Annotated in this window: 44 protein-coding genes and 1 tRNA gene; 22 read left to right on the forward strand and 23 right to left on the reverse strand. The window is 72.1% G+C overall.

The genetic code is table 11. The features are described from left to right. Positions 1-2,544: 2,544 nt before the first annotated feature. The 9 genes from ptsN to QSJ97_RS20470 all read right to left on the reverse strand — a co-directional run bounded on the left by ptsN (position 2,545) and on the right by QSJ97_RS20470 (position 9,330). A complete protein-coding gene (ptsN, locus tag QSJ97_RS20430) occupies positions 2,545-3,009 on the reverse strand; it encodes a PTS IIA-like nitrogen regulatory protein PtsN (protein WP_285674059.1) in 465 nt (154 codons plus the stop codon). Between the two features lie 38 nt (positions 3,010-3,047). Further along, the gene (hpf, locus tag QSJ97_RS20435; protein WP_285674060.1) at positions 3,048-3,674 is read right to left on the reverse strand and encodes a ribosome hibernation-promoting factor, HPF/YfiA family; all 627 of its coding nucleotides are present in this window, start codon (positions 3,672-3,674) and stop codon (positions 3,048-3,050) included. A 133-nt stretch (positions 3,675-3,807) separates the two neighbouring features. Further along, positions 3,808-5,343, reverse strand: coding sequence for an RNA polymerase factor sigma-54 (gene rpoN, locus QSJ97_RS20440; protein WP_285674061.1), 1,536 nt, complete (start codon positions 5,341-5,343; stop codon positions 3,808-3,810). Positions 5,344-5,430: 87 nt separating this feature from the next. Further along, entirely contained in the window at positions 5,431-6,177 is a 747-nt protein-coding gene (gene lptB, locus QSJ97_RS20445; RefSeq protein WP_285674063.1) for an LPS export ABC transporter ATP-binding protein, read from the reverse strand. 8 nt (positions 6,178-6,185) lie between these two features. Beyond that, positions 6,186-6,752: an LptA/OstA family protein gene (locus QSJ97_RS20450; RefSeq protein WP_285674065.1), complete on the reverse strand. Its 567-nt coding sequence runs from the start codon at positions 6,750-6,752 to the stop codon at positions 6,186-6,188. Then, positions 6,749-7,465, reverse strand: coding sequence for an LPS export ABC transporter periplasmic protein LptC (lptC, locus tag QSJ97_RS20455; RefSeq protein ID WP_285674067.1), 717 nt, complete (start codon positions 7,463-7,465; stop codon positions 6,749-6,751). The genes QSJ97_RS20450 and lptC overlap by 4 nt, the downstream gene beginning before the upstream one ends. Further along, positions 7,462-8,457 carry a KpsF/GutQ family sugar-phosphate isomerase gene (locus QSJ97_RS20460; RefSeq protein WP_434220946.1) on the reverse strand — a complete coding sequence of 332 codons (996 nt, stop codon included), beginning with the start codon at positions 8,455-8,457 and terminating at the stop codon, positions 7,462-7,464. Before QSJ97_RS20460 ends, lptC begins: the two co-directional genes overlap by 4 nt. Positions 8,458-8,584: 127 nt before the next feature. Further along, positions 8,585-9,196: a ribonuclease D gene (locus tag QSJ97_RS20465; RefSeq protein WP_285674070.1), complete on the reverse strand. Its 612-nt coding sequence runs from the start codon at positions 9,194-9,196 to the stop codon at positions 8,585-8,587. A gap of 47 nt (positions 9,197-9,243) precedes the next feature. Beyond that, positions 9,244-9,330: transfer RNA gene (locus QSJ97_RS20470), tRNA-Leu, on the reverse strand. A 349-nt stretch (positions 9,331-9,679) separates the two neighbouring features. Between QSJ97_RS20470 and QSJ97_RS20475 the strand changes: the two genes are divergently transcribed. Then, complete coding sequence (locus QSJ97_RS20475) at positions 9,680-10,645, forward strand: complex I NDUFA9 subunit family protein (RefSeq protein WP_285674072.1); 966 nt, start codon at positions 9,680-9,682, stop codon at positions 10,643-10,645. Between the two features lie 36 nt (positions 10,646-10,681). On the opposite strand, the gene QSJ97_RS20480 is transcribed toward QSJ97_RS20475, so the two are convergent. Both QSJ97_RS20480 and QSJ97_RS20485 read right to left on the reverse strand, forming a co-directional pair. Then, positions 10,682-10,936 carry a GlsB/YeaQ/YmgE family stress response membrane protein gene (locus QSJ97_RS20480; protein WP_285674074.1) on the reverse strand — a complete coding sequence of 85 codons (255 nt, stop codon included), beginning with the start codon at positions 10,934-10,936 and terminating at the stop codon, positions 10,682-10,684. Between the two features lie 64 nt (positions 10,937-11,000). Beyond that, positions 11,001-11,807 (reverse strand): undecaprenyl-diphosphate phosphatase, encoded by an 807-nt coding sequence (locus QSJ97_RS20485; protein WP_285674075.1) that lies wholly within the window; start codon positions 11,805-11,807, stop codon positions 11,001-11,003. 396 nt (positions 11,808-12,203) lie between these two features. On the opposite strand from QSJ97_RS20485, the gene QSJ97_RS20490 reads away from it, so the two are divergent. The 4 genes from QSJ97_RS20490 to gltB are packed head-to-tail and all read left to right on the forward strand — an operon-like array spanning position 12,204 to position 19,030. Further along, entirely contained in the window at positions 12,204-13,640 is a 1,437-nt protein-coding gene (locus QSJ97_RS20490) for an NAD(P)-dependent oxidoreductase (RefSeq protein ID WP_285674076.1), read from the forward strand. 4 nt (positions 13,641-13,644) lie between these two features. Next, entirely contained in the window at positions 13,645-14,061 is a 417-nt protein-coding gene (locus tag QSJ97_RS20495; protein WP_285674077.1) for a GFA family protein, read from the forward strand. Further along, complete coding sequence (locus QSJ97_RS20500; protein WP_285674078.1) at positions 14,058-14,498, forward strand: GFA family protein; 441 nt, start codon at positions 14,058-14,060, stop codon at positions 14,496-14,498. The genes QSJ97_RS20495 and QSJ97_RS20500 overlap by 4 nt, the downstream gene beginning before the upstream one ends. Continuing rightward, positions 14,495-19,030 (forward strand): glutamate synthase large subunit, encoded by a 4,536-nt coding sequence (gltB, locus tag QSJ97_RS20505; RefSeq protein WP_285674079.1) that lies wholly within the window; start codon positions 14,495-14,497, stop codon positions 19,028-19,030. The genes QSJ97_RS20500 and gltB overlap by 4 nt, the downstream gene beginning before the upstream one ends. Before the next feature lie 130 nt (positions 19,031-19,160). On the opposite strand, the gene QSJ97_RS20510 is transcribed toward gltB, so the two are convergent. Next, positions 19,161-19,853 carry a hypothetical protein gene (locus QSJ97_RS20510; protein WP_285674080.1) on the reverse strand — a complete coding sequence of 231 codons (693 nt, stop codon included), beginning with the start codon at positions 19,851-19,853 and terminating at the stop codon, positions 19,161-19,163. A 130-nt stretch (positions 19,854-19,983) separates the two neighbouring features. Next, complete coding sequence (locus QSJ97_RS20515) at positions 19,984-20,634, reverse strand: alpha-ketoglutarate-dependent dioxygenase AlkB family protein (protein ID WP_285674081.1); 651 nt, start codon at positions 20,632-20,634, stop codon at positions 19,984-19,986. Between the two features lie 49 nt (positions 20,635-20,683). Here QSJ97_RS20515 and QSJ97_RS20520 point away from each other — a divergent pair, with 49 nt between their 5' ends. From QSJ97_RS20520 to dnaJ, 4 genes are all read left to right on the forward strand, one after another. Then, a complete protein-coding gene (locus QSJ97_RS20520) occupies positions 20,684-21,313 on the forward strand; it encodes a hypothetical protein (protein WP_285674082.1) in 630 nt (209 codons plus the stop codon). Positions 21,314-21,523: 210 nt separating this feature from the next. Further along, positions 21,524-23,464, forward strand: a complete 1,941-nt coding sequence (dnaK, locus tag QSJ97_RS20525; protein ID WP_285674083.1) for a molecular chaperone DnaK — start codon at positions 21,524-21,526, stop codon at positions 23,462-23,464. A gap of 16 nt (positions 23,465-23,480) precedes the next feature. After that, positions 23,481-24,371 (forward strand): FkbM family methyltransferase, encoded by an 891-nt coding sequence (locus QSJ97_RS20530; protein ID WP_285674085.1) that lies wholly within the window; start codon positions 23,481-23,483, stop codon positions 24,369-24,371. Further along, positions 24,358-25,506: a molecular chaperone DnaJ gene (gene dnaJ, locus QSJ97_RS20535; protein WP_285674086.1), complete on the forward strand. Its 1,149-nt coding sequence runs from the start codon at positions 24,358-24,360 to the stop codon at positions 25,504-25,506. The genes QSJ97_RS20530 and dnaJ overlap by 14 nt, the downstream gene beginning before the upstream one ends. A gap of 72 nt (positions 25,507-25,578) precedes the next feature. On the opposite strand, the gene QSJ97_RS20540 is transcribed toward dnaJ, so the two are convergent. Next, the gene (locus tag QSJ97_RS20540; RefSeq protein ID WP_285674087.1) at positions 25,579-25,992 is read right to left on the reverse strand and encodes an Hsp20/alpha crystallin family protein; all 414 of its coding nucleotides are present in this window, start codon (positions 25,990-25,992) and stop codon (positions 25,579-25,581) included. 142 nt (positions 25,993-26,134) lie between these two features. Between QSJ97_RS20540 and dapB the strand changes: the two genes are divergently transcribed. The 9 genes from dapB (at position 26,135) to QSJ97_RS20585 (ending at position 31,557) form a co-directional block, all read left to right on the forward strand. Then, positions 26,135-26,947 (forward strand): 4-hydroxy-tetrahydrodipicolinate reductase, encoded by an 813-nt coding sequence (gene dapB / locus QSJ97_RS20545; protein WP_285674088.1) that lies wholly within the window; start codon positions 26,135-26,137, stop codon positions 26,945-26,947. 84 nt (positions 26,948-27,031) lie between these two features. Next, positions 27,032-27,523 (forward strand): DUF1489 family protein, encoded by a 492-nt coding sequence (locus tag QSJ97_RS20550; RefSeq protein WP_285674089.1) that lies wholly within the window; start codon positions 27,032-27,034, stop codon positions 27,521-27,523. A 104-nt stretch (positions 27,524-27,627) separates the two neighbouring features. Next, positions 27,628-28,215 carry a hypothetical protein gene (locus QSJ97_RS20555; protein WP_285674090.1) on the forward strand — a complete coding sequence of 196 codons (588 nt, stop codon included), beginning with the start codon at positions 27,628-27,630 and terminating at the stop codon, positions 28,213-28,215. Positions 28,216-28,646: 431 nt separating this feature from the next. Next, on the forward strand, positions 28,647-29,063 hold the full coding sequence (locus tag QSJ97_RS20560; protein WP_285674091.1) for a hypothetical protein: 417 nt from the start codon (positions 28,647-28,649) through the stop codon (positions 29,061-29,063). Beyond that, positions 29,060-29,458, forward strand: coding sequence for a DUF5681 domain-containing protein (locus tag QSJ97_RS20565; protein WP_285674092.1), 399 nt, complete (start codon positions 29,060-29,062; stop codon positions 29,456-29,458). Before QSJ97_RS20560 ends, QSJ97_RS20565 begins: the two co-directional genes overlap by 4 nt. Next, positions 29,448-29,777, forward strand: coding sequence for a hypothetical protein (locus QSJ97_RS20570; protein WP_285674093.1), 330 nt, complete (start codon positions 29,448-29,450; stop codon positions 29,775-29,777). Before QSJ97_RS20565 ends, QSJ97_RS20570 begins: the two co-directional genes overlap by 11 nt. An 87-nt stretch (positions 29,778-29,864) precedes the next feature. After that, positions 29,865-30,293 carry a hypothetical protein gene (locus QSJ97_RS20575; protein ID WP_285674094.1) on the forward strand — a complete coding sequence of 143 codons (429 nt, stop codon included), beginning with the start codon at positions 29,865-29,867 and terminating at the stop codon, positions 30,291-30,293. Then, positions 30,290-30,820: a cupredoxin domain-containing protein gene (locus QSJ97_RS20580; RefSeq protein WP_285674095.1), complete on the forward strand. Its 531-nt coding sequence runs from the start codon at positions 30,290-30,292 to the stop codon at positions 30,818-30,820. The genes QSJ97_RS20575 and QSJ97_RS20580 overlap by 4 nt, the downstream gene beginning before the upstream one ends. Then, positions 30,817-31,557, forward strand: coding sequence for an RNA polymerase sigma factor (locus tag QSJ97_RS20585; RefSeq protein ID WP_285674097.1), 741 nt, complete (start codon positions 30,817-30,819; stop codon positions 31,555-31,557). The genes QSJ97_RS20580 and QSJ97_RS20585 overlap by 4 nt, the downstream gene beginning before the upstream one ends. A 1,341-nt stretch (positions 31,558-32,898) precedes the next feature. Here the strand turns inward: QSJ97_RS20585 and QSJ97_RS20590 are convergent. The 4 genes from QSJ97_RS20590 to QSJ97_RS20605 all read right to left on the reverse strand — a co-directional run bounded on the left by QSJ97_RS20590 (position 32,899) and on the right by QSJ97_RS20605 (position 35,988). After that, complete coding sequence (locus tag QSJ97_RS20590) at positions 32,899-33,504, reverse strand: TIGR04282 family arsenosugar biosynthesis glycosyltransferase (RefSeq protein WP_285674099.1); 606 nt, start codon at positions 33,502-33,504, stop codon at positions 32,899-32,901. An 18-nt stretch (positions 33,505-33,522) separates the two neighbouring features. Continuing rightward, on the reverse strand, positions 33,523-33,948 hold the full coding sequence (locus QSJ97_RS20595; RefSeq protein ID WP_285674100.1) for a hypothetical protein: 426 nt from the start codon (positions 33,946-33,948) through the stop codon (positions 33,523-33,525). Positions 33,949-34,075: 127 nt separating this feature from the next. Then, positions 34,076-34,765 carry a TIGR04283 family arsenosugar biosynthesis glycosyltransferase gene (locus QSJ97_RS20600; RefSeq protein WP_285674101.1) on the reverse strand — a complete coding sequence of 230 codons (690 nt, stop codon included), beginning with the start codon at positions 34,763-34,765 and terminating at the stop codon, positions 34,076-34,078. After that, a complete protein-coding gene (locus tag QSJ97_RS20605; protein ID WP_285674102.1) occupies positions 34,762-35,988 on the reverse strand; it encodes a multidrug effflux MFS transporter in 1,227 nt (408 codons plus the stop codon). The genes QSJ97_RS20600 and QSJ97_RS20605 overlap by 4 nt, the downstream gene beginning before the upstream one ends. A 99-nt stretch (positions 35,989-36,087) precedes the next feature. Here QSJ97_RS20605 and ygfZ point away from each other — a divergent pair, with 99 nt between their 5' ends. Continuing rightward, entirely contained in the window at positions 36,088-37,002 is a 915-nt protein-coding gene (ygfZ, locus tag QSJ97_RS20610; RefSeq protein WP_285674103.1) for a CAF17-like 4Fe-4S cluster assembly/insertion protein YgfZ, read from the forward strand. Here the strand turns inward: ygfZ and QSJ97_RS20615 are convergent. Beyond that, positions 36,986-37,891, reverse strand: a complete 906-nt coding sequence (locus tag QSJ97_RS20615; RefSeq protein ID WP_285674104.1) for an SDR family oxidoreductase — start codon at positions 37,889-37,891, stop codon at positions 36,986-36,988. The two genes, ygfZ and QSJ97_RS20615, sit on opposite strands and share 17 nt — an antisense overlap. A 56-nt stretch (positions 37,892-37,947) precedes the next feature. Here QSJ97_RS20615 and QSJ97_RS20620 point away from each other — a divergent pair, with 56 nt between their 5' ends. Next, entirely contained in the window at positions 37,948-38,415 is a 468-nt protein-coding gene (locus tag QSJ97_RS20620; protein WP_285674105.1) for a GFA family protein, read from the forward strand. On the opposite strand, the gene queG is transcribed toward QSJ97_RS20620, so the two are convergent. The 4 genes from queG to pyk all read right to left on the reverse strand — a co-directional run bounded on the left by queG (position 38,403) and on the right by pyk (position 42,184). Further along, entirely contained in the window at positions 38,403-39,539 is a 1,137-nt protein-coding gene (gene queG / locus QSJ97_RS20625; protein ID WP_285674106.1) for a tRNA epoxyqueuosine(34) reductase QueG, read from the reverse strand. The two genes, QSJ97_RS20620 and queG, sit on opposite strands and share 13 nt — an antisense overlap. Before the next feature lie 22 nt (positions 39,540-39,561). Continuing rightward, positions 39,562-39,720, reverse strand: coding sequence for a hypothetical protein (locus tag QSJ97_RS20630; protein WP_285674108.1), 159 nt, complete (start codon positions 39,718-39,720; stop codon positions 39,562-39,564). Between the two features lie 122 nt (positions 39,721-39,842). Continuing rightward, entirely contained in the window at positions 39,843-40,514 is a 672-nt protein-coding gene (fzlA, locus tag QSJ97_RS20635) for an FtsZ-binding protein FzlA (RefSeq protein ID WP_285674110.1), read from the reverse strand. A 221-nt stretch (positions 40,515-40,735) separates the two neighbouring features. Beyond that, a complete protein-coding gene (pyk, locus tag QSJ97_RS20640) occupies positions 40,736-42,184 on the reverse strand; it encodes a pyruvate kinase (RefSeq protein ID WP_285674111.1) in 1,449 nt (482 codons plus the stop codon). A gap of 237 nt (positions 42,185-42,421) precedes the next feature. Between pyk and QSJ97_RS20645 the strand changes: the two genes are divergently transcribed. Both QSJ97_RS20645 and QSJ97_RS20650 read left to right on the forward strand, forming a co-directional pair. Continuing rightward, positions 42,422-43,171 (forward strand): N-formylglutamate amidohydrolase, encoded by a 750-nt coding sequence (locus QSJ97_RS20645; protein ID WP_285674112.1) that lies wholly within the window; start codon positions 42,422-42,424, stop codon positions 43,169-43,171. A gap of 58 nt (positions 43,172-43,229) precedes the next feature. Then, complete coding sequence (locus QSJ97_RS20650) at positions 43,230-43,538, forward strand: DUF1244 domain-containing protein (RefSeq protein ID WP_285674113.1); 309 nt, start codon at positions 43,230-43,232, stop codon at positions 43,536-43,538. The last annotated feature ends 32 nt before the right edge of the window (positions 43,539-43,570 follow it).

Raw genomic sequence — 43,570 nt, forward strand, 5'->3', positions numbered from 1 at the left:
GGCCCCGCCGCGGGCCACCGACACCGGCCCCGCCGCGGGCCACTGGCACCGGCCCTGCCGCGCGGTCCCGCCGCGAGGTGCTGACATGGCGCCCGGACACGCGGCGCCCCAACGAGGCGCTGCCGCCGGGCGCTCATGCAGGGCGCCCACACGGGACCCTGCCGCGGGCAACGGCCATGAGACCCTGCCGCCGGCCGCGCTCATGCGGGGCGCCCATATGGGGCCACTACCGCAGGCCGACGGGGTGCGCCGCCGCGGGGCGCCGGCGCGGGAAAGGCCATGAGGCCCCGCCGCGGCGCGCTCACATGGGTCACTGCCGCAGGCCGATGCCGTGATGCGCCGACGCGGGGAACAGCCACGAGGCCATGCCGCGGTGCGCTGAAACGGGGAACAGCCATCAGACCCCGCCGCGAGGCGCTCACATAGGGCACTGCCGCAGGCCGATGCCGCGGGGCACCGCCGCGGGCAACGGCCATGAGACCCTGCCGCCGGGCGCCCACATGGGCCACTGCCACAGGCCGATGACGAGGGTGCGCAGCCGCAGGGCGCCGGCGTGGGAAACAACCATGAGGCCCCGCCGCGAGGCGCCCACATGGGACCCTTCCCGCAGGCCGGTGACGGGGCGCGCATCCGCGGGGCGCTGGCGTGGGGAACAGCCATGAGGCCCCGCCGCGAGGCGCCCACATTGGGCCACTGCCGCAGGCCGACGACGCAGCGCACAGCCGCGGGATGCTGATGCAGCGTAGATTTGCGGGTGACCCGGCGCACAGCCTCGGGGCATGGCCATGCGGCTGTGCCGCCGTGCGCTGGCGTGCGGCACTGGTGTGGGGTCCGTTGGCGGCGCCCGGCGCGTTGCCTGGAGTGGGTTCACGGCGGCGGCGGCGATCGGCGGTGGTCGGCCCCCCAAGCCGACTGCCGCTGACGATGCGGTTCCGCACGATTCCCCTCGCAGTGGGCCGCTCTGGCGACGCTCTGCGCAGGGCCGGAAGCTCTGTGGGGACTGGGCCTGCCGGCCCCGAATGCGTTCCCGCCCCCACCTTTCGGCCAGGCACAGGTGCTGCCGGGCACGGATCCGCATCGGGCGGAGAATGCCCGCGCCGGGCGCCGGCGGCGGAACGCGGCGCGGCGCGTGATGCGATCCGGCGGATGATCCGAAAGCGGAAGCCCCTGCGTGATCGTCCGCGTCCCCTGCCGTCCGTGACGGCCGACAGGCAGGATCGGCGCAGCGTGCGATGCGATCCGGCGCAGGACCCGAACGCAATGGCCCCTGCGTGATCGCCCCGTCCCCCGCCGTCCGTGACGGCCGGCAGGGAGGATCGGCGCGGCGGTTGGGGGAGGCGCTCCCGGCGCAGCGTCAGGCGGCGCGGGCCGGGCGTGTCGGGGGCGGACGCGATCTCCGGCTCACCTTTTGGCCCGGCACAGGTGGCGCCGGACGAGGGGGAGTTCCGGGCGGAGAATGCCCGTGCCCGCGCCGGGCGTCGGGCACCGGGCGCCGGGCGCTGGCGGCGGAAGGCGGCGCGGCGCGCGATGGGATCCGGCGGATGATCCGAAAGCGGAAGCCCCTGTGTAATCGCAGCCGTCCCCTGCCGTTCGTGACGGCCGGCAGGGAGGGGCGGCGCGGCGGTTGGGGGGAGGCGCTCCCGGCGCAGCGTCAGGCGGCGCGGGCCGGGAGCGCCGGCGCCAGATGCGATCTCCGGCCCACCTGCCTGCCTGGCACAGGTACCGCCGGGTGCGGATGCGCTGCGGGCGGAGAATGCCCGTGCCCGCGCGGGCGCCGGCGGCGGAAGGCGGCGTGGCGTGCGATGGGATCCGGCGGATGAGCCGATAGCGGAAGCCCCTGCGTGATCGCCCCGTCCCCTGCCGTCCGTGACGGCCGGCAGGGAGGATCGGCGCGGCGGTTGGGGGGAGGCGCTCCCGGCGAAGCGTCGAGCGGCGCTGGCACAGTCTTCCGAATTCGGTGCGCTGGCGCCTGAGCACGCCGACCTGGACGCGAACTCCGGGCCACCTGCCGGCTCGCAAAGTCTCCGCCGGGCGCGGAGGCGCTTCGGGCGGAGGAGGCCCGCGCCGGGCGTTGGGCACCGGCGGCGGAACGCGGTGCGGCGTGCGATGCGATCCGGGGGATGATCCGAAAGCGGAAACCCCTGCGTGATTGCGGCCGCCCCTTCCGGTCCGTGACGGCCGGCAGGGAGGGGCGGCGCGGCGGTTGGGGGGAGGCGCTGCCGGCGAAGCGTCGGGCGGCGCGGGCACAGTCTTCCGAATTCGGTGCGCTGGCGCCCGAGCACGCCGACCCGGACGCGATCTCCGGGCCACCTGCCGGCTTGCAAAGTCGCCGCCGGGCGCGGAGGCGCTGCGAAGGCGCTCCGGGCGGAGAATGCCTGCGCCCGCGCCGGGGGCTGGCGGCGGAACGCGGTGCGGCGTGTGGTGCGGGCCGGGGGATGATCCGAAAGCGGGAGCCCCTGCGTGACTACAGCCGTCTCCTGCCGTCCGTGGCGGGCGGCAGGGTGGGGCGGCGCGGCGGGTGAGGGGGAGACGCCTGGCGCGGCGTCAGGCGGCGCGGGAGGCCATGGGCTCGGTGATCAGCGCATAGAGCGCCTCGCCCTTGGCGGTCTCGCGCAGCTTCTCGCAGACCTCGCCGGAGCGCAGCAGGCGCGAGACCCGGGCCAGCGCCCGGAGATGGTCGGCGCCCGATTCCTCGGGCGCCAGAAGGACGAAGACCAGGTCGACGCCGCGGCCGTCCATGGCGTCGAAATCCACCGGCCGGTCGAGCCGCGCGAACAGCCCGACGATATGGTCGAGCCCGGCGATGCGGGCATGCGGGATCGCCACCCCGTCGCCCATGGCGGTGGAGCCGAGCTGCTCGCGCGCGGTCAGCCCGGCGATCACGTCGCGCGGCTTCAGCTTGTAGGCATCGGCCGCACGATTGGCGATTTCCTGGAACAGCTGCTTCTTGCTGCTCACCTTGAGGCTCGGGAGGATCGCGCTCTTGGCGACGAGATCGGCGAGTTCCATGATGACCGTCCTGTTCGGGACCGGCGGAGCCGGTCTCTTCAGTTGTCCGCGACGATGGCCGGGTCTACCCAACCGATATTGCCGTCGTCACGCTGGAAAACGATGTTCAGTCGTCCATTGGCGTCGTTCTTGAACATCAGGAACGGCGCATGCGCAAGCTCCATCTGCAGCACCGCCTCGCCCACGCTGAGGGTCTGGATGTCGGTCTTCATCTCGGCGACGATCACCGGCTGCAGGCCGTTCTCGGCGCCGTTCGCGCCCTCGGCCTCGGCGCCGTGATCGCCGGCCCCGGTCTCCTCCGCCTCGTCCTCGTGGCGGGCGAGCACATAGGCCTGGGCCTCGATCGCCTCGATCGGGTTCTCGCGGCGCTGGTGATGATCCTTCAGCCGGCGCTTGTGCCGGCGGAGCTGCTTCTCGATGCGTTCCGCGGACGCCTCGAAGGCGGCATAGATCTCGCCGTGGCTGCCCTGCGCCTTGGCGGTCAGGCCGGTCGGCAGATGCACCGACGAATCGCATTTGTAGCCGTGGCCGTCCCGCGAGAACACGACCGCGGCGTCAACCGGGCGGTCGAAATACTTGAAGGCGGCCTCGTTCAGCCGATCCTCGACATGGGTCCGCAGCGCGTCTCCGATATCGATGTGCTTTCCAGAGATCTTGGTGTGCATTCACCCTCCTGTGCGATGTCTCGGGCGTGGCTCGCCCGGTCGCGGACGCGGGCCTGTCTGGCGGAGGGACCCGCCATATGGCGCGCGCGGTAGCCCGTCAAGCTAGCAGATCAACTGTGGCGAGGGAAAGGCACTAGGCCCCGGCCTCCTGGCCCACGCCCTTCAGCGCAAGTTGCTGGCGCCGCGCGACCGACGAGGGAATCCCCATGGCGTTGCGGTATTTTGCCACCGTGCGCCGGGCGATCTCGATGCCCTCGCCCTGCAGGATCTCGACGATGCGATCGTCCGACAGCACGGTTCCGGCGGTTTCCGCGGCGACCAGCGCGCGCAGCCGGGTGCGGATCGACTCGGCCGAATGCGCGTCGCCCTCGCCGCCGCCGCCGACCGCGTTGGTGAAGAAGAACTTCAGCTCGACGATGCCGCGCTCGGTCGCCATGTACTTGTTCGAGGTGACGCGGCTGACGGTCGATTCGTGCATCTTGATGGCGTCCGCCACCATCTTCAGGCTGAGCGGCTTCAGCCCGGCCGGGCCCTTCTCGAAGAAGCCCTCCTGGTGGCGCACGATCTCCTGCGCCACCTTGAGGATGGTGCGGGCGCGCTGGTCGAGGCTCTTGACCAGCCAGTTGGCGTTCTCGCGGCAGGCGGTGAGGAACTCGCGGGTCTGCGCGCCGCCGCGGGCCAGCTCGGCGGCATAGCGCCGGTCGATCAGCACCCGCGGCAGGGCCTCGGCGTTGAGCTCGACGCTCCAGCCGCCCCAGCCGGTGGGGCGCACGAAGACGTCGGGAATCACCGTCTCCGGCTCGGCCTCGCCGAAGCCGCGGCCGGGGCGCGGGTCGAGCCGGCGGATGTCGGCCAGCATGTCGGCAAGGTCCTCGGCATCGACCGCGCAGAGCTTGCAGAGCTTCTCCACCTGGCCGCGGGCCAGCAGGTCGAGATGCCCGAGCAGGCGCTGCATGGCGGGGTCGAGCCGGTCGCGCTCGGCGAGCTGCAGCGCCAGGCATTCGCCGAGATCGCGGGCGCCGACACCGGCCGGCTCGCAGCGCTGCACGAGCGCCAGCGCCGCCTCCAGCGCCGCCGGCCCGGTGCCGAGCCGCTCGGCGAGCTGCGCCAGGTCGGTGCGCAGGTAGCCGGCCTCGTCGAGCTCCTCGACCAGCAGCCGGGCCAGCGCCAAGACCGGCGCCTCGGCGCGCATCAGGCCGAGCTGGGCCAGCAGGTGCTCGCGCAGCGTGTCGGGCCGGGTCAGCCGGGCCTCGAAACCGTCGGCCCCCTCGGCCTCCGCCGCCTGGCGGGTCAGCCGCTGCGCGCCCTCGCCGGGCAGCGGCGCCGGATCGCCGCCGCTGGCATCGCGGTCGAACAGGTTCTCGCTGCCGGTGTCGAAGGTCTCCTCGGCCAGCGCGTGATCGCCCTCGGCGGTGACGCGGCTGTCGGCCGGCGCCTCCGCCGCGCCATCGAGCGGCGCGCCGGTCTCGGGCGCCGGGTCGGCCGGGGCATCGGCCGGGCCGCCCTCCGGCCCCTCGGCAACCAGAAGCGGATTGCGCTCGATCTCCTCCGTCACGAAGGCGCCGAGCTCGAAGCTCGACATCTGCAGCAGCTTGATCGCCTGCTGCAGCTGGGGTGTCATCACAAGCTGCTGGCTCTGCCGCAGCTCGAGGCGCAGTCCCGCTCCCATGGCTTCCCCGTTCTCACGGGCCGACGCATGCCGCGCCGCACCCGCTCCCAGTTCCCGTCAGGGCCTCACACTGCCCGTCCGAGATTACTAAATCCGAAAGCCTTCGCCGAGATAGACGCGCCGGACATTGGCGTCCTGCACGACCTGATCGGGCGTCCCGCTCATCAGGACATTACCATCATGCAAGATGTATGCCCGGTCAATGATTTCCAGCGTTTCGCGAACATTGTGATCGGTGATCAGCAGCCCGATGTCGCGCTCCTTGAGGTGGCCGACGAGGTCGCGGATGTCGCCGACGGCGATCGGGTCGATGCCGGCGAAGGGCTCGTCCAGCAGCACGTAGGAGGGGTTGGTGGCGAGGCAGCGGGCGATCTCCACCCGGCGCCGCTCGCCGCCCGAGAGCGAGGAGGCCGGCGCCCGGCGCAGATGCGTGATCGAGAACTCGCCGAGCAGCTCGTCGACCCGGCGGGCGCGGGCGCGCCGGTCCGGCTCGTCGATCTCCAGCACCGCCTTCAGGTTGTCCTCCACGGTCAGCCCGCGGAAGATCGAGGCCTCCTGCGGCAGATAGCCGAGGCCGAGCCGGGCGCGGCGATACATCGGCAGGCTGCTCGCCTCGATGCCGTCGATATGGATCGAGCCGGTGTCGCAGGGCACCAGGCCGACGATCATGTAGAAGCAGGTGGTCTTGCCGGCGCCGTTGGGGCCGAGCAGCCCGACCGCCTCGCCGCGGGTCAGCGTCAGCGAGACGTTGCGCACCACCGGGCGGCGCTTGTAGGCCTTGCCGAGCCCGGTGACCACGAGCCCCGGCTGCACCGGGCGCAGCGAATGCAGCATCGAGCGCCTCAATTGGAGCCCTGGTCCTTGCCGGAGGCGGGCACCAGGCGCATCCGGATGCGCCCCTCGCCGCCGGCATCGCCGCCGCTCGCCGCGGTGCGCTGGCCGAGCATCTTGGCGACCCCGGTGTTGAGGTCGATGCGCAGGGTCTCGCCGGCGATCACGTTGGCGCCCTGGGTCAGGATCACGTCGCCGCGCAGGAACATCAGCCCCTGGGCGACGTCGTATTCGGCGAACTTGCCCTCGGCGGTCTCGGCGCCGTTGGAGAGGAACACGTCGCCCTCGGCCTTCATGTTGCGGATCGCCCCGGTCTCGCTGTCCTGCGAGTCGGGGTCGAACAGCACGGTGACCCGGTTGGCGTTGAGCCGCAGCGTGCCCTGGCCGGCCACCACCGAGCCGGTGAAGATCGCGATCGATTCCGCCTCGCGCACCTCGAGGCTGTCGGAGGTGACCTCGATCGGCTCGGAATTGTCGTGCTTGAAGCCGCCGAAGGGCTTTGCCTCCTGCGCCGGCGCGGGGCCTGCGGCAAGGAGGGCGAGCAGGACCGCGGCGGTAACACTGGCTCTCGAGATCACGGACTTCCCTCCTCGGTCGAACTCGCACCCGCATCGGCCGCATCGGCGGCCGGCGTGTTCGGAATGAATACCACGCGCACCCGGTCTTGAAAGACGATTCTGGCCGCCCCCCGGGCGCCGCCCCCGGTGGGCTCGGAGGTGATCTGCATGGTGCCGGCCTCGATCGAGCCGCGCGGGCCCTCGCCCTGCACCGGCCCGGGGGCCTCCGCCTCGCGGGTGCCGAGCAGCACCTTCAGCCGTTCGGTCTCGAACCGGTAGCCGTCGGAGGTCTCCAGCGTCACCCCGTTCTCGAGCCACATCCGCCCCTCGCCGCGCTCCAGCAGCCCGGTGGCCGCGCGCCCGGTCAGCAGCCGCCCGTCGGCCAGGGTCACCTCGCCGCGCGGGCGCTCCAGCGAGATCCGGTCCGGCATCGCGCTCTCGGGCTCGGCCCAGAGCGCCTGCAGGATGAAGGGCTCGCCCGATTCCGTGCGCCCCGCGATGCGCGGGTTCTCCAGCCGCAGCCCGGCCGAGAGCGCCGCGATCTCTTCCGGCGAGAGCAGCGACTGCGCCTGGTCGAGCCGGCGGCCTGCGAGGAATATGGTGCCGATCAGCGCCAGCGCCACCACCGGCAGCACGATCTTCATCCAGCGCACCCGGCGCGAGTAGCGCGACACCGCCGCGCGCTGGGCGTTCCCGGTCCGCCGGACCGGGGCCGGATCGTCGCGCAGGCTCATGCGGCCCCGCCGCCGCCGCGCCCGCCGCCGGGCGGCGCGCCGCCCTCGGTCCCGGCATCGACGCCGGCGCGCAGGCAGTCATGCACATGCACGAGGCCGACCGGGCGCGCCGGCACCGCGGCGCCGGGCGAGAGCACGAAGAGGCAGAGCGTCGGCCGCGCGCCGTTCATCAGCGCCAGCGCCTCGGAGGCCAGCGCATCGGCGCCGATCACGCGCGGGTTGCGGGTCGCCACCTCGCCGGCGCGGCGCTCCAGCAGCCCCTCCATGTTGCGGCGCAGGTCGCCATCGGTGATCACCCCGGTGAGCCGGCCCTGGGCATCGGTGACGCCGGTGATGCCGAAGCTCTTGGCGGTCATCTCCACCAGCGCCTCGCGCATCGAGGTCTCCTCGGCCACCAGCGGCAGCTCGGCGCCGCGATGCATGAGATCGGCCACCTTGAGCAGCCGCGCCCCGAGCGAGCCGCCGGGATGCAGCAGGGCGTAATGCTCGCGGGTGAACACCCGGCGCTCCATCAGCGCCACCGCCAGCGCGTCGCCGATGGCGATCGACATGGTGGTCGAGGTGGTCGGCGCCAGCCCGTTCGGGCAGGCCTCCGGCGCCTTCGGCAGCACCAGCGCCACGTCGGCGGCGCTCAGCAGGGTCGAGCCCGGCCGCCCGGCGATGCCGATCAGCGGGATCGAGAAGCGCCGGGTATGCGCGATGATGTCGGCCAGCTCGCGGGTCTCGCCGGAGTTAGACAGCACCAGCGCCACGTCGTCGCGGGTGATCATGCCGAGATCGCCGTGGCTCGCCTCGGCCGGATGCACGAACTGCGCCGGGGTGCCGGTGGAGGCCAGCGTCGCCGCGATCTTGCGCGCCACATGGCCCGACTTGCCCATGCCGGAGACGATCACCCGCCCGCGCGCGGCGAACATCAGCGCCACCGCCTCGGCAAAGCTGGCATCCAGCCCCTCGGCATAGGCGGCGAGCGCATCGGCCTCGAGTCGCAGCACCCGGCGGCCGGCGGCCAGCGCCTCGGCCGCGGCGCGCGGATCGGCGGCCGGCGACGCGGCGGCCTCGCCGCCGGAGACGGGGGCGGAATCGGGGGGGAGATTCTCTGCGGGGCACATCGCGCCGCCCTCAGTGTTCGAAGATGTCGTGCTCCGGCCAGCCGGCGAGGTCGAGCATCGCCCGGTCGGGCAGGAAACGGAAGCAGGCGGCGGCCAGCTCGGTGCGGCCCTCGCGGGCGAGGCGGCCATCGAGCACCTCGCGCAGCCGGTGCAGGTAGAGCACGTCCGAGGCGGCATAGTCGAGCTGCGCCTGGGACAGCAGCGGCGCGCCCCAGTCCGAGCTCTGCTGCTGCTTGGAGATGTCGACGCCGATCAGCTCCTGGCAGAGATTGCGCAGGCCGTGGCGGTCGGTGAAGGTGCGGGTCAGCTTCGAGGCGATCTTGGTGCAGTAGACCGGGCGGGCCACCGCGCCGAGCGCATTGGCGAGCACCGCGATGTCGAAGCGACCGAAATGGAAGAGCTTGAGGATGCCCGGATCGGCGATCAGGCGGGCGAGATTCGGTGCGTCGCGCTGGCCGTTGCCGATCTGCACGAGATGCGCCGTGCCGTCGCCGGCCGAGAGCTGGACGAGACAGAGCCGGTCGCGATGGGGGATCAGCCCCATCGTCTCGGTGTCGATCGCGACGATTGTGCCGAGATCCAGTCCGTCCGGCAGATCGCCTTCGTGGAGCGTGACCGTCATCATTATTCCTCGTGCAGCGACCTGACTTGAGGACCGCCGCAGCGGAATGGTGCCCAGGAGAAGACTCGAACTTCCACGCCCATACGGGCACTAGCACCTGAAGCTAGCGCGTCTACCAATTCCGCCACCTGGGCACGGATGCTTGGTACGCCTTGCGGCGTGGGGCGTCATCTAAGCCCCCGCCGAGGACCTGTCAACGGGGGCAGTGACCTGTTATTTCCGTCCGCGGCCGGGCGGCGCGCCAGCCGCCGCCGCCGGACCGCGCCGGCGCGCCCCTCCGGCGGTCTCGACTGGCATTTTCGGCGCGCGGATGGATACTGATTTGACCAATACGTCACTTGGTCAAATCAAGTGACCAGCAATTCTCGTGCCGGACAAGTGATTTACCTCACGGTTGCGATGATTTGCGCTTGCCCGCATCCGGCTGCACCCTTAGTCAGGTGACGAGGGAAGGAACAAGGAGACGCAAGGATGGTGATGGCGATGACGGACGCACCGATCGTGACCGTGATCGGCGGCTCGGGCTTCGTCGGGCGCTACATCGTCCAGGCGATGGCGCGCGAGGGCTGGCGGGTCCGCGTGGGCTGCCGCCGCCCGCACGAGGCGCATTTCGTCCGGCCCTACGGCGTTGTCGGCCAGGTCGAGCCGATCCAGTGCAACATCCGCGACGATGCCTCGATCGCGCGAATCGTCGCCGGCGCGCAGGTGGTGATCAACTGCGTCGGCGTGCTCTTCGAATCGGGCAAGAACAGCTTCGCGGCCACCCAGGCCGAGGGCGCCGCCCGCGTCGCGCGGCTGGCCGCCGCGGCCGGCGCGACCCGCATCGTGCAGATCTCCGCGATCGGCGCCGACCCGGAGAGCCCCTCCGAATACGCCCGCAGCAAGGCCGCCGGCGAGGCCGCGGTGCGCGAGGCGATGGCGAATGCCACGATCCTCCGCCCCTCGATCATCTTCGGCACCGAGGACCAGTTCTTCAACCGTTTCGCCAAGATGGCGCGGCTGATGCCGGTGCTGCCGATCGTCGGCGGCGCGACGCGCTTCCAGCCGGTCTGGGTGCAGGATGTCGCCGAGGCGACGATGCGCGTGGCCACCGGCGGCGCGCAGCCCGGCGTCTACGAGCTCGGCGGGCCCAACATCTACACCTTCCGCGCGCTGATCGACATGATGCTCCACGCGATCCGGCGCCGCCGGCTGGTGATCGACATGCCGTTCTGGATGGCCCGGCTGCAGGGCAGCATGCTGGGCATGCTGCCGGACCCGCCGCTGACCCGCGACCAGGTGCTGCTGCTCGAGCGCGACAACGTGGTGGCCGAGGGCGCCCGCGGCTTTGCCGAGCTCGGCATCGAGCCGGAGGCGCCGGAAGGCATCATCGACAGCTATCTCTACGCCTACCGGCCCTATGGCCAGTATGCCTCGCTGACCGAGAGCCGCCGCGCGCAGGACCAGTGAGGGCAGGGGGCGCACCCCCCGCGGCCGGTCAGAAGGTCAGAAGATGAACCGGCCGACCAGGACCAGCACGATGGCGCCGGCCACCGAGAGCACGATGTTGGTGACGATCGGGTGGCCGAGGTTCACCTTGATCCCCGCCGCCGGCACCGCCCATCCGGCGAGCGCCGAGCCGAGCACGCCCCAGATGATGTAGGCGATCAGGTTGCCGCCGCCGACGATGAAGCTCGCCAGCCAGCCCACCACCAGCCCGAAGACCAGAACCGTCACGATCCGCTGCGTCTGCGCGTCCATCGAAATTCCCCAATCCGGTTGCAGGGGCGGACCATAGCAGCCATCGGCGCTCAGGCATAGGCGCTCAGGCATAGGCGAGGGCGAGCAGCCCCAGCCCCAGCGCGAGCCGGTAGAGCGCGAAGGGCGCCATGGTCCAGCTGCCGCGGAACATCCGCATCATCACCGCCAGCGCCGCCCAGGCGGCGAGCCCCGCCAGCGCCGCGCCGATGGCGAAATCCGCGCCGAGCCGCAGGTTGCCGCCGGCCACCAGGCCCGCGGTTTCCACCGTGCCGGCGGCGAGGATCGTCGGCACCGCCATCAGCAGCGCCAGCCGCGCCGCCTCGTCGCGGCGATAGCCGAGGGCGCGGGCCATGGTCATGCAGGCGCCGGAGCGCGAGGTGCCGGGGATCAGCGCCAGCGCCTGCGCCAGCCCCATCAGCCCGGCATCGCGCCAGGTCCATGCCGCGCCGTCGCGGGTCTCGCGGCCGAGCCGGTCGGCGAGCCAGAGCAGGATGCCGCCGGTCAGCGTCGTCCAGCCGATCACCTCGATGCTGCGCAGCGCCTCCATGGCGCCGGCGAGCTTCAGCGCCAGCCCGGCGACCACCGCCGGCACCGTGGCGAGGGCCAGCAGCCAGGCGAGCCGGGCCTCGGCGGTGGCGGGGCGCCCGCCGAGGATATGCCCGGCGCCGACGGCGACCCGGCCGACATCGCCGCGGAAATAGGCGCAGACCGCGACCAGCGTGCCGAGATGCACCGCGACATCCATCGTCACGCCCTGGTCGGCGCGGCTGGTCAGCAGCGGCCACAGCGCCAGGTGCCCCGAGGAGGAGACCGGCAGGAACTCGGTGATCCCCTGGATCAGCGCGAGCATGACGAGGTCGAAGGCGGACATCAGGGGAACCTCTTGGCTGGATTGCGCCTTTGGCCTACTCTGAGGGCACCGTCCAGGGAAAGCGGGAATATGCGCGCGGGGTGCCGGCGGCGATTGGGTCCGGATCGGACCTTGTTTCCGGGTGATTCGTGCGCACCGTGGGCAAATCCTCGATTTGATCGTTGAAATACGGCAGCAATGCTGACGTAAAATCGCACGCCCATTCCGCATATCGGCTGCGCATTCCGCCGCACCCCTCGGAAATTCCATATCTTGCCGGAAATGGGTCAGTCTTTTTGCCTTTATTTGCCGCGCGCCCTGCGGTAAGCAGCGAGGGAAGCGCCGGATGCGGGCAAGCCGCCTCCGGGCGTCATGGTGCGGAATCAAGGCCCCATTGCGGCCCCCGGGGGAGACGTCATGGCCCAGAAGATGCTGAAATTCGTCTCGCAGTCGCGCGAGATGCCCGAAAAACGTGCGGCGCAGGAGCGCGCCCATGATTTCGGCGAGATCTATCGCGAGTTTGCCGCGGCCAAGGCGGCCGAGCAGGCCAGCCGCTGCAGCCAGTGCGGCGTGCCGTTCTGCCAGACCCACTGCCCGCTGCACAACAACATCCCGGACTGGCTGAAGCTGACCGCCGAGGGCCGGCTGAAGGAGGCCTACGAGGTCTCGCAGGCGACCAACACCTTCCCGGAGATCTGCGGCCGGATCTGCCCGCAGGACCGGCTCTGCGAGGGCTCCTGCGTGATCGAGCAGTCGGGCCACGGCACGGTGACCATCGGCGCGGTGGAGAAATACATCACCGACACCGCCTGGGAGGAGGGCTGGGTCGCGCCGATCGCGCCGCGCGCCGAGCGCCCCGAATCGGTCGGCATCATCGGCGCCGGTCCGGCCGGGCTGGCGGCGGCGGACCGGCTGCGGCGCATGGGCTTCCAGGTGACGATCTACGACCGCTACGACCGCTCCGGCGGGCTGCTGATCTACGGCATTCCCGGCTTCAAGCTGGAGAAGCACGTGGTCGAGCGGCGCAACCGCCAGCTCGAGGCGGCCGGCATCAGCTTCCGCATGAACTGCGATGTCGGCCGCGACATCAGCTTCGAGGCGATCCGCGCGGCGCATGACGCGGTGCTGATCGGCACCGGCGTCTACAAGGCGCGCGAGCTGAAGGCGCCGGGCTCGGGGCTCGGCGGGATCGTGCCGGCGCTCGACTACCTGACCGCCTCCAACCGGGTCGGCTTCGGCGACGATGTGCCCGCCTTCGCCGACGGCACGCTGAATGCCGAGGGCAAGCGCGTGGTGGTGATCGGCGGCGGCGACACCGCGATGGACTGCGTGCGCACCGCGATCCGCCAGGGCGCGAAATCGGTGAAGTGCCTCTATCGGCGCGACCGGGCGAACATGCCGGGCTCGCAGCGCGAGGTCGCCAATGCCGAGGAGGAGGGCGTCGAGTTCGTCTGGCTCTCGGCGCCCAAGGGCTTCCTCGGCGAGGACCGGGTGAGCGGCGTCAAGGCGGTGCGGATGGCGCTCGGCGCGGCCGATGTCACCGGCCGGCAGACGCCGGAGGAGGTCGCCGGCTCGGATTTCACCGAGCCCTGCGAGCTGGCCATCGAGGCGCTCGGCTTCGAGCCCGAGGATCTCGTGCGGCTCTGGGGCGTGCAGGGGCTCGAGGTCTCGCGCTGGGGCACGATCAAGGCGGATTTCCGCACCCACGAGACCTCGCTGGCCGGGGTCTATGCGGCGGGCGACATCGTCCGCGGCGCCTCGCTGGTGGTCTGGGCGATCCGCGACGGCTGCGAGGCGGCGGACGCGATCGCGGCGCAGCTCGGCGTGGCGCGGCCCGCCATCGCCGCGGAGTAGCGCCGTGGCCGGGCTCCGGGGGCGGTGCCTCTGCGGCGCGGTGCGCTTCGAGGGGCGGGGCGCGCCGGGCGGGGTGACCCCCTGCCATTGCGGGCAGTGCCGGCGCTGGTCCGGCGGCGGGCCGTTCATGCCGGTGCATTTCGCCGGCGGGGTGGCGCTGGCCGAGGGCGCGGCGCTGGCCTGGTACCGCAGCTCGGAGACGGGCGAGCGGGGCTTCTGCAGCCATTGCGGCAGCAGCCTGTTCTGGCGCCGTCCGGGCGACCCCGGCGACTGGGCGGTGAGCGCCGCGGCGCTGCCCGAGGGCACCGCGCACCGCATCGCCCGGCATGTCTGGGTGGACGACCGCCCGGGCTGGTACGACTTCACCGACGACGCGCCGCGCCTGACCGCGGCGGAGTGCCTGAGGGAGGATGGGACATGAGCCGGATGACGGGACGCTGTCTCTGCGGCGCGGTGCGCTTCGAGACCGGGGCGGTCGACGAGGTGGATGCCTGCCACTGCGCGATCTGCCGGCGCTGGGCCGCCGGGCCGTATTTCGCGGCGAAGGCCGAGGGCATCGCGTGGCAGGGCACCGCGCCGGCGGTCTACCGCTCCTCGGAGCATGCCGAGCGCGGCTTCTGCGCCGCCTGCGGCACCGCGCTGTTCTACCGCTTCGTCGAGACCGGCGAGACGCTGATCAACCCCTTCACGCTGGACGGGCTCGGCGAGCCGTCCTTCGGCATGGAGGTCTTCGTGGACGAGAAGCCGGAGTTCTACGCCTTCGCCGGGGACCGCCCGCGCAGGACCGGAGCCGAGCTGATCGCCGAATACATGGCCGCGCAGGGCGAGGGCCCGCGCGCCGAGGAGGAAAGCCAATGACCGAGCGCCAGGACCCCCGGGGTTTCCAGCCCGCCGCCTACGAGGCCGCCCGCGACCGTCTCGCCGCGGAGGGCATGTATCTGCCGGAGGAGGAGCACGCCTCCTGCGGCGTCGGCTTCGTCGCCTCGGTCGACGGCCGGCCGCGGCGCTCGGTGGTCGAGCACGGCATCGCGGCGCTGCAGGCGATCTGGCACCGCGGCGCGGTGGATGCCGACGGCAAGACCGGCGACGGCGCCGGCATCCATGTGCAGATTCCCACCGGCTTCTTCCACGACCAGATCCGCCGCACCGGCCACGAGCCGAACGAGGGCCGGCTGGCCGTCGGGCAGGTGTTCCTGCCGCGCACCGATTTTGCGGCGCAGGAGACGGCGCGGACCATCGTCGAGACCGAGGTGCTGCGCCTCGGCTACGGCATCTATGGCTGGCGCCAGGTGCCGGTGAACATCCGCGTGCTCGGGCACAAGGCCAACGCGACGCGCCCCGAGATCGAGCAGATCCTGATCGCCAACACCAAGGGCGTGCCGGAGGACACCTTCGAGCGCGAGCTCTACGTGATCCGCCGGCGCATCGAGAAGGCGGTGGCGCGGGCGCAGATCCAGGGCTGCTACATCTGCTCGCTGTCCTGCCGCTCGGTGATCTACAAGGGCATGATGCTGGCCGAGCAGGTGGCCGAGTTCTATCCCGACCTGAAGGACCAGCGCTTCGTCTCGGCCTTCGCGATCTATCACCAGCGCTATTCCACCAACACCTTCCCGCAATGGTGGCTGGCGCAGCCCTTCCGGATGCTCGCGCACAACGGCGAGATCAACACGCTGAAGGGCAACCTCAACTGGATGAAGAGCCACGAGATCCGCATGGCGGCGGCGGAGTTCGGCGATCTCGCCGAGGACATCAAGCCGATCGTGCCCAACGGCTCCTCCGACTCGGCGGCGCTCGACGCGGTGTTCGAGGTGATGGTGCGCGCCGGGCGCAACGCGCCGATGGCCAAGACCATGCTGGTGCCCGAGAGCTGGTCGAATGATGCGCACATGCCGGATGCCTGGCGGGCGATGTATGCCTATTCCAACGCGGTGATGGAGCCCTGGGACGGGCCGGCGGCGCTGGCGATGACCGACGGGCGCTGGGTCTGCGCCGGCACCGACCGCAACGGGCTGCGGCCGCTGCGCTATGTCGTCACCGGCGACGGGCTGGTGATCGCCGGCTCCGAGATCGGCATGGTGCCGGTGGACGAGGCCGGGGTGCGCGAGAAGGGCCGGCTCGGCCCGGGCCAGCTCCTGGCGATCGACCTCGCCGAGGGCCGGCTGCTGCGCGATGCCGAGATCAAGGACGAGCTGGCGGCGGCGCGGCCCTATGCCGAATGGGCAGGCCTCGTCACCGACATGACCGACAGCCTCGAGGGCCAGCCGGAGCGCCAGCCCTTCGAGCCGGGCGACCTGCGCCGGCGCCAGATCGCGGCCGGCTACAGCATGGAGGAGCTCGAGGCGATCCTCGCGCCGATGGGCGAGGAGGCCAAGGAGGCGATCGGCTCGATGGGCGACGACACGCCCGCGGCGGTGCTCTCCGACCGCTACCGCCCGCTCAGCCACTTCTTCCGGCAGAACTTCTCGCAGGTGACCAACCCGCCGATCGACAGCCTGCGCGAGCACCGGGTGATGTCGCTGAAGACCCGCTTCGGCAACCTGAAGAACGTGCTCGACGAGGACAGCTCGCAGACCGAGATCCTGACGCTGGAGAGCCCGGTGGTCTCCACCGGCCAGTTCGAGGTGCTGCGCCGGGCCTTCGGCGACGAGCACCGGGTGATCGACTGCACGCTGGCCGCCGACAGCGCGCCGGGGGCGCTGCGCGCCGCGCTCGACCGCATCCGCTCGGAGGCGGAGGAGGCGGTGCGCGCCGGCGCCGGCCACCTGATCCTCACCGACGAGGGGGTCGGCGAGGACCGCATCCCGCTGCCGATGATCCTCGCCACCTCGGCGGTCCAGTCCTGGCTGACGCGGCAGGGGCTGCGCACCTTCTGCTCGCTCAACGTGCGCTCGGCGGAATGCATCGACCCGCATTACTTCGCGGTGCTGATCGGCGTCGGCGCGACCACGGTCAACGCCTATCTCGCCGAGGCCAGCCTGATCGACCGGGTCGAGCGCGGCCTGATGGACGGACCGGCCGAGGCGGCGATCGCCAATTTCCGCTCGGCGGTGGACTGGGGCCTCCGGAAGATCATGTCGAAGATGGGGATCTCGGTGATCTCCTCCTATCGCGGCGGCTGCAACTTCGAGGCGGTGGGGCTCTCGCGCGCGCTCTGCGTCGAGTATTTCCCCGGCATGCCCTCGCGGATCTCCGGCATCGGCATGTCGGGCATCGAGGCGAAGCTGCGGGCGATCCATGCGCAGGCCTTCCAGGGCCCCGGCGTGCTGCCGATCGGCGGGCTCTACAAGGCGCGCCGGCGCGGCGAGGTGCATGCCTGGGAAGCCCAGCTGATGCACATGATGCAGGCGGCGGTGACGCAGAACTCGGCCGAGATCTGGCGGAAGTATTCCGAAGGCATGGCCAAGCGCCCGCCGATCCATCTGCGCGACCTGCTGGCCTTCAAGCCGATGGGCGAGGCGATCCCGCTCGAGGAGGTCGAGAGCATCACCTCGATCCGCAAGCGCTTCGTGACGCCGGGGATGTCGCTCGGCGCGCTCTCTCCGGAGGCGCACAAGGCGCTCAACGTCGCGATGAACCGGATCGGCGCGAAATCCGACAGCGGCGAGGGCGGCGAGGACCCCAAGCACTTCTTCCCCGAGCCGAACGGCGACAACCCCTCGGCCAAGATCAAGCAGGTGGCATCCGGCCGCTTCGGCGTGACGGCGGAATATCTCAACCAGTGCCAGGAGCTCGAGATCAAGGTGGCCCAGGGCGCCAAGCCCGGCGAGGGCGGCCAGCTTCCGGGCTTCAAGGTGACCGAGATGATCGCCAAGCTGCGGCACTCGACGCCGGGGGTGACGCTGATCTCGCCGCCGCCGCACCACGACATCTACTCGATCGAGGACCTGGCGCAGCTGATCTATGACCTGAAGCAGATCAACCCGGTCGCCAAGGTCTGCGTGAAGCTGGTCTCCTCCACCGGGGTCGGCACCATCGCCGCGGGCGTCGCCAAGGCGAAGGCCGACGTGATCCTGATCTCGGGCCACAACGGCGGCACCGGCGCCAGCCCGCAGACCTCGATCAAGTATGCCGGCCTGCCCTGGGAGATGGGGCTCTCCGAGGCGCATCAGGTGCTCTCGCTCAACGACCTGCGCGAGCGGGTGACGCTGCGCACCGATGGCGGCCTGCGCACCGGGCGCGACATCGTGATCGCGGCGATGATGGGCGCCGAGGAATACGGCATCGGCACCGCGGCGCTGATCGCCATGGGCTGCATCATGGTGCGGCAGTGCCAGTCCAACACCTGCCCGGTCGGCGTCTGCACCCAGGACCCGGCGCTGCGCGAGCGCTTCACCGGCACCGCCGACAAGGTGGTCAACCTGTTCACGCTGATGGCGCAGGAGATCCGCGAGATCATGGCCTCGATCGGCGCGCGCACGATCGACGAGATCATCGGCCGGGTCGACCTGCTGACCCAGGTCTCCCGCGGCGCGGCACATCTCGACGATCTCGACCTCAACCCGATGCTGGTGCGCGTCGACGAGGGCCGCGAGATCGCCTATCGCCGGACCCGCGAGCGCACCCCGGTGCCGGACACGCTGGACGCGCAGATCGTCCAGGACGCCGAGCCGTTCTTCAAGGACGGCGAGAAGATGCGGCTCGACTACACGGTGCAGAACACCCAGCGCACCGTGGGCACGCGGGTCTCGTCGCACATCGTGCGGCGCTTCGGCATGAACAACCAGCTGCGCGAGGGCCATCTCACCGTGCGCCTCGAGGGCTCGGCCGGGCAGTCGCTCGGCGCCTTCGCGGCGCCGGGGCTGAAGATCGAGGTGGTCGGCGATGCCAACGACTATGTCGGCAAGGGGCTCTCGGGCGGGGTGATCACGCTGCGCCCGCCGCTGGCCTCGCCGCTGAAGGCGGATGCCAACACGATCATCGGCAACACGGTGCTCTACGGCGCCACCGGCGGCAAGCTCTTCGCCGCCGGCCAGGCGGGCGAGCGCTTCTGCGTGCGCAACTCCGGCGCCACCGTGGTGGTCGAGGGCTGCGGCTCGAACGGCTGCGAGTACATGACCGGCGGCACCGCGGTGATCCTCGGCCCGGTCGGCGACAACTTCGGCGCCGGCATGACCGGGGGCATGGCCTTCGTCTATGACCCGGAGCAGGAGTTCGACCGGCGGATCAACCCCGAGACGATCCTGATGCAGCGGCTCGCCTCGGCGCACTGGACCGCGGCGCTGCACGCCCTGGTCTCGGAGCACGTGGCGCAGACCGGCAGCCGGCTCGGCGAGGAGATCCTGCGGCTCTGGGAGAGCGCCCGCGGCGATTTCTGGCAGATCTGCCCGCGCGAGATGGTGGAGCGGCTGAGCCATCCGCTCTCCGACAGCGCCGCCGCCGCCACCGCCTGAACCGGCCGGGGGCGGCCCGCCGCCCCCGGGCCAATCTCGGGCCTATCCCGGGCCAGCCACCCGCCAGCCCCGGCCAGCTTCGGCCGGGATCGGCTGCCGGGACTTACCGGCAAGGTTCCGGCCGGCCCGGCTACTGCGCCGGCAGCCGCGCGCCGTCGATCCGGGCGAGGCTGTAATCCGAGGTGTCGCCCGCCGCCACCGCCGCGGCGGTGAACTCGATGCGGGTCAGCGCCGCCCCGGGGAAGGGGTGCTTGAGATAGATCACCCCGGCCTCGGCGGAGACCAGCTGGGCCTGCTCGAGCGGGCCGCTGGCGGCGATGCTGCCGTCCTCGCGGCTCGAGACCGAGATGGTGCCGAGCGCGGTCTCGCCGGAATAGCCGCGGATGATCGCGCGCTCGGTCGCGTCGCCGGCGACGCTGCCCGGATGGAAGAGATGCGCCAGGATGACGCTGCCGATGCGCTGCGGCACCGCGAAGTCGATCCGGATGCCCTCGCCGCCGCGCTGCTCCGCGCCCTCGCCGACCGGGCCCTGCAGCTCCGCCTCGTTGAAGCCGTTGCCCGGATCATGCGCGATGCCGAGGCCGCGGACATTGCCCCGCGCGGCGTCGATCTGCTGCGCGAAGCTGGCGCCCTCGGGCATTGCGCTGAGCACCGCCGGGCCGATGCTGCAGCGCGCGGCGCCGAGGCAGGGGCCATAGGTTCGCGGATCGATCACGAAGGCCTGTGCCGGCAGGGCCGCGAGCGCTGCGGCGGCGACCAGCCCGGCGATCAGGGCCGCGGCCGGCATGGCGGCGCGCGGGGTGGCGGATGCCGGCGACTGCATGATGTTCTCCCTCAACCTACTCAACCCTTGCTCCCGCCTGCTGCCGGCGCGTTCGGCCGGTCCGTCCCGTAATGCGGGCGCGGTGGGGCGAGCATAGCCGAGCCGCGGCGGATGGCAAAGCGCCCTGCCGTCAGGCCCGCACCACCCGGAGCGTCAGGTTGAGCCGCCCGCCGCCGGGCAGCAGGTCGCCCTCGCCGAAGAGGATGCGGTCGACCCCGTGATAGGCGAGCCGCGAGGCGCCGCCCATGGCCAGCACGTCGCCCGAGCGCAGGATGGTGGAGCGGGTCGGCCCGCGCCGCTCGGTGCCGCCGATGCGGAACCGCGCCGGATCGCCGAGCGAGATCGAGACCACCGGCGCCGCGAAGGCCGCCTCGCCCTCGTCGGCATCGCGGTGCAGCCCCATGCGCGCGCCCTCGCCATACCAGTTGACCAGGCAGCAGTCCGGCGGCTCCGGCCAGCCAGAGACGGCGCGCCAGACCGCGAGCACCGGCTCCGGGATCGGCGGCCAGCGGCGCCCGGTCTCCGGGTGCCGGGGGCTGTAGGCATAGCGGCCGCGCTCGATCACCCAGCCGAGCCGGCCCGCCGCGGTCATCCGCACCGACATCGGCCTGCCCCAGGCGGTGACCGGGCGCAGCAGCGGCGCCTCGGCCGCCACGTCGCGCAGCGCATCGGCCATCGCCGCCTGCGCCGCGCGGTCGAGGAAGCCGCGCCGCAGGATCGCCCCGGGGGCCAGTTCTTCCTTGCCAGCGGGCGGATCGGGGATCAGTTTCGGGTCAGACATCTCGACGTTGCGTAAGGCGCGTGCGGTGCGCCAACAGGAGGTTCGGTCCATGCGGTTCGGTTTGTCCAGTCTCTTCGCCGCCGCGGCCCTGGCGGGGCTGGCGGCCTGCGCCAACCAGTACGATCTCGGCACCGCCGACACCGCGGTGCCGCGCACCAGCGGGCCAGTGGCGATCACGGTGATCGAGCGGCGCGACAGCGTGCTGGCGGGCCGCAAGCCGCCGAGCTTCGTCGGGCTGCAGTCGCTCGGGGTGGGCGAGCCGCTGGATGTCACCACCTCCTCGGGCCAGCCGCTCGCGGACGACATGGCCGAGCTGCTGGCGGCGGCGTTCTACCGGCAGCAGACCGAGACCTGGGTGGTGCGCAGCAGCTTCGGCGACACCGCCGCGGACGCCTTCCGGGCGTTCCTCGCCAGCCCCTCCGACCGGCTGCTGCTGATCGAGATCCGGGAATGGCAGACCGACACGCTGATCTCGGTCTCGGCGACCTGGGATCTGGTGGCGCGGGTCTATGACCGCGACGGCACCGTGCTGGCCGAGGAACGCGAGCGCGGTAGCCGCGAATGGGAGGAGACCGTGATCCTCGACGAGCAGAAGGGCCGGATCGCGGCGGACCATCTCTCGGCGCTGCTCGGCGCGCTGCTGGGGCGGCGCTCGATCGCCGCCGCGCTGGCGAGCTGAGCGGGCAGTTGGGCGCCATCCGCCAGGGCGGTTCCGGCCGGGTCCGGAGGCCGCCTGCGCGACTGTGCCGCGGGCCGCGCAATCGCTTGCAGCACGCGACGCCTCTCCCTATATGCCCGCAGGATATCCCCTCCAGGATGTGACGTGGGATTGCCGTCCGGGGGCCGCGACCGGACCCGGACGCATAAATCGCCAAGAGGAGCCTCACATATGTCGAAAGTCATCGGTATCGATCTCGGGACCACCAACAGCTGCGTCGCGATCATGGACGGCAGCACCGCCAAGGTGGTGGAGAACGCCGAGGGCGCGCGGACGACCCCCTCCATGGTCGCCTTCTCCGAGGACGGAGAGCGGCTGGTGGGCCAGCCCGCCAAGCGCCAGGCGGTCACCAACCCCGAGAACACGCTGTTCGCCGTCAAGCGCCTGATCGGCCGCCGCTACAAGGACCCGACCGTCGAGAAGGACAAGTCGATGGTCCCCTACCGGATCGTCGAGGGCAAGAACGGCGATGCCTGGGTCGAGGCCCGCGGCGAGAAGTACAGCCCCTCGCAGATCTCCGCCTATGTGCTGCAGAAGATGAAGGAGACCGCCGAGTCCTATCTCGGCGAGACCGTGGACAAGGCGGTGATCACCGTCCCGGCCTATTTCAACGACAGCCAGCGCCAGGCCACCAAGGATGCCGGCAAGATCGCCGGGCTCGAGGTGCTGCGCATCATCAACGAGCCGACCGCGGCCGCCCTCGCCTACGGGCTCGAGAAGGACAAGGCCAAGACCATCGCGGTCTATGACCTCGGCGGCGGCACCTTCGACATCTCGATCCTCGAGATCGACGACGGGCTCTTCGAGGTGAAATCCACCAATGGCGACACCTTCCTCGGCGGCGAGGATTTCGACCTTCGGCTGGTCGAGTATCTCGCGACCGAGTTCAAGAAGGAGTCGGGGATCGACCTGAAGAACGACAAGCTCGCGCTGCAGCGCCTCAAGGAGGCCGCGGAGAAGGCGAAGATCGAGCTGTCGTCGAGCCAGCAGACCGAGATCAACCTGCCCTACATCACCGCCGACGCCTCCGGGCCGAAGCACCTCGCCATGAAGCTGTCGCGCGCCAAGCTCGAGAGCCTGGTGGACGACCTGATCCAGCGCACCGTCGGCCCCTGCCGCAACGCGCTGAAGGATGCCGGCCTCTCCGCCGCGGATATCGACGAGGTGGTCCTGGTCGGCGGCATGACCCGCATGCCGAAGGTCATCGAGACGGTGAAGCAGTTCTTCGGCAAGGAGCCGCACAAGGGCGTCAACCCGGACGAGGTCGTGGCGATGGGCGCGGCGATCCAGGCCGGCGTGCTGCAGGGCGACGTCAAGGACGTGGTGCTGCTCGACGTGACCCCGCTCTCGCTCGGCATCGAGACGCTGGGCGGCGTGTTCACCCGGCTGATCGACCGCAACACCACGATCCCGACCAAGAAGGCCCAGGTCTTCTCCACCGCCGAGGACAACCAGTCCGCCGTGACCATCCGGGTCTTCCAGGGTGAGCGCGAGATGGCGGCCGACAACAAGATGCTCGGCCAGTTCAATCTCGAGGACATCCCGCCGGCGCCGCGCGGCATGCCGCAGATCGAGGTCGCCTTCGACATCGACGCCAACGGCATCGTCAACGTCTCGGCCAAGGACAAGGGCACCGGCAAGGAGCAGAAGATCACCATCCAGGCCTCCGGCGGCCTCTCGGACGACGACATCGAGCGCATGGTGAAGGAGGCCGAGGAGAACGCCGAGGCCGACAAGAAGCGCAAGGAGCTCGTCGAGGCGCGCAACCAGGCCGAGAGCCTGATCCACGCCACCGAGAAATCGGTGAAGGAGCACGGCGACAAGGTCGACGAGGCCACCCGCACCGCGATCTCGACCGCGATCACCGAGCTGCGCGAGGTCGTCGACGGCGAGGATGCCGAGGCGATCAAGGGCAAGAGCCAGGCGCTGGCCGAGGCCTCGATGAAGCTCGGCGAGGCGATCTACAAGGCGCAGTCCGAGGCCGGCGAGGGCGACGAGGCCCAGGCCGGCGAGGCCGAGCCCGAGGCGGCGGCGAAGTCCGGCGAGGACGATGTCGTCGATGCCGAGTTCGAGGAGCTGAAGGACGACGGCAAGAAGGCCTCCGGCAACTGACCGGGAGCGGGCCCGCATGGGCGGGATGACGGTCGATCCGCCATTCGGCACCCATGCGCTGCCGCCCTGGCTCGAGCGCCTGCGCCGCTTCGGCGGCCGGCTCGGGCGCGGGGCGGCGGCGCGGCGGGCCACCTCGGCGATCCGGCGGCTCTGCCAGGCGGGGCGGCCGGATCCGTTCGATGTCGAACCCTTCGCGGGGCAGCGCGCGCGGCTCTATCCGAGCGACAACCTCTCGGAGAAGCGCGTGTTCGCCGCGCCTCAGTTCTGGGACTGGGCCGAGCGCGCGGCGCTGGCCCGGGCAATGGCGGCAACCGATGCGCCCTTCCATTTCGTCGATGCCGGCGCCAATGCCGGGCTCTACAGCCTCGCGGTGCGGAGCTTCGGGCCGGCGCGGATCCTCGCGGTGGAGCCCGCGCCGGCGGCGCTGTCGCGGCTGCGCACCAACCTCGCGCTCTCGGGCGCGGCGGAGGTGACGGTGGCACCGGTGGCGCTCTCCGACCGGGCCGGCACCGCGCATATCGCCGCGGCCGGGAGCAATCTCGGCGAGGCGGCGCTGGGCGATGCCGGCACCGAGGTCGAGACCCTGCCGCTGCTCGATCTGCTCGAGGCGCAGGGGTTCGGCCGGGTCGATGCGCTGAAGATCGACATCGAGGGCCACGAGGAGCCGGTGCTGGCGGATTTCCTCGCCCGCGCGCCGGCGGCGCTCTGGCCGCGGCTGGCGATCCTCGAGGCGCGGCGCGGGGCCGAGACGCCGGCACTGGCGCTGATGCGCGCGCACGGCTATGTCATTGTCGAGCGGACCAAGATGAACGCGATCCTGGGCCTGGCGCATGCGGAAACGGGCGCCGCGCCGGCCGGGACGACGCAGCTGCAAGAAAACACGGACGGGGCCGATGGCAAAGCGTGACTTCTACGAGACCCTAGGTGTCAACCGGGGCGCCTCTGCCGACGAGATCAAGAAGGCCTACAAGCGCAAGGTGCGCGAACTGCACCCGGACCAGAACCGCGACAACCCGGATGCGGAGTCGCTGTTCAAGGAGGTCAACGAGGCCTACGACATCCTGAAGGATGCCGACAAGAAGGCGGCCTACGACCAGTTCGGCCATGCCGCCTTCGAGGCCGGCGGCCCGGGCGCGCCGCGCGGCGGCGGCGCCGGGCAGCAGGACTTCTCCTCGGCCTTCTCGGATGTCTTCGAGGATCTCTTCGGCGAGTTCATGGGCCGCGGCGGCGGCGGGCGCCGCGGCGGCGGGCCGCAGCGCGGCGCGGATCTGCGCTACAACCTGAAGATCACCCTCGAGGAAGCCTTCACCGGCAAGCAGCAGACCATCCGCGTGCCCGGCTCGGTGCCCTGCGATGCCTGCCGCGGCAGCGGCTCGGAGGGCGGCGCGCAGCCGACCTCCTGCCCGACCTGCGGCGGCCATGGCAAGGTGCGCGCGCAGCAGGGCTTCTTCACCATCGAGCGGACCTGCCCGACCTGCGCCGGCCGCGGCAAGATCGTGAAGACCCCCTGCACCAAGTGCGCCGGGGCCGGCAACCTGCGCCGCGAGCGCACGCTGAATGTCGACATTCCGGCCGGCGTCGATACCGGCACCCGGATCCGGCTGGCCGGCGAGGGCGAGGCCGGGCCGCGCGGCGGGCCGGCGGGCGATCTCTACATCTTCGTCGACATCGAGGCGCATCCGCTGTTCGAGCGCGACCGGCTCGATCTCTACTGCCGCATCCCGGTGCCGATGACCACGGCGGCGCTGGGCGGCGAGATCGAGGCGCCGACGCTGGATGGCGGCCGCAGCCGGGTGAAGATCCCGGCCGGGGTGCAGAACGGCAAGCGCCTGCGCCTGCGCGGCAAGGGCATGCCGGCGCTGCAGCGCCCGGGCCAGGTGGGCGATCTCTACATCGAGCTCTCGGTGGAGACCCCGGTGAACCTGACCAGCCGGCAGAAGGAGCTGCTCCGCGAGTTCGAGAAGGAAGCCTCGAACAACAGCCCGGAGAGCAAGGACTTCTTCAGCAAGGTCAAGAGCTTCTGGGATTCGATGACCGGCTGAGGCCGGCCGGTTCCGCAGCCGCTGCCGGCGCCGGGAGGGAGCCTCCCGGCGCAGGCCGTTTCGCTGCGGGGCTCAGCCGCCGATCCTGATCTTCTGCGGCTTCGGCGCGTCGGGCGCGGCCTTCGGCACGGTGACGGTCAGCACGCCATCGGTGAAATCCGCCGAGATGCCCTCGGCCGCGGCATCGGCAGGCAGGCGGAAGCTGCGCTGGAACCGGCCGAACTGGCGCTCGGAGAAGAAGTAGCCCTCCGTCTTCTCGGTGCGCTCGGACCTCTTCTCCCCCTTCACCGTCAGCACGCCGTCATGCAGCTCGATCTCGATGTCGTCCTGCCTGACGCCGGGCAGCTCGAGGCCGATGCGATAGGCATTCTCGTGCGCGGCCGCGTCGGATCGCGGCGAGAACCAGTCGGCGATCTGCTGCGTCGCCTGGCGGAAGGGTTCGAACACGTCGGGCCACCAGCCGGGCCCATGCGATTTCTCGATCATGACGCTCTCCAATGGGTTGGATCGGTGGCGCCGGTATGGCGCCGGGCCGGGCGGCGCGCATTGACGGGCATCAAATCGCCCCGGCGCCAGATTGCCGGGGCGGCCCGGCATTGCTATCGAGGGGGCAAATGGGAGGCGCGAGATGAACCAAGAGGTGCCGATCGCCGTCGTGGGCGTGGCCGGGCGGATGGGCCGGATGCTGGTGGACGCGGTTGCCGAGGCCGAGGGGGCGCGGCTCTGCGGCGTCACCGAGCGGCCGGGGCACCCCTGGGTGGGGCGCGATCTCGGCGAGGCGCTGGGCGGCGCGCCGATCGGCGTGAAGGTCGAGGACGAGCCGCTCGAGGTGTTCGCCCGCGCCCGCGCGGTGCTCGACTTCACCGCCCCGGTGGCGACCGTCGCCCATGCCGAGCTGGCGGCGCAGGCGCGGCTGGTGCATGTGGTCGGCACCACCGGCATGGCGGCGGCCGACGATGCGCGGCTCGATGCGGCGGCGCGCCATGCCGTGGTGGTCCGCGCCGGCAACATGTCGCTGGGCGTCAACCTGCTGGTCGAGCTCACGCGGAAGGTGGCGGCGGCGCTCGGGCCGGACTACGATATCGAGGTGGTCGAGATGCACCACCGGCACAAGGTCGACGCGCCCTCGGGCACCGCGCTGATGCTCGGCGAGGCGGCGGCGGCGGGCCGCGGCGTCGAGCTCGGGCAGGTCGCCGACCGCGGCCGCGACGGGCAGACCGGACCGCGCGCGAAGGGCGCCATCGGCATGGCGGCGCTGCGCGGCGGCGATGTCGTCGGGGAACATGATGTGGTATTTGCGGGTCCCGGTGAACGCATCATCTTGCGCCACGTCGCGACAGACCGCATGATCTTCGCACGGGGGGCGGTCAGGGCCGCGCTCTGGGGTCAGGAGCAGAAGCCCGGCCTCTACGCGATGCGCGACGTGCTCGGCCTCGGCTGACCGGATCGGATCTGATCGGTCCGGGCCGGGGCGCGCGCGGGCGATGCGCGGCTGGCCGGGACGTGATAGGATCGGGAGGCGGACATGGCGGACGGCACGGTGAGCGGCAGCGGTGACGGCGGTGCATCCGGCGGGCGGCTGCATCTGCTCAAGCTCTGCGTCGGCACCGACAGCGTGGCGGATCTGGCCGACTGGCAGCGCAAGCGTGCCGCCGAGCGCAGGCGCCAGGGGGCCCGGGCCTGCCCGGTGCATGTGACGCGGATGTGGCCGCGGCGCGAGGCCGAGCTGCTGGCCGGCGGCTCGCTCTACTGGGTGGTGCGCGGGGTGATCGCGGTGCGCCAGCGGATCCTCGCGCTCGAGGCGGTTATCGGCGACGACGGCATCCGGCGCTGCGCCATCGTCCTCGATCCGGAGCTGATCCGCACCGAGGGGCGAGGCTGCCGGCCCTTCCAGGGCTGGCGCTATCTCGGCGCAGGGGATGCCCCTGCCGATCTCGGCGCCGCGGCGGCCGCGGAGGGCGATCTGCCCGCCGGGCTGCAGAGCGCGCTGGCGGAATTCGGGCTGCGCGCCCGCTGAGGCGCAGGCCCGGCGACACGTGGCGGCGGCGAGCGCCCTCCGGCGGCGGGGGCGGCCGGCGCAGGGCCGGTTCGCGGCCGAACCAAGGGAGGCAGACCCCGCGCATGGCGCAGCTCGAGACCAGGCTGAGGGATTTTCTGGAACCGCTCCGCGATCACGGGGTCGGCGCGCTCCTGCAGGCCTATGCCGAGGCGCTGGGCCGCGGCGGCGAGGTCGAGGCCGAGCCGCTGGTGCGCGACGGTTTCGGCCAGATCCGCCGGCAGGGGCCGCTCGAGCTGCCGGCGCGCGGCGACATCGCCGTCACCCGCGACGGGCGCCGGCTGGTGCACCGCATCGAGGGCGACGGGCTGGAGAGCTTCGAGCCGATCACGCTGGTGGCCGATGGCGGCTTCACCACGGTGCTCGCGCCCTTCGCCTGGGAGCGCGCGCCGATGCTCGTCGAGTCGCGCCAGCCGCGGCCCGACTGGGGCGCGCTGCGGCGCTGGTATCTCGAATGGTTCCAGCCGCGGATGGCGGATGTCGGCCCGGATTTCGGCGGCGTGCTGCATCGGCTCGACGGCCCGCGCGAGACCCCGGCGGGCTGGGCGCTCGAGGTCGATTTCGGCACGGCGCCCTCGGCCGCGGTGGTCGGGCTGATGGGGGCGATGGCGCAGAGCGGCGCGCTGCGCCTGCGCATCGGCCATGGCGGCTAGGTGACCGGTCCCGGCCCCTGACGGTTCGGGCCGGGCCGGGATCATTCGGTTTCCGGTGCCGCGTTTCCGCAGATGAGCGCGCAGGGGCGCGACCCCCAGAGGCAAAGACCCGCCGGGCGAGCCCGCCGGCTGCAACGGCGCCGGTATGGTGACTTCCGTCGTGAACCCACCGGGCCGCGGCGCCCCCGATCCTCCGCTTCACCGGCTCCGCCGCCCCGGTGCCGGTGCTCTCCGATGTGTGTCTGTTCCGGCCCGCCGGGCGCATGCCCGCCAGCGCGGTCTGGCGGGACGAGACCCCCTTCGAGCGGATGATCGCGCGGGGCGGGGTCGCTTTCGAGAGCGGGACGCTCGCTGCCCGCGCCTGTCCCGCGCTCTGGCGGAGCGAGCAGGCGGCGGCCCATGCCCTCCGGGCGACGACCCAGGAACCCTCCATGGAGATCTTCAAGGAGGGTTCCTGGGTCGTCGGCATCCGCCGCAAGCGTTCGCGCCACGGCAGCACCGCGGTGGTTTCCCCGGAGCATGCCGAGCCGAGAGCGGCCATCGAGGCGCTGATCGGCCCCGTCGAGGCGTTCGACATCCTCTCCGCCCCGAGCAGCGAACCCGCCGATGGTGCATCGCAGGAGGCGATCTCCGGAAAGCCCCCGGAAGCAGGCCCGAGCGCCTTGCAACCGGTGCCGCTGCGCGGTGCACAACGCAGCACGGCATGGTGCAACGTTGCCATTGCGGGGCGGAAAGGCGCGTCCCTCCGCCTGCATGGCTGGTCACGGACGCGGGCGTCACCAGGAAACCGTGGCCCGCCAGGCCGAAAGAAGCAGTGCTCCCGAAGAACCGAGGATCAGATCGAATGAGCGATGGACCTGGAACTGCAAGCGCCAGGCAGGTGCGCGATGGTGCCGGGCGCTGGAAGAAGGGCATCAGCGGCAACCCCTCCGGGCGTCCGCGCGGCGCCCGCAATCACGCCACAACGGCTGCTGCAGCACTGCTCGACGGCGAGGCCGAGGCGTTGACCCGCAAGGCCGTGGAGGCGGCCCTCGGCGGCGACAGCGAAGCGCTGCGGCTATGCCTCCAGCGCATCCTGCCGGCGCGCCGCGACCGCCCGGTGCGCTTCGCCTGCAGGCCGCTGCAGGGCACGGGCGAGATCACCCCGGAGGAGGCAAGGGCGGTTCGCGGCATTGTCGAGACCGAGACCGAGGAACTCGAGCGCCGCGTCGCCGCGCTGGAGGGAGGCAGGCATGGCCATTGAGAGCCTGCGCCGCCGCGTCGCCCGCCTCGAGCAGTCCGCGGGCCCGAAGGACGTCTCCCAGCTCATCGAGGCCGAGATCGACGCCGAACTGGCGGAGATCCTGCGCCAGCTCCCCGAGGCGGACCGCGCGATCCATGCGGCCTTCGAGGCGAAGGGCGATGTCGAGGGCGAGATCCGCTCGCCGGAGAATGAACTGTGCGGGGGCCGCCCGGCCGCGCCGGGATCGGGCCGGAGATCGCCGGCCCGATCCTCGTCGGCCCGGGGATCGCGGCCGGCGGCCGATCGCCCCGGTGAACAGGCCGCCGGACCGTTTCCGTGAAAGTTCCGCCGCCGCGGGAACCTTTTCCGCCGGGTGTCATCCAACGGGACAGGCCGCGAGCGGTTCGGCGGCCGGCAAGGAAAAGGAATGACGCCCATGTTTCGCAAGATCGCCCTGGTCTCAGCCGCCACCATGCTCGGCGCCTGTGCCGCCGTCGCCCATGACGAACCGGCGCTGATGCAGGCGCCTCCCGGCGCGCCCTACCAGCAGGTGAGCGAGCTGGTGCCGCTGCCGGACTACATCCCCGGCCTCGGCGCGCTCTGGGTCGATCCCGCCACGCTGCCGGCGGGCCCGTTCCTCGCCTATGACCGCGACGGCAGGCTCTCGGCGACGGTCTACATGACCCCGCTCGAGGCGCTGCGGAACGGCACCGCCTATGACGGGCTCGGCATCGGCGCGCACAATGTCAGCTCGGTGGATGTCTACCACAATGCCGGGCATCCCGGCGTGGACGTGCCGCATGCCCATGTCGTGCTGTTCCATGACGAGGGCGCGCGGGCGCGGCTTGCCGAATGAGGCCGGCACGGCGCTCGGCACTGGCGCTCGGAGGGGGGCTGCTGGCCGCCCTCGCGGCGCCCCGCCTGCTGCTCGCCAACGGCCCGGAAGTGATCGGGATGCGCGGCACGGCCCGGGGCGAGCATGTCTGGTTCGCCCCCGTCGGCCTCGCCGTCGCCCCCGGGACGACCCTGCGCTTCGTCAACGACGATGCCGGCAACAGCCACACCGCCACCGCCTATCACCCGGCCATCCTGGACCGCCCGCGCCGCATCCCGCGCGGGGCCGAGCCCTGGGACAGCGGCTTTCTCCTGCCCGGCGAGAGCTTCGAGGCGACGCTGACCGTGCCGGGGGTGTATGATTACCACTGCCAGCCGCACGAGTTCGGCGGCATGGTGGGGCGCATCGTGGTCGGCACGCCCGGCACCCCGGGCTGGCAGCCGGCCTCGCGGGAGCCGGGAGACATCCCGCCCGAGGCGCTGGCGGCGTTTCCGCCGGTCGGTGCGATCCTGCGCGCCGGCCGGCTGCATCGGGAGGACATGGCGTGAGCAGCCCGGCGCCTCACCGAGACCCGGCCGTTTCCGTCGCGGAGGCCACGGAGGCGGCGCTGGTGGCCGCCGCCCGGGCCGGCGACGAGGCGGCGATCCGCGAGCTGATCCGGCGCCTCAACCCGCGGCTCTTCCGGGTGGCGCGCGGCATCGCCCGGAGCGATGCCGAGGCCGAGGAGATCGTGCAGGAGAGCTATCTCGCGGCCTTCGGCGGCCTCGCGGCGTTCCGCGGCGAGGCACGGTTCTCGACCTGGATCACCCGGATCGCCGTGAACGCGGCGTTGCAGCGCCGCCGCCGGGCGCAGGCGGATCCGGCGCATGAGGCGCATGAGGGGTATGACACGGTGACCGAGAGCGACGTGACGCGGGACACCGTGCTGCCGTTTCCGGGCGGCGGCGCGGCGCAGCCGGAGGCCGAGGCCGGCCGGCGCCAGGTGCGGGAGATGCTCGAGCAGGCGGTCGCCGAGCTGCCGCCGGAGCTGCGCATCGTGTTCCTGCTCCGCGAGGCCGAGGGCATGAGCACGCTCGCCGTCGCCCGCGACCTCGCGCTCAACCCGGTGACGGTGAAGACGCGGCTGTTCCGCGCCCGCCAGCGGCTGCGCCGCGCGATCGAACGGCGCCTGCAGGGCGGCTTCGACGCGATCTTCCCCTTCGCCGGCCGCCGCTGCGCCGCCCTCGCCGACCGCGTCGTCGCCGCGCTGCCGCCACCGCAGCCGGGCGCCGAAGACCCGCCCTGACCGAGCCGCTGCCGTCGGAAGGCGGATACGGACGGGGCAGGCACAACCGGCCCGCTGCCCGGCCCCGGTGGGTCGTCGCAATGCACGCCGTCTATAGATCTGAGCATGATCGTTTTGATGCGGAATCTGTAGATAAGAGCATTTTTGAGTTAAATGTGTTTTCTATATCGAAGTATTATGAGTGATTTTATTTACAAATAGCGTGGGAATCTACTTCCGTGTATTAGCGTGAGTAAATGCATCGAAAACTCCAGAAACCTTGCGCCTTCGGCAGTTTGCCGTTTCACAGGCGGGCAGGTGGCGGACCAGCGGGGCCTCGATCTCGGCGAGGGGCATAGGGCGCTGTCGATGAGCGGCTGGCGTCGACGGGCCTCAAAAGGTTCCGGCCCGGGTCCGTTCCGGCGCTTGTGCGAGCCGATGGGTGCGGCGACGAGGTTCAGGCGGCCTGCCGTTCAGGCTCTCCGCCCTCCTACCGACGAATGCACCGAGTTCCGAGTCCGTCGCTAATGCGCTTCCGGGGCCTCGGTCTGCGCGGCTGGGTGCCGGGCGGGCGAAAGATCCGGCGCCATCGCGAGCGGCTCGCCGGGATCTGCTGCCCGATGGTCGCAGGGCGATCCTCGAGACAATCCTTCCGGGCGATGCGATCCTCCGCAGGTTTCCGCTGCACGGATGGCCCGACGTTTCCGCCAAGGCGTCCACCGAAGCGAGCGCGCTGCTCCATCGTCCGTGCCCTCCGCCTGAGCCCCAGGCGAACTAAAACCGCTGCGCCAGCTCCTTTCTGCGGATGGCATGCCATCGGCACCTCGCCATGCGCGAGCGTGTCGCCATGCTCTCGCGCTGCAGCGCCCGCGTGCGCGCTGCCCGTTTCTCCATGCATCGGCTCGGCCGCCTGAAGACATCGGCATGGCCGAGGAGGACGGCTTTCTGATGCCGCGGCCGTCGATCCTGTCCGGCCTGCCGGGGATGCACGCGGTGCATGGCTCGCGGAGGCTGGTAGGACAGCAGTCCGGCGGCACCATCGCGCTCTGCAACCGCCCAGTGCGGCCGGCTGCGGCTCGGCTTTTTCGGGAGGCAGCGCGTTCCGGGCGACGGCGTGGCCGCGGCAGGTGCGGCGATGTCGATGCAGGGCAACGCCGGGAGATAGCGCGCAGGCCCCGGGGTGCCCGCGCAGGCGGCTTTCGACCGGAGGTCCTCCAGACCTGTCGTGGCATCGGCATACAAGCCCTGCCGCCGCCACGCTTGCCGAAGGCTTTCGCCTTGGCGCGTGCGAGGCGATCATGACCGCGGCCGAGGAGGTGTCTGCGGCCGCCGCATCCCGCCCGGCGGCCATTGCAGGCCCTGTCAGGCGCTGTGCGTCCGGCGGAGATCGGCGAGGCTGTCCACGTCCGGGAGCCGGTCCGCCAGCCCGACGCTCAGGGGTGCCAGCGCCGCGCGGGTCTCGGCCAGGGTGTCCGGCACCGACCAGCGCACCCCGGCGAACAGCGGGCGCGGCGCGGCCTGTGCGCCGCGGCGCAGCCCGATCCCCCAGAAGCCGCCATCCTCCGCCGGGCCCAGCACCGCCTCGTGCCGCCCGAGCAGCGCGAAGGCCCGCGCCACATGCGCCGGGCCGAGGCCGGGGATGTCGCCGCCCACCAGCAGCGCCGGCCCCGGCGGCTGGGCGGCCAGCGCGCGCTCCATGCGGGTGCCGAGATCGCCCTGACCCTGGGGGATGCGGGGGAGGCCGGCGGGCAGGGCAGGGTCGCCGACCGCCCGGTCCGGCGCCACCGCGAGCACGAGCTGCCAGCGCGGGTCGCGCAGCCGGCGCAACAGCCGCAGCAGCTGGTGGCGATACCACCAGCTCGCGGCCACCGGGCCGATCTCGCAGGCGAGGCGGGTCTTCACCCGGCCCGCCTGCGGCACCTTGGCCAGCACGACGAGGCGGCGTCGCGGGCCGCGATCCGGGGTCATGCGGCGCCGGGCGGGCGGTTACTCGGCCCCGTGATGGCGGCGGGAGATCGCATAGACCCGCTCGATCGCCTCGAGACAGGCCGGCATCGGCGCGTTGCACTCGAAATCGATCTCGAAATCCTCGAACTCGGTGCGAATCGCCAGCGTCGGCCCGCGCTGGGCCCCGTGATGCATGCGGTGGTGCCCGCCGTGCTTGCCGTCCTTGCGGCCCATGCCCATGCCGTGCCCCTTGCGGCCCTGGCCCCGATGCTGGCCATGCTTCTGGCCATGCTGCTGGCCGGCGCCACCGGTCTCGGGCGCGGCCTGCGGCGCGGGCGCATCGGTGCTCTCGTCGGCGGACTGTTCGGCGGCAGACTGGCCGGCGGCCGACTGGGCGGCGGCGGGCAGGGCGGGGCCCAGGGCCATCAGGCCGGCGACGGCGGCGGCGGAGAGGGTGAGGCGCATGTCGGTCTCCCTGTGGAGCCCCCGGGAAGGGGGCGTTTCGCGGGAGCCTAGCCCGCCGCGCAGGCGGGGCAAGCGGGCAATGCCCGGCGCGGCATCGGGGCGCGGCAACGGGGCGCGCCCGCGGCGCTCAGCGGCGCTCGTAGCGGCGGGCGAGGCGCTCCGGCGAGACCCCGGCGAAATACAGCGCCAGCGTGGTCAGGTTGCGCCAGCCGCGGCGGAACCAGCCCTCGGCAACGAAGCGCCCGGCGGAGGTGGTGGCGACCGCCTCGATCGCGGCCATCCGGCGCCGGCCGATGGCGCGGGCCAGCGCGACATCCTCCATCAGCGGTATCGAGCGGTAGCCGCCGGTCTCGTCGTAGAGCGCGCGCGGGATCAGCAGCCCCTGGTCGCCATAGGGCAGGCCGAAGACGCGCGAGCGCAGATTGGCCCAGCCGGCGGTCACCCGGGCCATGGTGGCCGAACTGTCGAAGGCGAGGCGGAACCAGCCCGCCTTGTCCGGCTCGAGCGCCATATGGGCGGCGACCGCGGCGCTCCAGCCCGGCGCCGGCACCGTGTCGGCATGGAGGAACAGGAGCCAGGGCGTCTCGGTGCTGCGCGCCGCCGCGTGCAGCTGCGTGCCGCGCCCGCGGGGCGCGCGCACCAGCCGCGCGCCGACGCCCTCGGCCAGCGCCTCGATGCCGTCGGTGGAGCCGCCGTCGGCGATCACCAGCTCGCGGACCAGCCCGTCCACCACGCCCTCGGTCAGCGCGGCCAGCGTCGGGCTCAGCCGGTCCGCCGCGTCGATGGTGGGAATGATGACCGTCAGCGGTGCGCTCATGTCTCCCGGCCCCCCTCGGCCAGCCGCATGCAGAGGAACCCGCCGATACCGAGCAGGAAGATCGCCACGAAGACCGGGCCGAGCGAGCCGTCGAAATCCCGCGCGATGACCAGCGCGATCGGCGCCGCCCCGAGCGCCGAGAGCGACATCACCACCGCCGAGCCGGTGCCCGCGATATGGCCGAGCGGCTGCAGCGCCAGCGCGTTGAAATTGGCGAAGAGCACCGCGACGCAGAAGAACACGGGCGTCATCACCGCGAAGAACACCCAGAGCGGCGGCACCGGGCCGAAGGCGAAGGCGCGGGTGGCCAGGCTGCCGACCGCGCCCCAGGCGATCAGGCCAGTGATCGCGATCAGGCTGAGCCGGCGCATGCCGAGCGCCATCACCAGCCGCGAATTGAGGAAGCTCGCCAGCGCGAAGGCCAGCGCCAGCGCGCCGAAGGCGACCGGGAAGAGGGGGCCGAGGCCGTAGAGCTCCTCGAGCACCTGCTGGGCTGTCGCGAGATACACCATGAACGGACCGAACACGCAGATTGCCGCGCCTGTGTAGCACATCGCGACCCGGTTGCGCAGCACCTCGGCGAAGGCGGCGGCCACCGGGCGCAGGCTGAGCGGGCGGCGGTTCTCAGGCGCCAGCGTCTCGGGCACGCCGAAGACGTACCAGCCGGCCGAGACCAGCGCCATGGCGAGATAGAGGCCGAAGATCGCGCGCCAGCCGCCGAGCGCCTCGACGCCCTGGCCGATCAGCGGCGCGAACATCGGCACCAGCATGAAGATCGTCATCACGATGGAGAGGATGCGCGCCATCGGCCGGCCCTCGTAGAGATCGCGCACGATGGCGATGGCGATGATCCGCGGCCCGCCGGCGCCGACCCCCTGCAGGAAGCGCCCGGCGAGCAGCGCCTCGGCGCTCCCTGCCGCCATCGCGAGCAGCGTGCCGGCGACGAAGACCGCCCAGCCGAGCAGCGCGGCGCGGCGCCGGCCGAGCCCGTCGGCCAGCGCGCCGAAGACCGGCTGCGACAGGCCCATGCCGGCGAAGACCACGACGACGACGAGCTGGCGGTCGTTCGCGGAGGCGAAGCCGAGGCTGGCGGAGATCGCGTCGAGCGCCGGCAGCACCGCGTCGATGGTCATGGCGACCACCGAGGTCATCAGCGCGAGAAAACCGAGAAAGGCGATCGGCGCGCGGCCCTCGGCGCGATCCGCGGTGGTGGGCATGGTCATGGACAGGCTCCCTGGACCGGGGCTCTATAGCGCTCGCCGGCGGTGGATGCGATCCCTATATCCCGGCGGGATGGATCACGGCCGGACAGGGAGGTGCGGATGTCACAGGAGTTGCCGGACGGGACGGGTGGCCTGATCGGCTGCGCGGCGCCCTGGCGGGCCTGCCTGGTCATGGAGGGCCGGGATGCGCGGGCGGTGCTGCAGGGGGTGGTGACGAGCGATGTCGGCCGGCTGGCGCCGGGGCGGCTTGTCTATGCCGCGCTGCTGACGCCGCAGGGCAAGTATCTCTTCGATTTCTTCCTCGGGCTGCACGGCGACGGCGCGGTGCGCATCGAGGCGGCGGCGGACCGGGTCGAGGCGCTGGCGAAGCGGCTCTCGATGTATTGCCTGCGCCGCGATGCGCGGGTGGTGGCGGCGCCGGCGCTGCAGGTGGCGCTGCTGTGGCCGGATGCGGGGGCGGGCGCGCCCTCGCGGCAGGGGGCGGCCCGCCCGCCCACCCCCGCCCCCCGCCCCGAGGGCGCGCCCGCCCCCGCGGCGCCGGGGGCCGAGGTGCTGGCGGACCCGCGCGACCCGGGGCTCGGCTGGCGGGTCCATTCGGGCGATGCCGCGGCGGCGCTGGCGGCGCTGGCGGCGGCGCCGGGGGACCGGGCGGGCCATGATGCGCTCCGGGTCGCGCTGGCGGTGCCGGAGAGCGGGGTCGAGCTGGTGCCGGAGGAGAGCTTCATCCTCGAGGCCGGGCTGGATCGGCTCGGCGGGGTCGATTTCCGCAAGGGCTGCTATGTCGGGCAGGAGGTCACGGCGCGGATGAAGCACAAGACGGAGCTGCGCAAGGGGCTGGTGCCGGTGCGGGTCGAGGGGGCGGCGCCGCCCGGCACGCCGCTGCTGACCGCCGAGGGCAAGCCGGCGGGGACGCTGTTTACCCAGGCGGGCGGGCGGGGGCTTGCGCATCTGCGCTTCGACCGGGCGGACGGCGAGCTGCGCGCCGGGGAGGCGCGGGTCACGCGGGAGGGGTGATGTCCCGGTCCTCCGCATCCTCAGCATTCTCCGCGTTCTCCGCCGCGAGCAGCGCCGCCAGCCCCTCGCGATAGCTCGGGTAGGCGAGCGCGACGCCCAGCTCCTCGCGCAGCCGGGCATTCGAGACGCGCTTGCTCTCGGCATAGAAGCTCCGGGCCATCGGGGTCATCGCGGCGCTCTCGAAGGGCTCGTCCGGCGGCGGCGGCAGGCCGAGCAGCCGGGCGGCATGGGCGATCACCGCTTCCGGCGGGGCGGCCTCGTCGTCGCAGATGTTGTAGACCGCCCCCGGATTCGGCCGGGCGATCGAGGCGGCGAGGGCGCTGGCGATGTCTGCCACGTGGATCCGGCTGAACACCTGGCCCGGCTTGACGATGCAGCGGGCGGTGCCGGCGCGGACCTTGGCGAAGGGCCCGCGCCCCGGCCCGTAGATCCCGGCCAGCCGGAAGATGTGCAGCGGCAGGCCCGGGACCTGCCCCCAGGCCCGTTCGGCGGCGAGGCGGGCGCGGCCGCGGGCGGTGGCGGGGCGGCAGTCGGAGCCCTCGTCGACCCAGCCGCCGGCGCGGTCGCCATAGACCCCGGTGGTCGAGAGATAGCCGGCCCAGGCGAGGCGCGGGGCGGCGGCGGCGATCTCCGGCCCGAGGGCCGCGAGCACCGGGTCGCCCTCCGGCCCCGGGGCGGCCGAGACCAGCAGATGGCTGGCCGCGGCCAGCGCCTCTGCCACCGGCGCGCCCGGCCAGAGCAGCGGTTCGGCGCCGCTGGCGCGGATCGCCTCCGCCTTCGCCGCGCTGCGGGTGGTGCCGATGATGCGCCAGCCCTGCGGCGCCAGCCGGCGGGAGAGCGCCTGCGCGCTGTAGCCATGGCCGAGGGAGAGCAGCGTGCGGGTGGTCATGCCGGCCTCCGATCCGTGCTAGGCTCGGGCGCAGCACAGCACGAAGGGGAAACGCGATGCAAGGCCGGTGCACCTGCGGCGGGGTCCGCTACGCGCTCGCCGAGACGCCGCTGATCGTCCATGCCTGCCACTGCCGCTGGTGCCAGCGCGAGACCGGCTCGGCCTTCGCGCTCAACGCGGTGATCGAGGCCGCGGCGGTGCGGCTGCTGTCCGGGGTGCCGGAGGAGATCCTGACCCCGAGCGCGAGCGGCCGCGGGCAGCGCATCGCCCGCTGTCCGGCCTGCCGGGTGGCGCTCTGGAGCAGCTATCCCGATGCCGGGCCGCGCATCCGTTTCCTGCGGGTCGGCACGCTCGATGAGCCCGATGCCTGCCCGCCGGACATTCACATCTACACCGCCAGCCGGCAACCCTGGCTGGTGTTGCCCGAGGGGGTGCCGACAGTGCCGGAATACTACGACCCGGAGGCGGTCTGGCCGGCCGCGGCGCTGGCGCGCTGGCACGCGGCGCGGGCTCAGCCGGGTTGAGCCGCCCATTCCGCGGCCACCATCGGGTCGGGGTCCGGGCGGCGGGCGGCGGCGAAATCCGGCGCCGGCAGCAGCCGCGACAGAGCCCAGACGCCGTGGGCACGGACCAGCGGATCGGCATCGGCGGCGAGCCGCGCGGCGGGCTCGGCCAGCGCCGGCAGGCGGGAATTGCCGATCGCCACGGCGACGTTCCTGAGAAACCGCCCGCGGCCGATCCGCTTCACCGGCGAGCCGGCGAAGCGTGCGCGGAAACCGGCATCGTCGAGCCCGGCGAGCTCGGCCAGCAGCGGCGGTTCGGCCTCGCGCGGGGCATAGGCGGCATGGGCTTGCGCGGTGGCGGCGAACTTGTTCCAGGGGCAGACCGCGAGACAGTCGTCGCAGCCATAGATGCGGTTGCCGATCAGCGGGCGCATCTTCCGCGGGATCGGGCCCTTGAGCTCGATGGTGAGATAGGAGATGCAGCGCCGCGCATCGAGCCGGTAGGGCGCGGGGAAGGCCGCGGTCGGGCAGATGTCGAGGCAGCGCCGGCAGCCGCCGCAGCGGTCGGCGTGGGGGGCGTCCGGCGTCAGTTCCAGCGTGGTGAAGATCGCGCCGAGGAAGAACCAGGAGCCGAGCCGGCGCGAGACGAGGTTGCTGTGCTTGCCCTGCCAGCCGAGCCCGGCGGCGGCGGCGAGCGGCTTCTCCATCACCGGCGCGGTGTCGACGAAGACCTTGATCTCGCAGGGCATCCCCTCGCGCGCGGCACGCTCGATCAGCCAGCGGCCGACACGCTTCAGCGCCTTCTTGACGATGTCGTGGTAATCCTTGCCCTGGGCATAGACGCTGATCCCGGCGCGATCGGGCCGGGAGAGCACCGCCAGCGGGTCGCCCTGCGGCGGATAGGGATGGGCGAGCATCACCACCGAGCGCGCCTCGGGCCAGAGCGCGGCGGGATCGGCGCGCCAGTCGATCCGGTCGGCCATCCAGGTCATCTCGCCGTGATGGCCGGCGCCGACCCAGCCGCGCAGGCGCCGGCCCGCGGCGGCGATGGCATCGGGCCGCGCTATGCCGATATCGGCGAAACCCGCGGAGCCGGCCTCCGCGACGAGCGCGGCGATGAGCGCCTGGCTGCCCCCGGCGCTCATCCCGCGGACCGGGATGGCGGGGTCAGCGCCCGGCGGTGCGGCCCGCGGTCAGTCCGGCGCCGATGTCGGGCGTGCGGTCGAATTCCCCCGGCGGGGCGGTCTCGCAGGCAACCAGGGCGACCAGCAGCAGGGCGAACCCGGCAGCGAGACCGGGGCGGGAGGCGGATGTCGGCAATTGCATGGCGGATATCTCCAATACGAGGCATCGGAGAGGTGGGGTGCGCGGAGGCAACCGACAAGTCACGCGGGTTCAGCACGCCGTGATGGGCCGCGCGGCCGGCCTCGCGGGGTGTCGGGCGGCGCTCAGAAATCCAGGTCGGCATAATGCGCGGGCGGGCGCGGGAAGCCGGGCAGGTGGTCGGCCAGCAGGCTGCGGAAGAAGGGGCGCGACTTCATCACCGCGTAGTAGTCCCGCACCGCCGGGTATTCCTCCCAGGGCACGTCGCCGAGATAGTCGAGGCAGGAGAGATGCGCCGCCGCGGCGATGTCGGCCAGCGTCATCTTCGGCCCGGCCAGCCAGTTGTGGCCCTCGAGCAGATAGGTGACATAGTCGAGATGCACGCGGATGTTCTGGCTGCCGGCCTTGAGGCAGGCTCCGTCGGGATAGCCCTGCCGCGCCAGGCGCTTCGTGACCCGTTCGTAGAGCAAGTTCTCGGTAACCTCACGATTGAACTTGTCGTCGAACCAGTCGACCAGCCGGCGCGTCTCGGCGCGCTGGAACGGGTCCTTCGGCAGCAGCGGCGGCTCCGGCACGGTCTCCTCGAGGAACTCCGTGATGGCGTTGGCGCCGGCCAGGGTCTGGCCCTTGTCGGTGATCAGCACGGGCACCCGGCCGGCCGGGTTGAGGCGCAGGAAGTCGAGCCGGCGCTCCCAGGGGCGCTCCTCGATCAGCTCGACCTCGATCTTCTTCTCGGCGAGCGCCAGGCGCACCTTGCGGCAGGCGGGCGAGAGCGGCAGGTGATAGAGACGGTGCATGGACCTCTGATCTCGGCTTGGGTGTCACATCACTGCGCGAGGGCGGCGCGCGATGCAAGGCCCGCCGCGGGGGTGCAGGGGCGCGGCGAGGGCGCCCGCCCGCCCGCGCCCGGCCCGGAACCGCAACATGGAGACGGCAGGGTTCCGGTGCGGCTCCGGCAAGGCAGGCGGCCGGCCTTGCCGGCACCGCCGGCAACCGGGCGCCCGCCGCCAGCGCCGGCTCACTCGACGCCGCTCTCGTAGATCTGGCGCTCGTCGGTCGGGGCGACGCGCAGGATGTTGGTGGTGCCCGGCGTGTTGAAGGGCACCCCGGCGGTGACGATGATGTGGTCGTCCTCGCCGACGAAATCGTCGGCCTTGGCGGCGCGGATCGCGTTGACCACGGCGAGCTTGAAGCGGTCCACCGGCTCGGTGATGACGCAGTGCAGGCCCCAGACCATCGAGAGCTGCCGCGCCGTCGCCTTGACCGGGGTCAGCGCCAGGATCGGCACGCCGGGCCGCTCGCGCGAGGCCAGCAGCGCCGTGGTGCCGGAATGGGTGAAGCAGGCGATCGCCTTCACGTCGGTCGCCTCGGCGACCTCGCGGGCGGCGGCGGTGATCGCATCCGCCACGCTGCGCCGCTCGATGCCGATGTCGAGCTGCATCGCCTTCAGGAAGAAATCCTCGCTCTCGACGTTGCGGGCGATGCTGTCCATCATCGCCACCGCCTCCACCGGATAGTCCCCGGCGGCGCTCTCGGCCGAGAGCATCACCGCATCGGCGCCCTCGTAGATCGCGTTGGCGACGTCGGAGACCTCGGCGCGCGTCGGCATCGGCGAGGAGATCATGCTCTCGAGCATCTGGGTGGCGACGATCACCGGCTTGGCCTGGCGGCGGCTGTCGCGGATCAGGCGCTTCTGGATCGGCGGCAGCTCGGAGATCGGCATCTCGACGCCGAGATCGCCGCGCGCCACCATCACCCCGTCGACCGCCTCGAGGATCTCGGCAAAGCGCTTCACCGCGGCGGGCTTCTCCACCTTCACCATGATCGCGGCCTTGTCGCCGATGATCTCGCGCGCCTCGTGCACATCCTCCGGGCGCTGCACGAAGCTGAGCGCGACCCAGTCGACCCCGAGCTCGAGCACGAAGGCGAGGTCGCGGTGGTCCTTCTCGGTGAGCGCCGCCAGCGGCAGCACCACGTCGGGCACGTTGACGCCCTTGTTGTTGGAGATCTCGCCGCCGTTCAGCACCTCGCAGTCGGCATGGCCGGCATCGCAGGAGAGCACCTTGAGCGAGATCTTGCCGTCGTTGACCAGCAGCCGCGCGCCGGGCTCGAGCGCGGCGAAGATCTCCGGATGCGGGAGATGCACGCGGGTGGCATCGCCGGGCGCCTCGTCGAGATCGAAGCGGAAGCGCTGGCCAGTAGCGAGCTGCAACGGTCCCTCGGCAAAGCGGCCGACGCGCAGCTTCGGCCCCTGCAGGTCGCCGAGGATGCCGATCGGGCGCTGCATCTCGTGCTCGATCTCGCGGATCAGCCGGTGGCGCTCGCGGATCTCCTCGTGGCTGCCATGGCTCATGTTGAGCCGGAACATGTCGACCCCGGCGGAGAACAGCTTGCGCAGCGTCTCGCGATCGCTGCTGGCCGGGCCCACGGTGGCGACGATCTTCACGTTTCTCCGGCGGCGCTGCATCTGGCCTCTCCCTGTCCTGTACCTTGCAAACCGGCTTATCATCGGCGAATGCGTCAGTTTCAAGAAGACTGGCGAAAGGAATTCCTGCGGCCGGTGCGGATGTGGCCTCACGGTGCCGGCAGGAACGGGGGAGCGAGGATGGTCGAACGGGCAGGAGAACGGGCGGCCGGAGCCGCCGCCGGAGCGGGCTCCGGCAGCGCGGCCGGTGCGGCGATCGGCCCGGTGGAAAGGGTGCCGGTGTCGGCAGATGCGGGCGCGATCACCGATCTGGTGCTGGTCTGCGATCATGCGCGCAACCGGGTGCCGGCGGAGATCGGCGGGCTCGGGCTCGGCGCCGAGGACATGGGCCGGCACATCGCCTACGACATCGGCGCGCGGGGTGTGACGCTGGGTCTCGCCGAGCGGCTCGGCGCGGCAGCGGTGCTCTCCACGGTGTCGCGGCTGGTGATCGACCCGAATCGGGGCGAGGACGACCCGACGCTGGTGATGCGGCTCTATGACGGCTCGGTGATCCCGGGCAACCGGCGGGTCACGGCCGAGGAGGTGGCGCGGCGCATCGCGGCCTATCACCGGCCCTATCACGCGGCGATCGATGCCGAGCTCGACCGGGTTCTGGCGGCCGGCGGCGTGCCGGCGCTGGTCTCGATCCATTCCTTCACGCCGCAGCTGCGCAACCGGCCCTGGCGGCCCTGGCATATCGGCCTGCTCTGGGACCGCGACGACCGGCTGCTGCGGCCATTGGCGCGGCGCCTCGCGGCGGAGCCGGATCTCGTGGTCGGCGAGAACGAGCCCTATACCGGCCGGCTCGCCGGAGACTGCATGTGGCGGCACGGCACGAATCGCGGCATCGCGCATGTTCTGGTGGAGATCCGCAACGACCTGATCGCCACGCCCGAGACCGAGGCGGCCTGGGCCGAGCGGCTGGCGCCGGCGCTGCGCGACGCGCTGGCGGCGTTTCGCCGGGGCTTGCCCGCGCCGCGGGGGTGACCATCTGGGAAGGAGCGGGCAGCTGGCGCTGCCCCGAACGGATCGCGGGAGGAACGATATGAGCGAGAGCGAGCTTGAACGGCAGCGCGAGGCACTGGAGGCGGCGGCCTTTCGCCGGCTGCGGGATCACCTGAGGGCGCGTCCCGAGGTGCAGAACATCGACATGATGAACCTCGCCGGGTTCTGCCGCAACTGCCTGAGCCGCTGGTATCAGGAGGAGGCGGAGGCGCGCGGCATCGCGCTCGACAAGGCGGCGGCGCGCGAGATCGTCTATGGCGAGCCCTACGAGGACTGGCGCGCGAAGCACCAGACCGAGGCGAGCGCCGAGCAGAAGGCAGCCTTCGCGGCGCGCAACCCCGGCCACTGAACCGGCTGCGGGCGCGGCGGGGGGCGGCGACG

This window comes from Paralimibaculum aggregatum (assembly GCF_030270585.1).
In the GTDB taxonomy this organism is placed as follows: Bacteria; Pseudomonadota; Alphaproteobacteria; order Rhodobacterales; family Rhodobacteraceae; genus Thermohalobaculum; species Thermohalobaculum aggregatum.

Bases quoted from the DNA above. Each gene is read 5' to 3' on its own strand.
- ptsN (WP_285674059.1), bottom strand. From the start codon at position 3,009: ATGGAACTCGCCGATCTCGTCGCCAAGAGCGCGATCCTCCCGAGCCTC.
- hpf (WP_285674060.1), bottom strand. From the start codon at position 3,674: ATGCACACCAAGATCTCTGGAAAGCACATCGATATCGGAGACGCGCTG.
- rpoN (WP_285674061.1), bottom strand. From the start codon at position 5,343: ATGGGAGCGGGACTGCGCCTCGAGCTGCGGCAGAGCCAGCAGCTTGTG.
- lptB (WP_285674063.1), bottom strand. From the start codon at position 6,177: ATGCTGCATTCGCTGCGCCCGGTGCAGCCGGGGCTCGTGGTCACCGGG.
- lptC (WP_285674067.1), bottom strand. From the start codon at position 7,465: ATGAGCCTGCGCGACGATCCGGCCCCGGTCCGGCGGACCGGGAACGCC.
- QSJ97_RS20465 (WP_285674070.1), bottom strand. From the start codon at position 9,196: ATGACGGTCACGCTCCACGAAGGCGATCTGCCGGACGGACTGGATCTC.
- QSJ97_RS20475 (WP_285674072.1), top strand. From the start codon at position 9,680: ATGACGGACGCACCGATCGTGACCGTGATCGGCGGCTCGGGCTTCGTC.
- QSJ97_RS20480 (WP_285674074.1), bottom strand. From the start codon at position 10,936: ATGGACGCGCAGACGCAGCGGATCGTGACGGTTCTGGTCTTCGGGCTG.
- QSJ97_RS20485 (WP_285674075.1), bottom strand. From the start codon at position 11,807: ATGTCCGCCTTCGACCTCGTCATGCTCGCGCTGATCCAGGGGATCACC.
- QSJ97_RS20490 (WP_285674076.1), top strand. From the start codon at position 12,204: ATGGCCCAGAAGATGCTGAAATTCGTCTCGCAGTCGCGCGAGATGCCC.
- QSJ97_RS20500 (WP_285674078.1), top strand. From the start codon at position 14,058: ATGAGCCGGATGACGGGACGCTGTCTCTGCGGCGCGGTGCGCTTCGAG.
- gltB (WP_285674079.1), top strand. From the start codon at position 14,495: ATGACCGAGCGCCAGGACCCCCGGGGTTTCCAGCCCGCCGCCTACGAG.
- QSJ97_RS20510 (WP_285674080.1), bottom strand. From the start codon at position 19,853: ATGCAGTCGCCGGCATCCGCCACCCCGCGCGCCGCCATGCCGGCCGCG.
- QSJ97_RS20515 (WP_285674081.1), bottom strand. From the start codon at position 20,634: ATGTCTGACCCGAAACTGATCCCCGATCCGCCCGCTGGCAAGGAAGAA.
- QSJ97_RS20520 (WP_285674082.1), top strand. From the start codon at position 20,684: ATGCGGTTCGGTTTGTCCAGTCTCTTCGCCGCCGCGGCCCTGGCGGGG.
- dnaK (WP_285674083.1), top strand. From the start codon at position 21,524: ATGTCGAAAGTCATCGGTATCGATCTCGGGACCACCAACAGCTGCGTC.
- QSJ97_RS20530 (WP_285674085.1), top strand. From the start codon at position 23,481: ATGGGCGGGATGACGGTCGATCCGCCATTCGGCACCCATGCGCTGCCG.
- dnaJ (WP_285674086.1), top strand. From the start codon at position 24,358: ATGGCAAAGCGTGACTTCTACGAGACCCTAGGTGTCAACCGGGGCGCC.
- QSJ97_RS20540 (WP_285674087.1), bottom strand. From the start codon at position 25,992: ATGATCGAGAAATCGCATGGGCCCGGCTGGTGGCCCGACGTGTTCGAA.
- dapB (WP_285674088.1), top strand. From the start codon at position 26,135: ATGAACCAAGAGGTGCCGATCGCCGTCGTGGGCGTGGCCGGGCGGATG.
- QSJ97_RS20550 (WP_285674089.1), top strand. From the start codon at position 27,032: ATGGCGGACGGCACGGTGAGCGGCAGCGGTGACGGCGGTGCATCCGGC.
- QSJ97_RS20555 (WP_285674090.1), top strand. From the start codon at position 27,628: ATGGCGCAGCTCGAGACCAGGCTGAGGGATTTTCTGGAACCGCTCCGC.
- QSJ97_RS20560 (WP_285674091.1), top strand. From the start codon at position 28,647: ATGGAGATCTTCAAGGAGGGTTCCTGGGTCGTCGGCATCCGCCGCAAG.
- QSJ97_RS20565 (WP_285674092.1), top strand. From the start codon at position 29,060: ATGAGCGATGGACCTGGAACTGCAAGCGCCAGGCAGGTGCGCGATGGT.
- QSJ97_RS20570 (WP_285674093.1), top strand. From the start codon at position 29,448: ATGGCCATTGAGAGCCTGCGCCGCCGCGTCGCCCGCCTCGAGCAGTCC.
- QSJ97_RS20575 (WP_285674094.1), top strand. From the start codon at position 29,865: ATGACGCCCATGTTTCGCAAGATCGCCCTGGTCTCAGCCGCCACCATG.
- QSJ97_RS20580 (WP_285674095.1), top strand. From the start codon at position 30,290: ATGAGGCCGGCACGGCGCTCGGCACTGGCGCTCGGAGGGGGGCTGCTG.
- QSJ97_RS20590 (WP_285674099.1), bottom strand. From the start codon at position 33,504: ATGACCCCGGATCGCGGCCCGCGACGCCGCCTCGTCGTGCTGGCCAAG.
- QSJ97_RS20595 (WP_285674100.1), bottom strand. From the start codon at position 33,948: ATGCGCCTCACCCTCTCCGCCGCCGCCGTCGCCGGCCTGATGGCCCTG.
- QSJ97_RS20600 (WP_285674101.1), bottom strand. From the start codon at position 34,765: ATGAGCGCACCGCTGACGGTCATCATTCCCACCATCGACGCGGCGGAC.
- QSJ97_RS20605 (WP_285674102.1), bottom strand. From the start codon at position 35,988: ATGACCATGCCCACCACCGCGGATCGCGCCGAGGGCCGCGCGCCGATC.
- ygfZ (WP_285674103.1), top strand. From the start codon at position 36,088: ATGTCACAGGAGTTGCCGGACGGGACGGGTGGCCTGATCGGCTGCGCG.
- QSJ97_RS20615 (WP_285674104.1), bottom strand. From the start codon at position 37,891: ATGACCACCCGCACGCTGCTCTCCCTCGGCCATGGCTACAGCGCGCAG.
- QSJ97_RS20620 (WP_285674105.1), top strand. From the start codon at position 37,948: ATGCAAGGCCGGTGCACCTGCGGCGGGGTCCGCTACGCGCTCGCCGAG.
- queG (WP_285674106.1), bottom strand. From the start codon at position 39,539: ATGAGCGCCGGGGGCAGCCAGGCGCTCATCGCCGCGCTCGTCGCGGAG.
- QSJ97_RS20630 (WP_285674108.1), bottom strand. From the start codon at position 39,720: ATGCAATTGCCGACATCCGCCTCCCGCCCCGGTCTCGCTGCCGGGTTC.
- fzlA (WP_285674110.1), bottom strand. From the start codon at position 40,514: ATGCACCGTCTCTATCACCTGCCGCTCTCGCCCGCCTGCCGCAAGGTG.
- pyk (WP_285674111.1), bottom strand. From the start codon at position 42,184: ATGCAGCGCCGCCGGAGAAACGTGAAGATCGTCGCCACCGTGGGCCCG.
- QSJ97_RS20650 (WP_285674113.1), top strand. From the start codon at position 43,230: ATGAGCGAGAGCGAGCTTGAACGGCAGCGCGAGGCACTGGAGGCGGCG.